Here is a 56,878-nt window from a genome sequence, read left to right on the forward strand (position 1 = left end):
CCGGAGATGGCGCAGTTCCATGATTGAGCAGCCTAGCCGCTCAATTCGATCCGATTCTCCGGTTGGACCGCGGGCCGCCGCCCGCGCCCCCATCGTCGTACCGCGTCGAGGGTCTAGCGGCCGCGCTGGCCGCCCTTCGGCAGGCGCGCCCCCTTGGGCATCGGGCCCTTCGGCACCGGCATGTTGCTCATCAGGTCGCCGAGCGCGCGCAGCCGGTCGTTGGTCGCGGTCACCTGGGGGCCGGTGAGCACACGCGGGAACTTCAGCATCGTGGTGCGCAGCTTCTTCAGCTCGACCTGGCCCTCGCCGCCGCCCACGATGATGTCGTGCACCGGCACGTCGGCGACGATGCGGTTCATCTTCTTCTTCTCGGCGGCCAGCAGGCTCTTGACCCGGTTCGGGTTGCCCTCGGCGACCAGTACGATGCCGGCCTTGCCGACCGCGCGGTGCACCACGTCCTGGCTGCGGTTCATCGCCACCGCGGGGGTGGTGGTCCAGCCCCGGCCGACGTTGTCCAGCACCGCCGCCGCGGCGCCCGGCTGGCCCTCCATCTGGCCGAAGGCGGCCCGCTCGGCCCGGCGGCCGAACACGACCGCCGTCGCCAGCAGGCCGACCAGCAGGCCGAAGATGCCCAGGTACACCGGGTGGCCCACCAAGAAGCCGATCACGAGGAACACCGCGAGCGTGCCGAGGCCGACGGCCGCGAGCACAAGGCCGATCTTGGTGTCGACCTTGCGGGTCATCCGGTACGTGAGGGCGATCTGCTTCAGTCGCCCGGCATTCGCGGCGTCCGCCGCGGTTTCCTTCCTCGCCATGCCACGAAGTCTACGTGGCCCCGGGAGCGCGGACGACGGCAGTGCCCGCGGGGGAGGGGACGTACGGGACGTGGCTCACCGGCGGTCCGCGGACCGCTCCAGGAAGTGCTGCGCCTCGACCCGGTCCCTGGCCCGGCGGCGGTCCTCCAGGACGGAGGTCCAGGCGTTGCGGCGGGCGGTGCGCTGCCCGCCGCTCATCAGCAGTGACTCGACGGCGCGGAGGGCGTCGGTGAGGGAGGGGATCGCGGTGGCGCGTACCAGCGGGGCCTGCATGGTCGGGATACCCCCTGCGAGCGGGTGGTGTACGGGGCGTGATACCAGGGTCACTGATCGGTGTTACCAGGGCGTGTCCGACCGGTCAAACACCCATGAAGCCTTGATGCGGGGCCCGCGAACGCCGACGCGGCCCTGTCGGTGGTCCTCATCAGGGAGGACGGTCAGGACCGCGTCGAACCGGTCGCTACTGGCCGGTAATTACTTGTGCGCGAATTCACACGCCCTGAAGCGGGCGCGTGCTCACACCGCCTGGCCGGCGACGTAGCTGCCGCGCTTCTCGACGGCCATCCGGTACAGGCGCCCGGCGCGGTACGAGGAGCGCACCAGCGGGCCGGACATCACGCCCGAGAAGCCGATCTGCTCGGCCTCCTCCTTCAGCTCCACGAACTCCTGCGGCTTCACCCAGCGCTCGACGGGGTGGTGGCGGACGGAGGGGCGCAGGTACTGGGTGATGGTGACGAGTTCGCAGCCGGCCTCGTGCAGCTGCCTCAGCGCCTCGCCGACCTCCTCGCGGGTCTCGCCCATGCCGAGGATCAGGTTGGACTTGGTGACCAGGCCGAAGTCGCGGGCCTCGGTGATGACCTTCAGGGAGCGCTCGTAGCGGAAGCCGGGGCGGATCCGCTTGAAGATGCGGGGCACGGTCTCGACGTTGTGCGCGAAGACCTCGGGGCGGGACTCGAAGACCTCGGCCAGCTGCTCGGGTACCGCGTTGAAGTCGGGGGCGAGCAGCTCGACCTTGGTGCGGCCGCCCGCGCGCTCCGCGGTCTGCTGGTGGATCTGGCGCACGGTCTCGGCGTACAGCCAGGCGCCGCCGTCCGCCAGGTCGTCGCGGGCCACACCGGTGATGGTGGCGTAGTTGAGGTCCATCGTGACCACGGACTCGCCGACGCGGCGGGGCTCGTCGCGGTCCAGGGCCTCGGGCTTGCCCGTGTCGATCTGGCAGAAGTCGCAGCGGCGGGTGCACTGGTCGCCGCCGATGAGGAAGGTGGCCTCGCGGTCCTCCCAGCACTCGTAGATGTTCGGGCAGCCGGCTTCCTGGCAGACCGTGTGCAGACCCTCGCTCTTCACGAGGTTCTGCATCTTGGTGTACTCGGGGCCCATTTTCGCCCGGGTCTTGATCCACTCGGGCTTGCGCTCGATGGGGGTCTGGCTGTTGCGGACCTCCAGGCGCAGCAATTTGCGTCCGTCGGGTGCGACTGCGGACACGACCGGCTCCCTAAGCTTTGATTCTTCGGCGTCCCCCAGGGTACGCCCGTGTTCTGCACGCCCTGGCGACGAGACCGACCTCATGACCGCAGGGCGCATTCCTCTGCGGGGGGACGGTCAGGCCGTCGCCTTCTCGATCGGCCTCGGGCGCAGGTCGGCGTTCTCCAGGACCTCGCGCAGGTGCTTCTCGGCGACCGGCAGGACCTCCTCCATCGTGACGTCCCGGCCCAGCTCCTCGGCCAGGGAGGCCACGCCCGCGTCGCGGATGCCGCAGGGGATGATGCGGTCGAACCACTTCATGTCGGGGCAGATGTTGAACGAGAAGCCGTGCATCGTGACGCCCTTGGCGACGCGGATGCCGATCTGGGCGATCTTGCGGTCCTCCCGGCGCTGGCCGGCGTTGGAGGGGGCGTACTCGGGGCCGTTGAGCCGGGGGTCGAACTCCTCGTCGGTCAGCCGGGGGTCGAAGTCGAGGGAGAGGCCCCCGAGGGAGGGCCGCTGCTCGACGGGGTCGCCGAGCACCCAGACCCCGCTGCGCCCCTCGACCCGGGTGGTCTCCAGGCCGAACTCCGCGCACGTGCGGATCAGGGCCTCTTCGAGGCGTCGCACGTGTGCCACCACGTCCACCGGGCGCGGGAGCTTCTGGATCGGGTAGCCGACCAGCTGGCCCGGACCGTGCCAGGTGATCTTCCCGCCGCGGTCCACGTCGATCACCGGCGTGCCGTCCAGCGGCCGCTCGCTGTCCTCCGTGCGCCGGCCCGCGGTGAACACCGGGGGGTGCTCCAGGAGCAGCACGGTGTCCGGGATCTCGTCGGCGAACCGGGCGGCGTGCACCCGGCGCTGCTCGTCCCAGGCCTCCTGGTAGTCGACGGCATCCGCGCCGAAACCCATACGGACGAACCGCAACTCACTCACGGCAAGCGCCTCCCTCGCGATGTCAGGCACGTAACGCGCCCACGCCACTGTACGTCCGTCCGCGACACGTCAGCCCTGCGGGCAATCCTCACACGATCGGATGAATGAAAGCTGAAGTATCCGAGCAGGTGCTCACTCTCCGCTACATTCGCGCCGTTCATGAGGCCAAAAGGGCTGCTCACAGGCAATCCCGGCACGTAACGAGGCCCGGAGGCAGGAGACCGCACCACAGATGACGGACCGACCCGCGCAGCGCACCCCCAACCGCCAGCTCGCCGCGCTCATCGCAGAGGCGGGGTTCTCCAACGCGGGTCTGGCCCGGCGCGTCGACCAGCTCGGCCTCGAACACGGGCTGGATCTCAGATACGACAAGACCTCCGTCACCCGCTGGCTGCGCGGTCAGCAGCCGAGGGGTACGACGCCCGCGCTGATCGCCGAGGTGTTCACCCGCCGGCTCGGGCGCCGGCTCTCGGCCCAGGATCTCGGCCTCGACGCGTGTGCGCCGGTGTACGCCGGGCTGGAGTTCGCGGCCACGCCGGAGGAGGCCGTGGACATCGTCAGCGGGCTGTGGCGCAAGGACTCCGGCAGCCATGCCGAGCTGCGCAAGATCGCGTTCACCCCGGCGGGGCTCGTCGTGCCCAGCCGGGACTGGCTGATCGGCAAGCCCGACGACCGGGTCGCGAGGGAACCGGCGCCCCGGGTGCCCGCGCAGGGCCGCCCCGGCGTGCCGCGGACGCCGGCCGGGCGGCCACGGGTGCGCGGAGCCCTGGAGCGCGCCCCCGGGCACCGGGTCGGCGGGGGCGACATCGCCGCGCTGCGTTCGGTCGGCGAACTGTTCCGCACCCTCGACGACCGGTTCGGCGGCGGGCACGCGCGGCAGGCGCTGGTGCGGTATCTGGAGCACGAGTGCGAGCCGATGCTGCGGGGGAGTTACGACGAGCAGACCGGGCGCCGGCTGTTCTCGGCCGCCGCGGATCTGACCCGGCTCGCGGGGTGGACGTCGTACGACATCGCCGCGCACGGGCTCGCCCAGCGGTACTTCGTGCAGGCGCTGCGGCTCGCGCAGGCGGCGGGGGACCGGCCGTACGGCTCCTTCGTGCTGATCACCATGAGCCGGCAGGCCGTGTATCTCGGGCACGGCAGGGAGGCGGTGCAGCTCGCGCGGGTCGCCCAGCAGGGGATCGGCACCGGGGGGCCGCCGGCCGTGCAGTCGCTGCTGAACGCCGCGGAGGCGCGGGCGCACGCGGTGCTGGGGGAGGCGCGGGCGTGCACCGCGGCGCTGGTGCGGGCCGAGCGGGCGCTGGAGGCGGCGCGGCCGGGGGACGAAGTGCCGTACTGGGCCCGGTTCTTCGACGAGGCGCAGCTCGCGGACGAGCTGGGGCACTGCCACCGGGACCTCCAGCAGTTCCGCGCGGCCGCCCAGCACGCGGAACGTTCCCTCCAGCTGCGCGCCCCCGCGTACGCCCGCAGCCGCCTGTTCTGCCGGGTCGTCCTCGCCACGGCCCGCCTCGGCCTCGGCGAACTCGACCAGGCCTGCGCGCTGGCCACCGAAGCCGCGGTTCAGGCCGCGGACATGCGCAGCGCCCGAGCCCTTGAGTACATCCGCGACTTCGAACGCCGCCTGGAGCCCTACAGGGACGCCGCCCCGGCCAGGACGTACCACGAGAAGACCGCGGCCCTGGGCTGACACCGGCCCGGCCGAGCCGGGCCGAGGAGCGGCCGTGGACCGGGCCGGGGTCCTCGGGCCCCCACCGGGCCCGAGGACCCCGGCTCAGGCCGCCTTCGGCAGCGTCGGGGCCGGGTCCGCGTGGTGCAGGGACCCGGTGGCGCCCAGGTCCGTCAGGATGGCGCGGGTGGCGCGGCGGGCCGAGTGGAGGGCGCCCTGGACGGTGCTGGTGGCGCGGTGGTCGCCGCAGACGTAGAGGCCGGCGAGGAGGCGGACCGGGCGGCGGAGGTCGTGCGGGGGGCGCATGACCGGGACCGCCTCCGGGGTGTGGTGCACGGCCAGCGTCTCCCAGCGGCGCGTGGAGGTGCCGTAGAGGCGGGAGAGGTGGATGCGGACCGCGGTGTCCACGCCCTCGGGCGGGGTGCCGAGGACCGTCGAGGAGATCAGTACGCGTCCGGCGGGCGCCCGGCTCGGGTCCACGTTGCTGAGCACCGACGTGTGCGCCACCGGCCCGCCCCGGTCCGCGTCCAGCAGCAGCGACGCGCCGGTGGAGAACGCCGCCGCCGGTTCGTCCGTCGTGTGGTGGACCACCGTCACCGGATGGAACCCCGGCACCCTGAGCCCCGGCAGCAGCTCCGCCGCCGAGCGCGCGTCGGTCGCCAGCAGCACCGCACGGCAGCGGATCTCCCCGTGCTCCGCGGTGGTCACCGACGTCGTGGAGACCGACGTGGCCCGCACCCCGGTGTGCACCGTCCCCGGCGGCAGCGCCCGCGCCAGCAGCTCCGGCAGTACGTCCGCGCCCCCCTCCGGCACGCACAGCCGCCCGCCCGCGAACGCCCGCAGCGCCAGGTCGGCGCACCGGCTGGACGTCGTCAGCTCCGGGTCGCACAGCAACGCCGCGAGCAGCGGGCGCAGGAACCCCTCCACCGTGCGGGCCGGCACCCCCCGGGCCGCGAGGGCCTGCGCGGCGGGCAGCTCCGGGCGGGCGAGGAGCCGTTCGACCGGCATCGAGGCGATCCGGTTCAGCGCCGCGCCCAGCCGCGCCTGGTCCATCGCGCCGCCCACCGGCGCGCCCCCCCTGCCGGGCGGTGCCGCCGCGCCCTTGGGGGCGCTCGCCAGGGCGCGCACCGCATGGAGTGCGCCCCTTGCGCTTCCTCCACCCGCCGGCGCGCCGGCCCGGTGGCTGCGCCCGTCGCGGTGCAGCAGCACGCCCGGCGCGAAGGGCCGCAGGACCAGGGCGTCCAGCCCCGGCGTGAACCGGAGCTCGGGATACGACGTGGACAGCAGCTGCCCGATCCGGTCGAGCCGGAAGCCGTCGACTTTCTCCGTCGCCATGCGGCCACCCACATACGAGGCGGCCTCCAGGACTGCGGTCGTTACTCCTGCGCTGGTGAGCCGGTGGGCTGCCGAGAGACCGGCGATTCCGGCTCCCACGATGACGACGTCCACCTGGTACGCGGGCTCAAGCACGAGGCCCTCCTGTGGTTGCGCGGCCGACGGAGACGTGGTGCCCCCGACCGGCTTCAGGGATACCCGAGTTCGCGTCGAGTATCAGCGCCGTGATCGGTCGTAAGGAGTCGCGCATCGGCAGGGCACGGTCGCATGGAGGTCGCATACGGTCACATCCGTTCCGTGCGCCGCAGAATGCCCTTGCGCGCCACCACGAAGCGCCCGCGCGCGCCCCAGCACCCGACACCCGACAGCGCCCCGCCCCCGCCACGGCCCCCGCCTCCGGTCCCCGGCTCCGGTCCCCGGCCCCGTGCTCCTGGCCCCCGGTCTCCGGCTCCCAGCTCGCGGCCTCCGGCCTCCGGTCTCCTGCCCCGGCTCCCAGCCCTCCGCGTCCGGCTCCCGGTCTCCTGCCCCCGGCTTCCGGCCTCCGCCCTCCGGGTGCCCGGCTCCTGGCCCCCGGTTCCCGGTCTCCGGCTTCGGCCTCCGGCTCCCGGTCCTCGGTCCCCGGCTCCCAGCCTCCGGCTCCCCGGCGCCCTCGCGTCCGCTCCCCGCCGTCCGGCCCTCCCGCGTCCGCATCCCCGGGCCTCCGGCCTCCGTGTCCGGCATGCACCCGTGCCCGCCACCTCGCACCGCACGGGAAAACCCGTATCCCCGGGCCTCCGTCCCCGGCGTCCGCATCCCCGGGCCTCCGGCCTCCGTGTCCGGCATGCACCCGTGCCCGCCACCTCGCACAGCACGGGAAAACCCGTATCCCCGGGCCTCTGCCCCCGGCGTCCGCATCCCCGGGCCTCCGGTCTCCGGCCCCCGTGTCCGGCATGCACCCGTGCCCGCCACCTCGCACCGCACGGGAAAACCCGTATCCCCGGGCCTCTGCCCCCGGCGTCCGCATCCCGGGCCTCCGGTCTCCGGCCCCCGTGTCCGGCAGGCACCCATGCCCGCCACCCCCCGCACCGCACGGGAAAACCCGTGGGCCGTCCGTACCGCCCCGCTTAGGGTGATCCGCATGTCCGAGCCGCGCATACGCCCCGCCACGCCCGCCGACGAGGAGCCCCTCGCCCACCTGGACCGGACCACCTGGTCCACCCTGCACGCGGTGACGCCACGTCCCGAGCCGCCGTACCCGCCGCTCTTCGACGAGCGCCACCTCCCCCACGACTTCCTCGTCGCCGAGCTGGACGGGCGCGTCGCCGGCTACGTCCGCCTCGCCCAGATGATCCCGCTCCCCGCCCACGCGCACGTCCTCACCATCCAGGGCTTCGTGGTCGCCGAGGAGGCCCGCGGCCGGGGTCTCGGGCGGGCGCTGATCCGGGCCGCCGTCGCCGAGGCCCGCGCGCGCGGCGCCCGGCGCCTCACCCTGCGCGTGCTCGGCCACAACACCCCGGCCAGGAAGCTCTACGAGGCCGAGGGCTTCGCCGTGGAGGGCGTCCTGCCCGGGGAGTTCCTCCTCGACGGCGCCTACGTCGACGACGTCTGCATGGGCCGCACCCTGTGACACCCGAGACCCGGCGCCCCTGATCCGCGTCAGCCCACCAGCACGCCCGTGTCCACCGCCGCCGTCGCCGTGGCCGCCCGCCGGGCGTCCTGCGCCACCTCGGCCGCCGTCAGCACGTACCCCGTCTCGGCGTCCGAGGTGGAGCGGGCGAACACCATCCCGAAGACCCGGCCGTCCGTCGTCAGCAGCGGCCCGCCGGAGTTGCCCGGACGGACCGTGGAGCGGATCGAGTAGATCTCCCGGGTGACCGCGCCGTCGTTGTAGATGTTCTGTCCCGTCGCCCGCACCAGGTTGCCCACGGTGGCCGCCTGGAGATTCAGGCTGCCGTCCTGCGGATAACCCGCCACCACCGCCGAGTCCCCGCGCGAGGCCCCCGTGTCGAAGCGCAGCACCGGCGCGTCGAGCCCCGGCACGTACAGCACCGCCACGTCCCGGTCGGGGTCGAAGAGCACCACCCGCGCCGGGTACACCGGACCGACCCCGCCCACTCGCACGGACGGCCGGGCGATGCCCGCCACCACGTGCGCGTTGGTCATCACCCGCCCCGGCGCGAAGACGAACCCGCTGCCCTCCCGGCCCTCGCTGCCCGAGACGCCCTCGATCTTGACCGTGCTCGCCTTCGCGGCGTTCGTCGCGGCCGCCGTGACGCTGTCGCCGGTGGGGCGCGGCACCTGGGCCGTCGACTCGTTCTCGAACGGGTTGAAGACCTGCGGGAACCCCGCGTCCGTCAGCGCCGAGGTGGCCCGCGAGAACCACGCGGGCGTGGTGTCCGGCATCGTCCGCTGCACCGCGCCGAGCAGCGAGGAGTCCCGGATCGCCGTGGTCAGCGCGGGAGAGGGGGCCGCGCTGAGCACGCTCGCCGCCACCCAGGCCACGATCAGCACCGCGACCGCGTTGGCCGCCGCGCCCCCGATGCCGTCCACCACCCGCAGCGGGCCCCGGTCCAGGCCACCGCGCAGCCGCAGCGCGAGCCGGCCCGCCAGCTCATGGCCCACGGCGGCGGGCACCAGCACCGTCAGCACCGCGAGCACCGTCGCCGTCGCCGTACCCCGCGCCACCTGGCCGGTCACCCAGGGCAGCGCCCACACGCCGACGACCGCGCCACCGACGAACCCCGCCAGCGAGACACACCCGGCCACCAGGCCGCGCCGGTAGCCGGACGCCGCGTACAGGAGGACCACCAGCACCAGCAGCAGGTCGAGCAGGTCCACGGAGCCGCCTTTCTCTCGGACCCCTCACGCGGACGGTCGGGCCCGCGGAACGGTCGCAGGTACATGATCGGGCGCCGACGGCGAACCGGCCACGTGTGCCTGTACCCGCAGAAACGTCCCGGACCGGGACGATGGTTCCGCCAGGTGGCACAGCGCACATCGCGGGCAGGGGTGATCGGCCCGAGGGTGGGACCATGTCCGTCGTCCGAAGAGCCGGGGGGATACGCGGGTCGCTCACCGCATGGCTGTCACGGCTGCCGCGACCGCCGCGGCCGGCGCCGCCGCGCCCTGCCCGGCGACCGCCGCGCCCCGCCCGGCGACCGCCGCGGCCGTCGCGTCTCCCCGGTCCGCTGCTCGTGCTGCTGGGCTTCCTGCCCGGTCTGATGGCCGTCCTCGTGCTCGCCCTGTACACGCGCGCCGTGGAGCGCCCCGCGCGGCTCCCGGGCGACCGGCCCGCCGCTCTCGACCTGCGCTCCGCCCCGCCGGGCACCGGGAGCACCCACCTCGCGAGCCGCCCGCTGATCGTGCCGCGCTCCGCCTGGCTGTACGGCGCCGCCCGGCACATCCAGCCGCCGCCGCGCTACGACGACAGGGTGGTCGCGGTCTTCGTGCACCACACCGACTCGCCCAACGCCTACCGGTGCGCCGACACCCCCGAGATCATCCGCCGCCTCTACGCCGGCCAGACCGGCGTCCGGCAGTGGGACGACATCGGCTACAACTTCCTCGTCGACCGCTGCGGCACGATCTACGAGGGCCGGGCGGGCGGCGTCGACCGGGCCGTCATGGGCGCCCACGCGCAGGGCTTCAACCACCGCACCGCCGGGATCGCCGCCATCGGCACCTTCACGGCGGGCGTGCCGGTGCCCCGCGCCATGACCGACGCCATCGCGGCCCTCGCGGCCTGGAAACTGGGTCTGTCCGACATCGATCCGCGCGCACGCGTGCGGCTGGTCTCCAGCAACGGGCACAGCCGCTTCCGCGCGGGGACCACCGTCACGCTGCCCGCCGTGGCAGGTCACAACGACGGCTTCATGACCAGCTGTCCCGGCGCCGCGCTGACCGCCCGGCTGCCCGACATCAGGGAGACGGCCGCCCGTCTCCAGGGCCGTCCCGCGTCCACCGCGACACCGCGCGCCACCGCCCCCACCGCCGCCCGTCCGGTGACCGCTGCGACGGCCGCCCCGACGGCCGCTCAGCCCTTGAAGCGTTCCCAGAGCCGGGGATAGAGCTGCGCGAGAAGCGCCTCGTCCTCGAAGTCGACCGGGGTGCCCGCCGGTTCCGCGGGCGCGGGCGGGATGCCGAGGTCGGCCGCCACGGTGCCGGTGAGCTGCTCGTACGCCTCGTCGGCCGCGTACCCCAGCTCCTCGCCGTCGCCGTCGACCTCCTCGTCGAAGTCGCCCAGCAGCCCCGCCAGCGCGTCCGGATCGTGCAGGGCGCCCTCGAACACCTCCCGGCCCTGGCCGATCAGCCAGCACCGGAAGAAGTCGAACGCGTCGTCGCTGGCCCCGTCCAGGAGCACCCAGGCGGCGCCCCACAGGTCCCAGCGGTAGGCGCGGTTGTAGCGGGCCTCGAAGTGACGGGCGAAGTCCAGGACGCGCTCCGGGTCCAGCTGGGCGAGCCGGTCCACCAGCAGCTCGGCCTGGTCCTCGGGATCGCCCCCGGCGGCCTCGCGTGTGGTGTCGACCAGTTCCCAGAACTCCGTCTCGTCCATCACCGCTCCAGCATCGGGCCTCGGCCGGTGGGGCGCACGCGGGAGTACGGCGGCCGCGTCACGCCTCCTCGTACAGCGCCGCCAGCCGCGCCGCGTCCCGGACGAACCGCGCGCGCAGGCTCGCCGGAGCCAGCACCTCGACCTCGGGCCCGAGCCCGGTCAGCTGGGCGTACGCGACCTCCTCCGACTCCACCGGCAGCGTCACCGTCACCCACCCCGCCCCGTCCGGCTCCCCGGCACCGGCCAGCCCCTCCCGGGCCGACGGCTGCTCGACGGCGTCCGCCAGCCTGCGCACACCCTCGGGGGAGAGCCGTACGACGGCCTCGGCGCGCAGGATCGAGCGCGCGAACCGCTCGGCCTGCGCGGCCCAGTGGCCGGGCAGGTCGAAGTCCTCGTCGCGGTGGAAGCGGGTGTCCCGGGCGACGACGGAGGTGAACCGGTCGATGCGGTAGGTGCGGAAGGCCCCCGGGTCCGGCACCCGGGCGCACAGGTACCAGGCGCCCGCCTTCAGCACGAGGCCGTACGGCTCCAGGAGCCGCTCCACCTCGCCGTCGCCGCGCCGGTAGCGGGCGGTGACGCACCGGTCGTCCCACACCGCCTCGGCGATCGCGGGCAGCAGCGCGGGGGTCTGCGGCGCGCGGAACCAGCCGGGCGCGTCCAGGTGGAAGCGCTGGGCCGCGGCGCGGGGCGCGTCCCGGAGGGAGGGCGTCAGCGCCGCCGCCACCTTCAGCCGCGCCGCCGACGCCGCGTCCGCGAGCCCCATCTCCCGCAGCGCCCCCGGCACCCCGCTGAGGAACAGCGCCTCCGCCTCGCTCCGGTCCAGCCCCGTCAGCCGCGTCCGGTACCCGCCGACCAGCCGGTAACCGCCCGCCCGTCCCCGGTCCGCGTACACCGGCACGCCCGCCTCCGACAGCGCCTGCGCGTCCCGGGTCACCGTCCGCTCCGACACCTCCAGCTCCCGCGCCAGCTCGCCGGCGGTCATGCAGGACCGCGCCTGGAGCAGGAGGACCATCTTGATGAGGCGGGAGGCGCGCATGCTCCCCATCATGCCGTCGGGCACCGACGAAGAAGGGGTACGGCGAGCAGCCGTACCCCTTCTTCGTGGAACCTCGGGACCTACAGCCCGTACTTCTCCCGGGCCTCCTTCACCGACGTCGCCTTCACCTCGCCGCGCCTGGCCAGCTGGGCCAGGGCGGCGACCACGATGGACTCGGCGTCGACGCCGAAGTGGCGGCGGGCGGCGGGACGGGTGTCGGAGATACCGAAGCCGTCGGTGCCGAGGGAGGACCAGTCCTGGTCGACCCACTGGGCGATCTGGTCCGGGACCTGGCGCATGTAGTCGGAGACCGCGAGCACCGGGCCCTCGGCGCCCTGGAGCGCCTGGCGGACGTACGGCACCCGCTCCTCGCCGCGCAGGAGGGCCGCGTCGGCCTCCATCGCGTCACGGCGCAGCTCGGACCAGGACGTCGCCGACCACACGTCGGCCGCGACACCCCACTCCTCGGCGAGCAGCCTCTGTGCCTGGAGCGTCCAGTGGATCGCCGTACCGGAACCCAGCAGCTGGACGCGCGGGGCGTTCGCCGGGACCGTCACGCCCGCGGACTCCGCGGTGTTGAAGCGGTACAGGCCCTTGACGATGCCCTCGTCGACACCGGCGACAGCGGGCTTCGCCGGCTGCGGCAGCGGCTCGTTGTAGACGGTGAGGTAGTAGAAGACGTTCTGGTCCTCGCCCGGCCTGGCCTCGCCGTACATCCGGCGCAGACCCTCACGGACGATCACCGCGATCTCGTACGCGAACGCGGGGTCGTACGACAGCGCCGCCGGGTTGGTCGCGGCGATCACCGGCGAGTGGCCGTCGGCGTGCTGCAGGCCCTCGCCCGTCAGCGTCGTGCGGCCGGCCGTCGCGCCCACGAGGAAGCCGCGGCCGAGCTGGTCGCCGAGCTGCCACATCTGGTCGGCCGTGCGCTGCCAGCCGAACATCGAGTAGAAGATGTAGAACGGGATCATCGCCTCGCCGTGCGTCGCGTACGCGGTGGACGCGGCGATGAAGTCGGCCATCGAACCGGCCTCGGTGATCCCCTCGTTGAGGATCTGGCCGTTCTTGGCCTCCTTGTAGTACATCAGCTGGTCGCGGTCGACCGGCTCGTACGTCTGGCCCTTGGGGGAGTAGATCCCGAGGGACGGGAAGAGCGACTCCATACCGAAGGTGCGCGCCTCGTCCGGCACGATCGGCACCCAGCGCCTGCCCGTCTCCTTGTCGCGGACCAGGTCCTTGACGAGGCGGACGAACGCCATCGTGGTGGCCACGTTCTGCGAGCCGGAGCCCTTGTCGAAGGAAGTGAACGCCTTCTCGGCCGGGGCGGGCAGCGGGGCCAGCGGGTGCGTACGACGGGCCGGGGCGAGACCGCCGAGGGCCGCGCGGCGCTCCTGGAGGTAGCGGACCTCGGGGGAGTCGGCGCCCGGGTGGCCGTAGGGCACCACGCCGTCGGCGAAGTCGCTGTCCTTGATCGGCAGGCCGAGCAGGTCCCGCATCGTCTTGAACTCGTCCACCGTCAGCTTCTTCATCTGGTGGTTGGCGTTCTTCGACGCGAAGCCGTCGCCCAGGGTGTGGCCCTTGACCGTCTGGGCCAGGATCACGGTCGGCGCGCCCTTGTGCTCGACGGCCGCCTTGTACGCGGCGTAGACCTTGCGGGCCTCGTGACCACCGCGCGAGAGGTGGAAGCACTCCAGGATCTTGTCGTCGGAGAGCAGCTTCGCCATCTCCGCCAGCGCCGGGTCGGCGCCGAAGAAGTCCTGGCGGATGTAGGCGGCGTCGCGGGTCTGGTACGTCTGGACCTGCGCGTCCGGCACCTGGCGCAGCCGGCGGACCAGCGCGCCCGTGGTGTCGAGCGCGAACAGCTCGTCCCAGGCGGTGCCCCACAGCGTCTTGACGACGTTCCAGCCGGCGCCGCGGAACTGGGCCTCCAGCTCCTGCACGATCTTGAAGTTGGCGCGGACCGGGCCGTCCAGGCGCTGGAGGTTGCAGTTGATGACGAAGGTGAGGTTGTCCAGCTCCTCACGGGCGGCGAGCGCGAGGGCCGCCGTCGACTCCGGCTCGTCCATCTCGCCGTCGCCGAGGAACGCCCACACGTGCGAGGACGAGACGTCCTTGATGCCGCGGTTGGTGAGGTAGCGGTTGAAGCGCGCCTGGTAGATCGCCGACAGCGGGCCGAGGCCCATGGAGACGGTCGGGAACTCCCAGAGCCAGGGCAGCCGGCGCGGGTGCGGGTACGACGGCAGGCCGTTGCCGCCGGCCTCCTGGCGGAAGTTGTCCAGCTGGGCCTCGTTCAGGCGGCCGTCCAGGAAGGCGCGGGCGTAGATGCCGGGGGAGGCGTGGCCCTGGATGTACAGCTGGTCGCCGGAGCCGTCACCCTCCTTGCCCTTGAAGAAGTGGTTGAAGCCGGTCTCGTAGAGCCAGGCGGCGGAGGCGAAGGTGGCGATGTGGCCGCCCACGCCGTGCTTGCTGCCCCGGGTCACCATCGCGGCCGCGTTCCAGCGGTTCCAGGCGGTGATCCGGTCCTCCATCTCCGGGTCGCCGGGCATGCCCGGCTCGGCGGAGGTGGGGATGGTGTTGACGTAGTCCGTCTCCAGCAGCTTCGGCAGCGCGATGCCGCCCTCCGCGGCGCGCTCCAGCGTGCGCCGCATCAGGTACGCGGCGCGATGCGGGCCTGCCTCCCTGGCCACGGCGTCCAGGGAGGCCCGCCACTCGGCGGTCTCCTCGGGGTCGCGGTCCGGGAGCTGGTCGAGCTCGCTCGGCTGGATGGCGTGGGGGTCGGTCATGTCGCCGCCTTCCTCAGTCGAAGGGGGTTCCCTCATCGGTAAGGGTTCGGGGGTGCCCTTGGTCTTTGGCAGGACAGGGCAGGGGGACTTCGGGTGGAAGTCCGTCGGCGACTGTAACCCCCTGATCGATGATCGATCAAAGGGTTGAGCGGTAAAACCTCTCGATTCCAAGAAAGTCGGCACCGGGTGCCTTGGGAGTGGGCACCCGGTGCCGTGTTTGATCAGGGATTTCCCAGGTGAGCGGGGGTGCGCTCGGGTGTGTCGGCCCCTCGGGGGCGCCGTGCGGGCGGCCCCCCCCGAGTCGTGCGCCGGCCACGCATCAGACGTGCGTCAGACGTGCATCAGAGGCGCATCGGAGGCGTCGGTCGGGCGTCAGGGGCGGCAGGCGCGCTTCAGGCCTGCGTCAGGCGTGCGTCAGGCGCGCGGGGCGCAACCCAGGACGTGGGCCTTCACCAGCTCCGCGATCCGCGGGTCCCGGCGCCTGAAGGCCTGCACCAGTTCCTCGTGCTCCTCGGCGTACGACTGCTGCACCGTGCCCAGCCAGCGGATCGACAGGGCGGTGAAGACCTCGATGCCGAGGCCCTCCCAGGTGTGCAGCAGCACGGAGTTGCCGGCGGCGCGCACGAGTTCGCGGTGGAAGCCGACGGTGTGCCGGACCTGGGCGGTGCCGTCGGCGGCGCGGTCGGCCTCGTACAGGGCCAGCACGTGGGGTTCCAGGGCCGAGCAGTCCGTGGAGAGGCGGTCGGCGGCCAGTTCGGCGGCGATGGCCTCCAGGCCGGCCCTGACGGGGTAGCTCTCCTCCAGATCGGCCGCGGTGAGGTTGCGGACCCGGACGCCCTTGTTCGGCGCGGACTCGATCAGCCGCAGCGACTCCAGCTCGCGCAGGGCCTCGCGCACGGGGGTCTGGCTGACCTCCAGCTCGGTGGCGATACGGCGCTCCACGATGCGCTCGCCCGGCTGCCAGCGCCCGCTGACGATTCCCTCCACGATGTGCTCGCGGATCTGTTCGCGCAGCGAGTGGACTACGGGCGCGGTCATGAGGGCTCCTCCCGGGGGCTGACATTTAGACAATACGGCGGGTTCGCTCCACGGGAGGGCGTGTGGGGGGCGCTTCAGTGCAGGTGAGACGAGGCTTACACGGGGTACGACGGCGCAAACGGGCGCCTATCGGCCCGGTTCGGTTGTTGCCGGGCGAGCACCGACCGCGCACGCAGGTCGCGCGCTGCGGCCCACGCACGCGCCGGAACGGACTCAAGCCCCCCTCGCGAGGGTGCCGGGCCCCGGGCCGGGAGCGACGCGCTCCGCCGTATGCGGGGGCGGGACGTCACCAGCGGCCGTCGCGGACCCGCGCATGGCGGCATCATCGCGGCATGGCGGCACCCCGCACCCGACGGACGGAGCCCCGCCCGGAGAAGGACTCCGGGCGGGGCTCCGCCGTGTCGCCGGTGGGGCGGTCGAGGCTTACAGGCCGAGCTCGACCTCGAACTCGCCCGCCTCCAGGATCGCCTTGACCGCCGTCAGGTAACGGGCCGCGTCGGCGCCGTCGACCAGGCGGTGGTCGTAGGAGAGGGTCAGGTAGGTCATGTCGCGGACGCCGATGACCGTGCCCTCCTCGGTCTCGATGACGGCCGGACGCTTGACCGTCGCACCGATGCCGAGGATCGCGACCTGGCCCGGCGGCACGATGATCGTGTCGAACAGGGCGCCGCGCGAACCGGTGTTGGAGATGGTGAAGGTCGCGCCGGACAGCTCGTCCGGGGTGATCTTGTTGGCACGGACCTTGCCCGCCAGCTCCGCCGTGGCCTTGGCGATGCCCGCGATGTTGAGGTCGCCGGCGTGCTTGATGACCGGGGTCATCAGGCCCTTCTCGGAGTCCACCGCGATGCCGATGTTCTCGGCGTCGAAGTAGGTGATCGTGCCCTCGGCCTCGTTGATCCTGGCGTTGATGACCGGGTGGGCCTTCAGCGCCTGCGCGGCGGCCTTGACGAAGAACGGCATCGGGGAGAGCTTGACGCCCTCACGGGCCGCGAAGGAGTCCTTCGCCTGGCCGCGCAGCCTCATCAGGCGCGTGACGTCGACCTCGACGACCGACGACAGCTGGGCCTGCTCGTGCAGCGCCTTGACCATGTTGTCGCCGATGACCTTGCGGATGCGGGTCATCTTGACGGTCTGGCCGCGCAGCGGGGAGACCTCCAGCGCCGGGGCCTTCTTGGCGGCCGGGGCGGCCGCGGCGGCCGGAGCCGGGGCGGCGGCGGGGGCCTTCGCGGCCTCGGCGGCGGCGATGACGTCCTGCTTGCGGATACGGCCGCCGACGCCCGTGCCCTTGACGGTGGCCAGGTCGACGCCGTTCTCGGCGGCGAGCTTGCGCACCAGCGGGGTCACGTACGCGCCCTCGTCCGTCGCCTGGGTGGCGGTCGGGGAGGTCGGCGCGGTGGCCGGGGTGACGGGAGCCGGGGCGGGCGCCGGAGCCGGAGCCGGGGCGGCGGCGACCGGGGCCGGGGCGGCGGCGACCGGAGCCGGGGCGGCGACCGGGGCAGCCGGGGCCGGGGCCGGGGCCGGAGCCGGGGCGGGTTCCGCGACCGGGGCCGGGGCCGGGGCGGCCGGGGCCGGGGCGGCGGCCGGGGCCGGAGCGGCGGCCGGGGCGGCCCCCGGGGCGCCGATGACGGCGAGCTTGGCGCCGACCTCGGCGGTCTCGTCCTCGCCGACCACGATCTCCAGCAGCACGCCGGAGGCGGGCGCCGGGATCTCGGTGTCGACCTTGTCCGTGGAGACTTCGAGCAGCGGCTCGTCGGCCTCGACGGAGTCGCCGACCGACTTCAGCCAGCGGGTGACGGTGCCCTCGGTGACGGACTCGCCGAGCGCGGGCAGGACCACGTCGGTGCCCTGGGCGCCACCGGCGGGGGCGGCGGCCGGAGCGGCCGGGGCGGCGGGGGCGGCCGGGGCGGCGGGGGCCTCGGCGACCGGCGCCGGGGCGGGCTCGGCCACCGGGGCCGGGGCCTCGGCGGCGGCGGGGGCCGGGGCGGCCGCGGGGGCGCCGGTGCCGTCGTCGATGACGGCCAGCTCGGCGCCGACCTCGACGGTCTCGTCCTCGGCGACCTTGATGGAGGCCAGCACGCCGGAGGCGGGCGAGGGGATCTCGGTGTCGACCTTGTCGGTCGAGACTTCGAGCAGCGGCTCGTCGGCCTCGACGCGCTCACCCTCGGCCTTCAGCCAGCGGGTGACGGTGCCCTCGGTGACGCTCTCGCCGAGCGCCGGAAGGGTTACGGAAACCGCCATGGTTTCGGTTGCTCCTTACGAATTGCGGAAGTCTGTGTCGTCGCGCCCGTGGACCGAGGGCTCAGTCGTGGGAGTGCAGCGGCTTGCCGGCCAGGGCCAGGTGGGCCTCGCCCATCGCCTCGTTCTGCGTCGGGTGGGCGTGGATGAGCTGGGCCACCTCGGCCGGCAGCGCCTCCCAGTTGTAGATCAGCTGGGCCTCGCCGACCTGCTCGCCCATGCGGTCGCCGACCATGTGGACGCCGACCACGGCACCGTCCTTCACCTGGACGAGCTTGATCTCGCCCGCGGTGTTCAGGATCTTGCTCTTGCCGTTGCCCGCCAGGTTGTACTTCAGAGCGACGACCTTGTCCGCGCCGTAGATCTCCTTGGCCTTGGCCTCGGTGATGCCGACGGAGGCGACCTCCGGGTGGCAGTACGTCACCCGCGGGACACCGTCGTAGTCGATCGGGACGACCTTCAGACCGGCCAGACGCTCCGCCACCAGGATGCCCTCGGCGAAGCCGACGTGCGCGAGCTGGAGGGTCGGGACCAGGTCGCCGACGGCGGAGATGGTCGGGACGTTGGTCCGCATGTACTCGTCGACCAGGACGTAGCCACGGTCCATGGCGACACCCTGCTCCTCGTAGCCGAGGCCCTGGGAGACCGGGCCGCGGCCGACGGCGACGAGGAGGATCTCGGCCTCGAACTCCTTGCCGTCGGCGAGGGTGACCTTGACGCCGTCCTGGGTGTACTCGGCCTTCTGGAAGAAGGTGCCGAGGTTGAACTTGATCCCGCGCTTGCGGAACGCGCGCTCCAGCAGCTTCGAGGAGTTCTCGTCCTCGACCGGGACGAGGTGCTTGAGGCCCTCGATCACGGTCACGTCGGAGCCGAAGGACTTCCACGCCGAGGCGAACTCGACGCCGATGACACCGCCGCCGAGGATGATCGCGGACTTGGGCACGCGGTCCAGGACGAGGGCGTGGTCGGAGGAGATGATCCGGTTGCCGTCGATCTCCAGGCCCGGCAGGGACTTCGGCACGGAGCCGGTCGCCAGCAGGACGTGGCGGCCCTGGACGCGCTGACCGTTCACATCGACGGAGGTGGGGGAGGACAGCCGGCCCTCGCCCTCGATGTACGTCACCTTGCGGGACGCGATCAGACCCTGCAGGCCCTTGTACAGGCCGGCGATCACGCCGTCCTTGTACTTGTGCACGGCCGGCACGTCGATGCCCTCGAAGGTGGCCTTGACGCCGAACTGCTCGCTCTCGCGGGCCTGGTCGGCGATCTCGCCCGCGTGCAGCAGGGCCTTGGTGGGGATGCAACCCCGGTGCAGGCAGGTGCCGCCGACCTTGTCCTTCTCGATCAGGGCGACGTCCAGACCCAGCTGCGCCCCGCGCAGGGCCGCGGCGTAACCACCGCTACCACCGCCGAGGATCACTAGGTCGAAAACGGTGCTGGCGTCGTTCGCCACGTCACGTCCTCCATGCATGTGCGCCTTGCGCCGATCTGCGATGACCGGCGGGCGGCTGGTGTCCGGCCGCTTGATGCTTCGGCCCTTCGGTGGGGGCCCTGTCCTGCCGGGCTCCATCTTTGCACTTGTTGGAGGCGGACGAGACGCCGGGATGGTGTGTGAGACGTCCCACTCCGGCACGCGAAAGGGGCGCGGAGAACTGCGCGAACAGCCCCCACGCCCCCGAAGCCGCACTACAGGCGGTACGGCCGAGCCGTCAGGCGGGCGTCAGCCCAGCTCACCCTCCGCGGTCAGCTCCGCGAGGCGGACCAGCGTACGCACCGCGGTCCCGGTGCCGCCCTTCGGCGTGTACCCGAAGGGCGCGCCCTCGTTGAACGCCGGGCCGGCGATGTCCAGGTGCGCCCACGAGATGCCCTCGCCCACGAACTCGCGCAGGAAGAGACCGGCCAGCAGGCCGCCGCCCCAGCGCTCGCCGACGTTGGTCATGTCGGCGATCTGGGACTCCAGGCCCTTGGTCAGGTGCTCCGGCATCGGCATCGGCCACGCCGGCTCGCCGGTCTCCTCCGCCGCCTCGTACACCGCGGTGCGGAACGCGTCGTCGTTGGCCAGGACACCCAGCGTCCGGCTGCCCAGCGCCACCATCATCGCGCCGGTGAGCGTCGCGACGTCCACGATCGCGTCCGGCTCCTCCTGCGAGGCCGCCCACAGCGCGTCGGCGAGCACCAGCCGGCCCTCCGCGTCGGTGTTGAGCACCTCCACCGTCTTGCCGCTGTACATGCGCAGCACGTCACCCGGGCGCACCGCCGAGCCGGACGGCATGTTCTCGGCCAGCGCCAGCCAGCCGGTGACGTTCGCCTCCAGACCGAGCCGGGCCGCGGCGACGACGGCCGCGAAGACCGCGGCGGCACCCGCCATGTCGCACTTCATCGTCTCGTTGTGACCGGCCGGCTTCAGGGAGATGCCGCCCGAGTCGTAGGTGATGCCCTTGCCGACGAAGGCGAGGTGGCGCTCGGCGTTCGGGTGCGTGTACGCCACCTTGACCAGGCGCGGGGCCGACGCCGAGCCGCCGCCGACGCCGAGGATGCCGCCGTAGCCGCCCTTGGCCAGCGCCTTCTCGTCGAGCACCTGCACCTTGAGGCCGTGCTCCTTGGCCGCCGCCTGCACGATCCGCGCGAAGCTCTCGGGGGTGAGGTCGTTCGGCGGGGTGTTGACGAGGTCGCGGGCGCGGTTCAGCTCCTCGCCGACCGCGACGGCGCGGGCGACGGCACCCTTGTGGGCGGCGTCGCGCGGCTTGCCGCCGAGCAGCGCGGCCTCACCCAGCGGCGCCTTGCCGTTCTTCGCGCGGGCGGCCTTCGCCTGGCCGCCGTTCTCCTTGTACGCGTCGAAGGAGTACGCACCGAGGAGCACGCCCTCGCCGATCGCCTCCAGCGCACCGGCGCCGTCCACGGGCAGCGCGAACGCGGCCTTCTTGGCGCCGGCGAGCGCCCGCGCCGCCGTACCCGCGGCCTTGCGCAGCGCCTCGGCGTCGAAACCGCCCTCGGTGTCGGGCTCCGCGCCCAGGCCCACCGCCACCACGAGCGGGGCCTTGAAGCCCGCCGGAGCGGGCAGCTTCGTCAGCTCGCCCTCGGCACCCGAGGCGCCGAGGGTCTCCAGGACGCCGGCCAGCCTGCCGTCGTACGCCTTGTCCACGGCCTCGGCGCCCGGCGCGACGACGGGTCCCTTGGCGCCCTTGGCGACACCGATCACGATCGCGTCGGCCCGCAGGCCGGGCGCCGCGGCGGTGCTGAGAGTCAGAGCAGTCACGGTGGTGAATTCTCGCTTCCGATGTGAAGTTGCTGTGGGGTGGGTCGACCGGGCCCGACAGCCGACCCTAGGTCCGGGTCTGGGGGCAGGTGGCAACCGGGGGCCTCGCCTTGTAGGCGAACACCCGGGACGAGGGTACGCGCGTAGCCCCCTTCGCTGATGTCTGCGGGTGTTCACCCGTGCGTGGCGCGGTGTTCGGCTCCACCCGCCGGGGCCTGGCAGGCCGCCTTCCCCTTCGCCGTCACATACCCGTTTGCACAAGGGAGTCGCGAGGCCGGTCGGTCAGCGTCCGAGGGCCAGCACCACGAGGGCCGCCGTCGCGGCCGTCTCCGCGAGCGCGCCGAACACGTCCCCGGTCACCCCGCCGAAGCGGCGCACACAGCGGCGCAGCAGGAGTTCGGCGGCGCCGAGCGCGAGCAGCACCGCGGCGGCGCCGCGCAGCGCGCCGTGCGGGCCGGACCCGGCGCCCCAGGCGGCCGCGCCCGCGGCGCACAGGCCGGTGAGCGCGAGCGCGCCCGGCAGCGGCACCACCCCGGCGACGGCCGCCCCGAGCCCCTCGGGCCGCGCGGCCGGCACCCCGCCGCGGGCGGCCAGGGTCAGCGCGAGCCGGGCGCTCACCGCCGCGGTCACCGCCGCCGCGGCGCCCCGCGCCCACGAGTCGTCGTACACCTGCGCCAGCACGGCCACCTGGGCCAGCAGCACCAGCACGAGGGCGAGCACCCCGAAGGGCCCGATGTCCGACCGCTTCATGATGCGCAGCGCCTCCTCGGCCGGCTTGCCGCTGCCCAGCCCGTCGGCGGTGTCGGCGAGCCCGTCCAGGTGCAGCCCGCGGGTGAGCACGGCGGGTACGGCGACCGAGCCGACGGCGGCGAGCAGCGGGCCCGCGCCCAGGAAGAGCAGCGCCAGCCCGAGACCGGCGGCGAGGGCGCCCGCGACCAGGCCGACGAGGGCGGCGGCGAGCATCCCCCCGCGCGCGGCGGCGCGGTCCCAGCGGCGCACCTGTACGGGCAGCACGGTGAGCGTGCCGAAGGCGAACCGGAGGCCGTCGAGCGGGGAGGGCGGGGAGGACGTGCGCATCGGCGCAGGTTACCCGGCACCCGCTCGCCCGCCGCCGGCCGGGCACCGGGGATAAAGTGCGCACATGGGGCACTGGTGGGTGCGGAACATCGTCGAACCGGGCAAGCTTCCGCTGCTGCTCGCCCTCGCCGCGTTCGTCCTGACCTTCGTCGTCACCCGGGTGATCACCCGTCTGATCCGGGCCGGCCGGGGGCCGTTCCGCAACGTCAGCGCGGGCGGGCTGCACATCCACCACGTCGTCCCCGGGGTCGTGCTCACCGTCGTCGGCGGCTTCGGCGCCGTCGCCAGCGACCGGCACGGCGCCGGCGGGGCGGTGGCCGCCGTGGTGTTCGGAATCGGCGCGGGCCTGGTCCTGGACGAGTTCGCGCTGATCCTGCACCTGGACGACGTCTACTGGACCGAGGAGGGCCGCAAGAGCGTCGAGGTCGTGGTGCTCACCGCCGCCCTCGTGGGCCTGCTGCTCGCCGGGTTCTCACCGTTCGGCGTCAACGACCTGAGCCAGGAGGAACTCGCCGGCCGGGGCACGGTCATCGCCAACATCGCCGCCGACTTCGTGCTGTCCCTGGTCGCCCTGAGCAAGGGCAAGGCCCGCACCGCCGTGTTCGGCGCGATCGTGCCGCTGGTCGCGCTGGTCGGCGCGCTCCGCCTGGCCCGTCCCGACTCGCTGTGGGCCCGCCGCTTCTACGGCCGCCGCCCCCGCACCCGTGCCCGAGCCACCCTGCGCGCCTACCGCCACGACCGCCGCTGGACCCCCCGCAGCCGCGCCCTTCAGGACTGGATCGGCGGCAGACCCGACCCGGGCCCCGCCCGGCTGCCCGGCGGCCGCTGAAGCAGGCCGTACGACCCGTGCCGTACCGCCACCGCCAGGCACAGCGCGCCCACCGCCATCAGCGCGGCCAGGTGCTCCTTGCCCGCCAGGTTCTCCTTGAGCAGCACCTCCGCGACCATCGCCACCGTCACCGCGCCCGTCGTGGCGTACGCGCCGTACCGCCAGGCCACGAACACCGCGAGGCCCACCACGGCCGCCGACGGGCCGGTGTCCACCACCTGCGCGTCCGTCCACGGCAGCCCGAAGGGGGCGTGCGCGCCGAGGGTGATGCCGAGGCGCGCGTACAGGGTCCCGGCGAGCGTGGCGAGGTAGGCGATGACCAGCGTCCGCCACCAGCCCAGGCACAGTTCGGCGATCCCGAACACGAACAGGATCTGTGCCAGCGCCCCCCACACCGGCAGATCCAGGGCGGGCACGAACAGCGACAGGGGGGTGCGCAGCAGACCCAGCCACAGGGGGTCCTCGGCCCGCACCGCGCCGAGGTTCTGCACCAGCCGGAAGCCCCACGGCCGGTTCTGTACGAACTGGAGCAGCGCGGTCAGGGCCACCGCCACGGCGGTCATGGGCATCGCCCGCATCGCCCGCGGGCGCGGCCTGAGCAGGGGCCCGCGCACGGTGCCGTACAGCGGTCCCCACTCGGCGCGGGCCCAGCGGGCGAGGGATCCCATGCGGGATTCCCTACCCCGCCATGGTCACCGGTGTGCCCCCAGGCGCCCGCGGTGCAGCCACTTGGGCAGTCCCGGTGCCTCCAGGAAGCCCTCCGCCCGCGCGCTCGCCAGCCCGATGCGCGGCAGGTCGGCGCTCTTCTCGAAGCACAGGAACCGCGGCTCCCAGATGGGCCGGTACTTGGCGTTGGCGCGGTACAGGGACTCGATCTGCCACCAGCGGGAGAAGAAGCTGAGCAGCGACCGCCACAGCCGGAGCACCGGCCCGGCGCCGAGCCGCGCGCCCCGTTCGAAGACCGAGCGGAACATCGCGAAGTTCAGCGAGACCTGGGTGATCCCGAGTTCCCCGGCGCGGCGCAGCAGTTCGAGGACCATGAACTCCATCAGGCCGTTCTCGGAGTCCCGGTCGCGCCGCATCAGATCCAGCGACAGCCCGCTCGGCCCCCACGGCACGAAGGACAGCAGTGCGCGCGGCCGGCCCTCGGCGTCCGCGCACTCCAGCATCACGCACCGGCCGTCCTCGGGGTCCCCGAGCCGCCCGAGCGCCATGCTGAACCCGCGCTCGGTCGCCCCGTCCCGCCAGTCGTCGGCGCGCTCGACGAGCAGCGCCATCTCGGCCGCCGGGATGTCCTCGTGGCGTCGGACGCGCACCTCGTAACCGGCCCGCCGCACCCGGTTGTACGCCTGCCGCACGGTGCGCATCGCGCGCCCCTCCAGGGTGAAGTCGGCCACCTCCACGATCGCCTCGTCCCCCAGTTCGAGGGCGTCCAGACCGTGCCGGTGGTAGACGGTGCCCGCCTCCTCGCTCGCCCCCATCACCGCCGGGATCCACCCGTGCGCCCGTGCCTCCGCGAGCCAGGGCACGATCGCGCCCGGCCAGGCCTCCGGGTCCCCGAGCGGATCGCCGGAGGCGAGGCTGACCCCGCCGACCACGCGATAGGCGACGGCCGCCTTGCCGGTCGGCGACCACACCACGCTCTTCTCCCGGCGCAGCGCGAAGTAGCCCAGCGAGTCCCGCTCGCCGTGCCGCTCCAGCAGGCCCCGCAGCCGCTTCTCGTCGTCCGCGGTGAGCGGGTCCACGGCGCGCCGGGAGCGGAAGGCGGCGTAGAACACGGCGAGGACCAGGGCCGTACTGAGCACGTTGATGGCCACGTTGGCCCAGGTGGGCGGGGTGATGCCGGGGAAGTGGCGCTCGTCGGCGGAGACCGAGACCAGGCGCAGGGTGCCGTAGTGCCAGCGCTCCAGGAACGTCGAACGGGCGGCGTCCGGCGCCTGGTTGGTGACCGTCACCAGCAGCGCGGCCAGCAGGCTGGCGGCCGGGCCGCCGACGACGGCGACGGTGGCCGCGAGCCGGGGGTTGGACCGGTCGCCCTTGGCGTAGAACTCCCGCCGCCCCACCAGCAGCGCGCCGACGAACGCGGCCGTCAGCACCAGCGACACCCAGTTCTGCGCGTACCGGTGGATCCCCGGGAACGCCATGGCGAACGCGAACAGCGCGAGGAAGACGCCGCTGAGCGCGAGGTTGAGGATCCACGCCGCGCGTTTGCGGCGCCGCATCGTGATCGCCAGGAACGCGGTGAACACGCCCGAGGCGAAGCCGGCGGTCAGCAGGTAGGGCGTGAAGAAGTCGTCCTGGTTGTGCCGGCGCACGTCCTGGTACAGCGAGACCCACACCGCGGTGAGGAAGTTGATGAACGCGACGACCCGCAGATACCAGACGGCGAAGGCGGCGGCCCGCCGTGACGCCCCGACGGCCCGCCGCCCGACCTCGGTCGGCCGCTCCGCCTCGACATGCGGGGGCGGGACGGCGATTCGGGCATCTCCCATGTCGCTGGATCATATGGGGGCTGCCCGAGCGAACCGCCCTTATCGCCTCTTTGGGCCGTCCGTGTTCCGCCGGCTACTCCTTCTCGGCGTCCTGCTCCTTCTCGGCGTCCTGCTCCTCCTCGGTCCCCGGCTCCCTCTCGGACCCCGGGGCCTCCTCGGTGCCGGGCTCCTTCCCGGCCTCCGGCCGTTCCGGCACCTCCGCGGCCAGTGCCGCCGCGGCCTGCACCAGCGGCAGGGCCAGCAGCGGACCGAGGCCCTCGCCGACCTTCACGCCCTGCTCCAGCAGCGGTTCCAGGGCCATCCGGTCCAGCGCCTTCGCCTGCCCCGGCTCCCCGCTGTCGTGCGCTGCCAGCCACCAGTCCGGCGCGCGGAACGCGACCCGCTGCGCCACCAGCGCGCACGCCGCGCTCACCACGCCGTCCAGGATCACCGGCAGCTTCCGCACCGCGCACTGCAACAGGAACCCGGTCATCGCCGCGAGGTCCGCGCCGCCGACCGTGGCCAGCAGTTGCGTCTGGTCGCCGAGCACCGGCCGTGCCCGGCGCAGCGCGTCCCGGATCGCCGCGCACTTGCGCATCCACGCCAGGTCGTCGATCGCGTGGCCGCCCCGCCCGGTCACCACCGACGCGTCGGTCCCGCACAGCGCCGCGACCAGCACCGCCGCCGCGGTGGTGCCGCCCACGCTGACGTCGCCGAGCACCACGAGGTCCGTACCGGAGTCGGCCTCCTCGTCGGCGACCGCGATCCCGGCCCGCAGCGCGGCCTCCGCCTCGTCGAGGGTGAGCGCGTCCTCGATGTCGATACGGCCGCTGCCGCGCCGCACCCGGTGGCGCCCGACCTCCTCGGGGAAGGCGTCCGGGTCGCAGTCCAGGGCCATGTCCACGACCCGCACCGGCACCTGGAGCCGGCGCGCGAGCACCGCGGCGGGGCTCGCGCCCTCCAGCACGTCGCGCACCAGTTGTCCGGCGCCGCCCGCGGGCCGCGCGGAGACGTCCAGTTCGGCGATGCCGTGGTCGCCGGCGAAGAGGACCAGCCGCGGCCGTTCGACGGTCCGTACCGGTACGGCGCTCTGCGCGGCGGCCAGCCACTCGCCCAGCTCGTCCAGGCGCCCCAGCGCCCCCGGCGGCACGATCTGGCGCTCCCGCCGGGCCTCGGCGTCACGGCGCACGCCCCCGTCCGGGCGCTCGATCAGATCGGTGAAGTCGTCCAGATTAAGCCTGCTCATTCGCCGAACAGTACCGCCAGCGGGCGAACGGCTCCGCGCCACATCGCCAGCACGACGCGGCGATGTCATTGCGTCCAAGATCGGCATCCCATACGTTCCATTTTGCAGTGGAATGCCGCACAGGGAGCCGCCGTCCATGCCGACCTCGCCCCTCACTTGGGACGCCCTCTTCCAACGAGGCTTCTACGAACGTCACTTGGAGGATCTACGGCACCGGCTGACCGCCCGCGCCCTGTCGGCACTCCCCGAACCGGAGGCCTGGCTGGACGTGGGAACGGGCGACGGCCGCTTCCCGGAAGCGGCGAAGCGGTTCTTCCCCTACACCAGCTTCGACGGCCTGGACCCGACGGACCGCGTGGCGCGCGCGCTGGCGGAGGGCCGGGTGGAGGAGGCCCACCGCGGCCACCTGACGACACCGGGTGTGGTGGCCCGCCTGCGCTCCCGCTACGACGTGGTGAGCCTCTTCGGCTCCCCGGCCGCCCCGGCCGCCGAAGTCGAGGCCGCGTTCACGGTCGTGCGCCCCGGCGGCCATGTGATCCTGGGCAACGGCTGGTCACCGGCCGACGTGGAAGCCTGGGCCTGCACGATCCTCGGCGGCGCGCGCCCGATCCCGTTCCTCCACCACCACCGGATCGTGGCCCGCAGGGACGTCTGACCGCGGCCCGTCGTCGGCCGCACGGCGCCCTCACCCCCGCAGCACCACCGCCTGCCCCGCCACGATCAGCAGCACCTGCTCGCACTCCGACGCGAACGCCGCGTTCAGCCGCCCCAGTTCATCCCGGTACCGACGCCCGGACGCCGTGGCCGGAACGATCCCCGAGCCCACCTCGTTGGACACGGCCACCACCGTCCGCCGCGTGCGGCGGACCGCCTCCGTCAACTCCCGCACCCGCTCCCGCAGGGACTTCTCGCCCCCGCCCGCCCACTCCGCGTCGTCCCACGCCCCGACCTCGTCCATCACGTCCGTCAGCCACAGCGACAGACAGTCGATCAGCACCGGCGGCCCGTCCTGCGCGAGCACCGGCACCAGGTCCGTCGTCTCGGACGTACGCCACGACCCCGGCCGCCGCTCCCGGTGCGCCGCCACCCGCGCCGCCCACTCGGTGTCCCCGCCCCGCGTCCCGCCGGTCGCCACGTACAGCACGTCGGGGAAGGACTCCAGCCGCCGCTCCGCCTCCACGGACTTCCCCGAGCGCGCCCCGCCGAGCACCAGCGTCCGCCGCGGCACGTCCGGCACCTCCTCGTACGCGCCGACCACCAGCGTCGTACCGTCCGGCACGGCCCGCGCCCCCGCCGCCGCGAGCCGCCGCCGCACCTCGCCGCCGGGCGGCACGTCGTGGTCGAGATGGACCGCGATCACGTCCGTCGTGGGCCCGACGGAGCCGACCGCCCGCAGCCGGGCCAGCGCGTCCGGACGGCCGACGACGTCCGCGAGGACCATGTGGTACGCGTCCGCCGTCGCCGTCTCCAGACCTGCCGGAGCCCCGCCCGGCGGCAGGTACAGCAGCCGCTGCCCGTCCGGACCGGTCACCGCGTACCCCGTGCCGCCCGCGTCCGTCGCCACCGCCCGCACCCGATGCCCCGTCAGCAGCGCCAGCTCCCGCCCGTCCGGCACCCGCACCGGATGCGGCAGCCCGGCCGGCACCTCCACCGGGGGGCCGTCGTGCGGATGGGACAGCAGCACCTGGCGCACCCCGCCCAGCGAGTGCCCGGCCCGCGCCGCCGCGAAGGCCGCGCCCGGGGTGAGGTCGAGCAGCAGGGCCCCGTCCACCAGCAGCGCGGTGGCCGCCCGCGCGTCCGGACCCAGCGCGGTCGCGCAGGCGGCACAGGGGCAGTCGGGACGGGGGAGTCCGGCGGGGGCACCGGTACCGAGCAGAGTCACTTCCACGGAACGATTTTCGCCTGTCCGATCGGGTATTGCGCTTCCGTCTACTCTTCCAGCAGGTGTCTGATCACAAGGAGGCCCATATGACGGCATGGACGTGGCGGTTCGAGAAGGCCGACGGGACGGAGGTCCAGCCGGCCGTCCAGCCCGAGGAGTTCAGCACGCAGGGGGACGCCGAGTCCTGGGTGGGGGAGCACTGGCGGGCCCTGCTGGAGGGCGGCGCCGACCAGGTGCGGCTGTTCGAGGAGACCACCGAGATCTACGGCCCGATGAGCCTGCACGCCGACGCCTCCTGACCCCGGTGAGGAGGGGCGCACCCTGGGAGCCCGGGGCACCCGGAAGGCCGTACCCCTCCTCATCGTCCTCACTGCTCGCCCAGCGTCACCTCCGCCGTGTGCTCCGCCCCGTCCCGCTGGTAGGTCACCGTCGTCCGCCGGCCCGGCTGTTCGGACGCCAGGGCCTCCTGGAGCGAGGTGACGGTGGTGATGGACTGCCGGCCGACCCCGGTGATGACGTCGCCGGTGCGCAGGCCCGCCCGCGCCGCGGGGCCCCCGTTCTGGATGCTCGCGATGGCGACCCCGGCCGGCTGGAGGCGGTCGTCCACCACGGTCCGCCCGGTGATGCCGAGCGCGGCCCGCCCCGAGTCCACGACCCGGCCCTCGCGCACGATCTGACCGGCGATGGTCCGCGCCATCGACGCCGGGATGGCGAACCCGATCCCGGCCGCCGCGCTGCCGAGGCTGGGGTCGGCCGCCGCCAGCGTCGGGATGCCGATGACCTGCCCGTCCAGGTTGACCAGGGCGCCCCCGCTGTTGCCCGGGTTGATCGCCGCCGAGGTCTGCACCATGTTGGCGATCGTCGCGCCGGTGCCCCCGTCGCCGCTGCTCTCGCTGACGGTCCGCCCGGTCGCCGAGACGATCCCCTGCGTCACGCTGGACGACAGTCCGAGCGGCGAGCCCATGGCCAGCACGATCTGGCCGACCTCCACCTTCTCGGAGTCCGCGAACACCGCGGGCCGCAGCCCGTCCGGCACCCGGTCCAGCTTGATCACCGCGAGGTCCTGCTGGGGGTAGGAGTAGACCAGGCTCGCGGTGAGCGGCTCCTCGTTGCCCGCCGTGGTCACCCGGAAGGTCTTCTCGTCGCCGACCACGTGCGCGTTGGTGACGATGTGCCCCCGGTCGTCGTAAACGATCCCGGAGCCCAGGTCACGGCTCGCCTCGATCTGCACGACCGAGGGCAGGACCTGCTTGATCACCCGCTGGTACGCGCTCTGGAGATCGCCCGCGGCCATCGGCACGGTCGCCGGACCGGCCGTCGCCGTGGTCCGCGCCGCGCCCGGGGTCCCGGGGCCCTCGCAGGCGGCGGTGAGCGCCGTACAGCACACCAGCACGACGGCCGGGAGCATCCGGCGCAGGACAGGGGTACGGGAAGCGTCCATGTCCCGAGTCTGGCCGCGCGGTGATCAGCGGGCCCGCCGTGTTGCCCCGATCGGGCTCAGCCGCGTACCCCGCACAGATGCAGCAGCGCCGCGACCCCGCGATAGGGGTCCGTGCGGCCGGCCCGTTCCTCGGCCGCGAGCAGCGTCTCCAGGTCGTCGGGCAGCGGCGCGTCGTCCGCCGCCAGGTCCGTGAAGACCCGCACGCCGTACCAGGCGTGCAGCGGGGCGGCGATGCCCGCGAGGGTGGCGGTCAGCTCCGCCAGCCGGTCGGCCCGGACGTTCAGGCCGAGACGGTTGGTGTAGGCCGTGGTGTCGAAGGCGGCCAGCGCGCCCGCCGGGTCGCCGGCGAGGCCGGGCCGCATGGCGAGCGCGTCGCCGTTGCGCACCAGCAGCGAGAGCAGCCCGCCCGGCGCCAGCATCCGCGCCAGGCCCGCCACCAGGGGGTCGGGCTCCTCGACGTACATCAGCACGCCATGGCACAGCACCAGGTCGAAGCTGCCCGGCAGGAAGTGCACCCCGGTGTCCCGGCCGTCGCCCTGCACCAGCCGCACCCGCTCCCGGATGCCCTCCGGCTCACGGGCCAGCGCCTCGCGCGCCGCCGCGACCATCACCGGGTCCTGCTCGACCCCGGTCACCTGATGGCCGAGGCGGGCCAGGCGCAGGGCCTGGGTGCCCTGGCCGATCCCCACGTCGAGCACCCGCAGCCGCCGCCCGACCGGGAACCGCCCGGCTATCTGCTCGTCCAGCTGCCGCGCCACCAGTTCCTGGCGTACGACATCCCGGAGCCTGCCCACCTTGTCCAGCCAGGAGCGCGCCGCACCCCCGGTGAAAGCGTCTGCGCTCAGGGCCGCTCTCCGCGCTTGACCTGCGGCTTGGGCAGCCGGAGCCGGCGCATCTGGAGCGAGCGCATCAGGGCGTAGGCCACCGCGCCGCGGGTGTTGCCGTCCGGGAAGCGCTCCTTGAGGCGCTTCTTCAGACGGAACCCGCTGACGGCGGCGTCCAGCACGATCAGGACGATCACCGCGGCCCACAGCAGCAGCGCGATGTTCTGGATCGAGGGCACCCGCACCACGCTGAGCACGAGGATCACGATGGCGAGCGGCAGGAAGAACTCCGCCACGTTGAAGCGCGAGTCCACCCAGTCACGGGCGAACCTGCGGACCGGGCCCTTGTCGCGGGCCGGCAGGTAGCGCTCGTCGCCGCCGGCCAGCGCCTCGCGCTGCCGCTGCAGCGCCTGGCGGCGCTCCTCGCGCTGCCGCTTGGCGGCGTCCTTGCGCGTCGTGGGCGTGTGGGCGACGCTGCGGCGCTGGGACTGGGCCTCACTGCGCTTGGGCGTGGGCCTGCCCTTGGGGGCCTGCGGGTCGCGGGGCTGCTTGGAGAAGTTCACCGGCTTGTCGGCCTGGGGCTTCTCTTCCTTGGCACGGCTACGGAACACAAAGACCAAGGGTAAGGGCATCCGAGGCATGGACCCCAGCCCGGCCGGGAACGATCCGGCAACACCGCGCGTCTGTACGACGCAGAGGGGGCGTTGCGGCGGGTTCGAGCGGGGTGGGACCGGGGCGGATCGGGGTCCGGGTGAGGGACCGCCTCCTCCCTGCGCCGGAGCGGTACGACTCCGCAGTCGTTCTCGGGGATGAGCGCATCACGCCCCGGACAGTGCGGTAATGGAGGCAGGGCCCGTACTGTGGGTCTTGTCGCAGGATCGGTGAGCCGGAGTTCCGTCAGAAGGGGGCGCGCGAAGCCCATGAGCGGTGTCATGAAGCGTATGGGGATGATCTTCCGCGCGAAGGCGAACAAGGCCCTTGACCGGGCCGAGGACCCGCGCGAGACCCTCGATTACTCGTACCAGAAGCAGCTCGAACTGCTCCAGAAGGTGCGCCGCGGCGTCGCCGACGTGGCGACCAGCCGTAAGCGCCTGGAACTCCAGCTCAACCAGTTGCAGCAGCAGTCCGGGAAGCTGGAGGACCAGGGCCGCAAGGCGCTCGCGCTCGGCCGCGAGGACCTGGCCCGCGAGGCGCTGTCCCGGCGTGCCGCGCTCCAGCAGCAGGTGACCGACCTGGAGACCCAGCACGCCACCCTCCAGGGCGAGGAGGAGAAGCTCACCCTGGCGGCCCAGCGTCTCCAGGCCAAGGTGGACGCCTTCCGCACCAAGAAGGAGACCATCAAGGCCACCTACACCGCCGCCCAGGCCCAGACCCGCATCGGCGAGGCCTTCTCCGGCATCTCCGAGGAGATGGGCGACGTCGGCCTCGCGATCCAGCGCGCCGAGGACAAGACCCAGCAGCTCCAGGCCCGCGCCGGCGCCATCGACGAACTGCTCGCCTCCGGGGCCCTGGACGACCCGACCGGCATGGCCAAGGACGACATCGCGGCCGAGCTGGACCGGCTCTCCGGTGGTAGTGATGTAGAGCTGGAGCTGCAGCGCATGAAGGCCGAGCTGGCCGGAGGCACCCAGCAGCAGGCCATCGAGGGCGGCACCGGACAGGGCCAGTCCCAGGCCCAGCAGCAGTCGCAGGACACCCCCCGCTTCGACAAGCAGTAAGCGGGGCGCCGCCGGGGGACGAGCCGAGGAGGCCGACGTGATCGTACGGATCATGGGGGAGGGCCAGGTCAGGCTGGACGACTCCCACTTCGCGGAGCTGAACAAGCTGGACGACGAGCTGCTGGCCGAGACGGAGAGCGGGGACGCGGAAGGCTTCCGGCGCACCCTCGGCGTCCTCCTCGACGCCGTCCGCCGGCTCGGGACGCCGCTCGCCGACGACGAGCTGGAACCCTCGGACCTGATCCTCCCGGCGCCGGACGCGTCGCTGGACGAGGTCCGGGCGATGCTCGGCGAGGAGGGACTGATCCCGGACTGATCCCGGACCGGGCGTCCGGGACCAGGCCAGGGGCGGCTCCGGGCGGCCCGGGGTGCACCGGGTGGCGCGGGCTTCCGCCGCTCCGAGGCGCGTCGTGACGCCCGGCGGGTCGGGGGCGCCGTCCCGCGCGACCGCGTGCCCGGGGCGGGCCGCCGTACTGTTTCCTACCGTGACCACTCTCGAACGCGCCCGCTGCGAGCTCAAGGCCCACCCCCTCGCCTTTGACGCCTGCCTCGCCGCGGCCGTGCTCGTGTGCATGGTCGCCGGGTCCTTCGTCGCCCCCCAGAACGGCGACGGCGTCACCTGGGGCATCCGCACCCCCGGCCTGCTGAGCCTCCTCCTGATGCTCCTCGCCGCCGGCACCCTCGTCTTCCGCCGCCGTGCCCCCCGTGTCGTCCTCGCCCTCACCGGCACCCTCTCCGTCGTGGAGTGCGTCACCGGCGACCCGCGCGCCCCCGTCACGATGTCCGCGGTCATCGCCCTGTACACCGTCGCCTCCACCACGGACCGCACCACCACCTTCCGGGTCGGCCTGCTCACCATGACCGTGCTGACGGCCGCCGCGATGCTCGCCGGCCCCCTGCCCTGGTACGCGCAGGAGAACCTGGGCATCCTCGCCTGGACCGGCATCGGCGCCACCGCGGGCGACGCGGTCCGCAGCCGCCGGGCCGTCGTCCAGGCCATCAGGGAGCGCGCCGAGCGCGCGGAGCGCACCAGGGAGGAGGAGGCCCGCCGCAGGGTCGCCGAGGAGCGCCTGCGCATCGCCCGCGACCTGCACGACGTCGTCGCCCACCACATCGCCCTGGTCAACGTGCAGGCCGGCGTCGCCGCCCACGTCATGGACAAGCGCCCCGACCAGGCGAAGGAAGCCCTCGCGCACGTCCGCGAGGCCAGCCGCAGCGCGCTGAACGAACTGCGCGCGACCGTCGGCCTGCTCCGCCAGTCCGGCGACCCGGCGGCCCCCACCGAGCCCGCCCCCGGCCTCAGCCTCCTCGAAGAGCTGGCCGGCACCTTCCGCAGCTCCGGCCTCCCCGTGGAGGTCGCCCGCGCCGACCAGGGCACCCACCTCCCCGCGGCCGTGGACCTCGCGGCCTACCGGATCGTCCAGGAGGCCCTGACCAACGTGCGCAAACACGCGGGCGCGGACGCCAGGGCCGAGGTGAGCGTCGTACGCGTCGGGTCGGACATCGAGATCACCGTCGTGGACAACGGCTCCGGCGAACCCCCCGCCCCCGAGAACGCCGCCGGCACCGCCCCCGACGCCGACGACGCCGACCCCGAGGCCCGCCCGGACACCGCCCCGGGGACCGGCGGCGGCCACGGCCTCCTCGGCATGCGCGAACGCGTCAGCGCCCTGGGCGGCGCCCTCACCACCGGCCCCCGCTACGGCGGCGGTTTCCGCGTCCATGCGATCCTGCCGGTCGGCACCCGCACCGCCGCCCCCGCCGACCGTCGTACGACGACCGCCCAGGGAGACCCCGTATGACCATCCGCGTCCTGCTCGCCGACGACCAGGCCCTGCTGCGCAGCGCGTTCCGGGTGCTGGTCGACTCCGAGCCGGACATGGAAGTGGTGGGGGAGGCCGCCGACGGCGCGCAGGCGGTCCTGCTGGCCAAGGAGCGGCGCCCCGACGTCGTCCTCATGGACATCCGCATGCCCGGCACCGACGGCCTCGCCGCCACCCGCCTGATCAGCGAGGACGCCGATCTCGCGCACGTCCGCGTGGTCATCCTGACCACCTTCGAGGTGGACGACTACGTGGTGCAGTCGCTGCGCGCCGGGGCCTCGGGCTTCCTCGGCAAGGGCAGCGAACCGGAGGAACTGCTCAGCGCCATCCGGATCGCCGCGGGCGGCGACGCCCTGCTGTCCCCGGCCGCCACCAAGGGGCTGATCGCCCGATTCCTCGCCCAGGGCGACGGCGACGACGGCCGCGCCCCGCTACGCGCCGAGCGGCTCGACGCGCTCACCGGCCGCGAGCGCGAGGTGCTCGTCCAGGTCGCCGGCGGCCACTCCAACGACGAGATCGCCGAGCGGCTCGCGGTCAGCCCGCTGACGGTGAAGACGCACGTCAACCGGTCCATGGCCAAGCTCGGCGCGCGCGACCGGGCCCAGCTCGTCGTCATCGCGTACGAGTCCGGGCTGGTCCGCCCGCGGATGGACTGATCTCCACCCGCGTGTACTGCGCGCGGAGTAGGAGCCGGGTGAGGAAACGGGACCTGGGGCCTACGGTCCGGGGCGCCCGGATGGCCGAGGGTGGTGGGGTGGACGCTCCTGCGCGTCCGTCGTCGCTTCTCCGGGACCTCCGTGGACCCTCGGCGGAACCCTCAGGGGACCCTCCGTGACCGGAAGCGCCTCTGCCGCTCACAGAAGAGAGACCCTCACCCATGTCCTGGCTGTCCAGATTCAGCCTCGCCCAACGGGCCCTCATCGGGCTGATCTCGATCGTCGCCCTGGTCTTCGGGGCGATAGCCATACCCCAGATCAAACAGCAGCTGCTGCCCACCATCGACCTGCCCATGGTGTCGGTGATCGCGCCGTACCAGGGCGCCGCGCCCGACGCGGTCGAGAAGCAGGTGGTCGAGCCGATCGAGAACGGCCTCCAGGGCGTCGACGGCGTCACCTCGGTCACCTCCACCGCGGGCGAGGGCAACGCCGTGATCATGGCGTCCTTCGACTACGGCAACGACACCAAGCAGATCGTCTCGGACGTGCAGCAGGCCGTGAACCGGGCCCGCAACCAGCTGCCGGCCGACGTCGACCCGCAGGTGATCTCCGGCTCCACCGACGACATGCCGACCGTCGTGCTCGCCGCCAGCTCCGACAAGGACCAGCAGGCCCTCGCGGACCAGCTCGACAAGACGGTCGTACCGGCCCTGAAGGACATCGACGGCGTCGGCCGCGTCCAGGTCACCGGCGTCCGCGACCTCCAGGTCGCGGTCACCCCCGACAACGCCAGGCTCGCGCGGGACGGCCTCACCCCCGCCGCCCTCGCCCAGGCGCTCCAGGCGGGCGGCGCGAGCGTCCCGGCCGGCTCGTTCGACGAGAACGGCGCCAACCGCACCGTCCAGGTCGGCGGCGGCTTCACCACGCTGGAGCAGATCAAGGACCTCACCGTCACCGGCGAGGGCGCCCACAAGCCCGTACGCCTCGGTGACGTGGCCACGGTCGAGGAGCAGCCTGCCCCTGCCGACTCCCTCACCCGCACCGACGGCAGGCCCAGCCTCGCCGTCAACGTGACCATGGACCACGACGGCAGCGCGGTCACCATCTCCGACGCGGTCAAGGACAAGCTCCCCGACCTGCGCGAACAGCTCGGCGCCGGCGCGAAGCTGACCGTCGTCAGCGACCAGGGTCCGGCGGTCTCCAAGTCCATCAAGGGCCTGACCACCGAGGGCGCGCTCGGTCTGCTCTTCGCGGTCCTGGTCATCCTGCTCTTCCTCGCGTCGCTGCGTTCGACGCTGGTCACCGCGGTGTCCATCCCGCTGTCCGTCGTCCTCGCGCTGATCGTGCTGTGGACCGAAGGCCTGTCCCTGAACATGCTCACGCTGGGCGCGCTGACCATCGCCATCGGCCGGGTCGTGGACGACTCGATCGTGGTCCTGGAGAACATCAAGCGGCACCTCGGCTACGGCGAGGAGCGCCGGGCGGCGATCATCGGCGCGGTGCGCGAGGTGGCCGGCGCGGTCACGTCCTCCACCCTGACCACGGTCGCGGTGTTCCTGCCGATCGGTCTGGTCGGCGGCATGGTGGGCGCGTTGTTCGGCTCGTTCAGCATCACGGTGACGGCGGCCCTGCTGGCCTCGCTGCTGGTGTCGCTGACGGTCGTGCCCGTCCTGTCGTACTGGTTCCTGCGTGCCCCCAAGGGCACCCCCGAGGACGCGGCGGAGGCCCGCCGCAGGGCCGAGGAGAAGGAGGCGAACAGCCGTCTCCAGCGCGCCTACGTCCCCGTGCTGCGCTTCGCGACGCGCCGCCGCCTCAGCAGCGTGCTCATCGCGATCGTCGTCCTGGTGGTCACGTTCGGCATGTCCGGGCTGCTCAAGACCAACTTCTTCGACCAGGGCGAGCAGCAGGTCATCACGGTCAAGCAGGAGCTGAGGCCCGGCACCGGTCTTGCGGCCACCGACGCGCAGGCCAAGAAGGTCGAGAAGCTGCTCGCCTCCACCGAGGGCGTCAAGGACTACCAGGTCACCGTCGGCTCCTCCGGGTTCATGGCGGCCTTCGGCGGCGGCACGGACACCAACCAGGCGTCCTACCAGGTGATGCTGAAGGACTCGAAGTCGTACGACCGTGTGCAGAAGCACCTGGAGGAGGGCCTGAAGGACCTCAAGGGCATCGGTACGACCACGGTGTCGGCCGGCGACGGCTTCGGCAACCAGAATCTCAGCGTCGTGGTGAAGGCCTCCGACCCGGGGGTGCTGCGCACGGCGGCCGAGCAGGTCCGCTCCACCGTGGCCGGGCTCGGCGGCGTCACCGACGTCACCAGCGACCTCTCGACCAGCGTGCCGCGGATCTCGGTGACGGCGGGCGCCAAGGCGGCCGCGGCCGGCTTCGACAACCAGAAGCTCGGCGCGGCGGTGGCTCAGGCGGTGCGCGGTACGACGGCGGCGAAGGCGACGCTCGACGACACCGAGCGCGATGTCGTCATCAAGTCGGCCGAGCCCGCGACGACCGTGGCCCAGCTGAAGAACCTGCGGCTCGGCCCGGTGAAGCTCGGCGACATCGCCACCGTGAAGCTGGTGGACGGCCCGGTGTCGCTGACCCGGATCGACGGCCGGCGCGCCGCCACGATCACGGCCAGGCCGACCGGTGACAACACGGGCGCGGTCAGCACCCGGCTCCAGTCGAAGATCAAGGCCCTCAAGCTCCCCGCGGGCGCCGAGGCCCAGATCGGCGGTGTCACCTCGGACCAGAACGACGCCTTCAAGAACCTCGGCCTCGCCATGCTGGCCGCGATCGCGATCGTCTTCATGCTCCTGGTCGCCACCTTCCGCTCCCTGGCCCAGCCGCTGATCCTCCTGGTCTCCATCCCCTTCGCGGCGACGGGCGCCCTCGGCCTGCTGGTCGTCACGGGCACCCCGATGGGCGTCCCCGCCATGATCGGCATGCTCATGCTGATCGGCATCGTGGTCACGAACGCCATCGTGCTGATCGACCTGATCAACCAGTACCGGTCCCAGGGCCACGGCGTGGTCGAAGCCGTGATCGAGGGCGGCCGCCACCGCCTCCGCCCGATCCTGATGACCGCCCTGGCCACGATCTTCGCCCTCCTGCCGATGGCCCTGGGCGTCACGGGCGAGGGCGGCTTCATCGCCCAACCGCTTGCGGTCGTGGTGATCGGCGGCCTGATCACCTCCACCCTGCTGACCCTGCTCCTGGTCCCGACGCTCTACGCGATGCTGGAACTCCGCAAGGAACGCCGGGCGCGGAAGAAGGCGGCCAGGCACCAGCCGCCGGCCCCGGCGGAGCCGGACCTGGCCCAGGTCTGACAGCCGGACCCGGCCCGGGTCCGACAACGCCGTACGCGCCGAGGGGCGCCTCCGAACCTTCGGAGGCGCCCCTCGGTCGTCCGTACCGGACCACGCGGCTACGGCAGCGCCAGCATCCGCTCCAGCGCCAGCTTCGCGAACGCCTCCGTCTCCCGGTCGACCTGGATGCGGTTGACCAGGTTGCCCTCGGCGAGGGATTCCAGGGTCCAGACCAGGTGGGGGAGGTCGATGCGGTTCATGGTGGAGCAGAAGCAGACCGTGCGGTCGAGGAAGACGATCTCCTTGCCCTCGGGGGCGAAGCGGTTGGCGAGGCGGCGGACGAGGTTCAGTTCCGTGCCGATCGCCCACTTCGAGCCGGCGGGGGCCGCCTCCAGGGCCTTGATGATGTATTCCGTGGAGCCGACGTAGTCCGCCGCGGCCACGACCTCGTGCTTGCACTCCGGGTGCACCAGGACGTTCACGCCGGGTATGCGGGCCCGCACGTCGTTGACGGAGTCGAGGCTGAAGCGGCCGTGGACCGAGCAGTGGCCGCGCCACAGGATCATCTTCGCCGCGCGCAGCTCGTCCGCGGTCAGACCGCCGTTCGGCTTGTGCGGGTTGTAGACGACGCAGTCGTCCAGGGACATGCCCATGTCGCGCACGGCGGTGTTGCGGCCGAGGTGCTGGTCGGGCAGGAAGAGGACCTTCTCACCCTGCTCGAACGCCCAGTCCAGCGCGCGCTCGGCGTTGGACGAGGTGCAGATGGTGCCGCCGTGCTTGCCGGTGAAGGCCTTGATGTCGGCCGAGGAGTTCATGTACGACACCGGGACCACCTGGTCGGCTATCCCGGCCTCCGTCAGCACGTCCCAGCACTCCGCCACCTGCTCCGCCGTCGCCATGTCGGCCATGGAGCAGCCGGCCGCCAGGTCGGGCAGGACCACCTTCTGGTCGTCGGAGGTGAGGATGTCCGCCGACTCGGCCATGAAGTGCACACCGCAGAAGACGATGTACTCGGCCTCCGGACGCGCGGCCGCGTCCCGGGCCAGCTTGAAGGAGTCGCCCGTGACGTCGGCGAACTGGATCACCTCGTCGCGCTGGTAGTGGTGACCGAGCACGAAGACCTTGTCGCCGAGCTTCTCCTTGGCGGCGCGGGCGCGCTCGACCAGGGCGGGGTCGGACGGCGAGGGCAGATCACCGGGGCACTCGACACCCCGCTCGCTCTTCGGGTCGGCCTCGCGGCCGAGCAGCAACAGGGCGAGCGGAGTCGGCTGTACGTCGAGCTCCGCGGTCTGGGCGGTGGTCACGGCACGCACCCTTTCTATTTCTCGTCTATCTGACGCTATCTATCATAAACGCTTCACGTCAGTTTGACGATGGGCCATCGCGTCCATGTGACGTGAATCCCGGTCCCGACCGCCCCGGATCGCCCCGCGGGCCACTGTGCGCCTCCGCGCGCGTATGCGAGCATGAAGAGGCAGTAGCAAAATCGCGACCACGTGACGCCCGGCCCGGAATGAATCCGCGGAAGCGCCGGTTGCACTCGTCGGCAAGCAGTCTCCGTACAACCCGGGAGAGATGTAGATGTCCGTATCGGACGAGACCACAACCGTCAGCGACGGCATCATCCTGACCGACGCCGCCGCGGCGAAGGTCAAGGCCCTGCTCGACCAGGAAGGCCGCGACGACCTCGCGCTGCGTGTCGCCGTCCAGCCCGGCGGCTGCTCCGGTCTGCGCTACCAGCTGTTCTTCGACGAGCGCTCGCTCGACGGCGACGTGGAGAAGGACTTCGGCGGCGTCAAGGTCGTCACGGACCGCATGAGCGCCCCGTACCTGGGCGGCGCCACCGTCGACTTCGTGGACACCATCGAGAAGCAGGGCTTCACGATCGACAACCCGAACGCGACCGGCTCCTGCGCCTGCGGCGACTCCTTCAGCTGAGCCTTCGCGCCCAGCCGATGGGCGGGACAGAGGCGGCGGCCCCCACGAGCGGGGCCGCCGCCTCCGTCGTGTCCCGCACCGGCGGGAAGCCCTACCCGTACGAGCGGGAGGACGGCCGCGACGGCCGCAGCGCGCCCGGCTTCGCCCGCGGGATGCGGACGCCGTCCGCGCCGACCACCGTCCGGCCGTCCACCGGCGCCTCCAGGCGGACGGTCCGTACGAACTCCTTGGCGATCATCGGGCAGATCCTGCCCTCCTGCCGGTGCTCGGTGACCGTGACCGTCACCCGGGTGGCGCTCTCGCGTGCCGCCACCGTGTAGTCGGCGCACAGGCCGCCGTAGAAGCTCACGGTCAGGTTCCGGCCGTCGGCCGTGTAGCCGTTCACCTTCACCTGGTTGCCGGGGGCCGTCGGCGCGGCGGAGGGCGACGAGGACGTCAGGTAGCGGGGATCGATCGCCGGGTACGACACCGTCCCCTGCCCCCGCGTCTCGAACAGCCAGGACGGCACCAGGGTCCCTCGCCCGCCGACCGAGTGCGCGGCCAGCCCGAACACCGCCCCGTCCACCGCGACCGTCGTCCCGGAACCCCCGGGAGCCGTTCCGCACGGCTGGTCCAGCCGGGTCGCGAACCGCCCCGGACCCGCACAGCCCCCGGCCCCCATCCGGTGGTCGTCCTTCGGTGCCGCGTTCATCAGCGCGAGGGTCTTCTCCGCGTCCAGGACGGGGTACGTCGCCCCCTTCGCCGGCGTCGACAGCATCCCGTGGCCGCCGACGAGTTCGCCCTGCCTGCCGATCGTCAGCCCGGTCGTCCAGCCCGTCGTGGGCAGCCCGCCCACCACCGGGTCGGCGGTCACCACCCGCTGCTGCCCCATGACCTGGCTCGCGTCGGTCTTCGCACCGTCCAGCCCGGCCGCCGCCAGCACGGGCGCCGCCGCCTTCTCGGCCGCCGCCCCGCTCACCGGTGCCCCGGTCGGGCCCACCGGGCCGGTCGCGCACAGGGGGCCCTTCTTGCAGTCGTCGGTGCCCGGCGCGTACCGGCTGAAGGTCCAGTTGCCCGGCGCGTCCCGGTTCACCCGGAGGGTCGGGCCCGAACCGTCCTTGCCGCCGACGCGCCAGCCGTGCCCCTCGGCCACGGGCGTCCCGGTCACCCCGAGCGCCTTCGCCAGCCGGACCACCTGGTCCTCGCCGACCTCGGCCCCCGGCCCGTACACCGGCGCCGAGCCGGGCCCCCGCGGCAGCCCGCCCTGTGCCACGTAACGGGCGCCGTAGGGGTCCGACCGGTCGTCGAGGGCGAGCGGCGGGGGAGTGGTGCCGTCCGACGCGGCGGGGGTCGCGTGACCGCCCGCGGCATCGCTCGCCGCGACGTACGCGCCACCGCCGCCGACCAGCAGGACGGCGGCCGCGACGGAGAGGACGACGGCACGCGAGCGCCGCCTGGACCGCCCCGCCTCCCGCTCGTCGGGCACCTCGGGGACTTCCCCCGTGTTCTCGGGCCGCTCCGTGTTCACCGCATCGCTCCTCGCCGGTTCGTGTCCCGCGTGCCCCGCGCAGGGGGACGACGGTGGGACGGGGGAGCGTCGCGGGAGGTTCCCGCGCCTACGCCGTACGGGTGAGCGGGGTCAGTCCCCGTAGTCGGACATCCCGTCGAGCAGCCGGACGGAGCGCTTCGACACGGACACCTTGCGGATGCGGGACGGCGGCACCGGGCGGGAGGCGGAGCGCGCGGGCGCCGGCCAGCGCTGGGCCATCCGGGCGCAGTCGCCGCGCAGGGTCGCGAGATCGCCCTCGAGATCGCCCGGGGCGGGGGAGACCGGAGTGCCGGATTCGGCGGACGAGGAGCCGTTGAGGTTCGTCATGACCGAACCGTAGGCACGGTCGAGGCCGCGAAGAAAGATCTACTATCGGGTAGTTTCGTCAACTACAGCGTCGCCTCCTGACCGGGTAGCGTGAACTGTCCACGCCCTTCCGTCTCCCACCACCGCCCTTCCAACGAGCGCTATCGCGCGCACCTTCCTAATCCCGCAGGAGATTCCCCGTCGTGCGCATCGCAGTCACCGGCTCCATCGCCACCGACCACCTCATGACCTTCCCCGGCCGGTTCGCCGACCAGCTCGTCGCGGACCAGCTGCACACGGTTTCGCTCTCCTTCCTCGTCGACAACCTCGACGTGCGCCGCGGCGGTGTCGCCGCGAACATCGCCTTCGGGATGGGCCAGCTCGGCACCCGGCCGATCCTGGTCGGCGCGGCCGGCTTCGACTTCGACGAGTACCGTGCCTGGCTCGACCGGCACGGCGTCGACACCGACTCGGTGCGCATCTCCGACACCCTGCACACCGCGCGCTTCGTGTGCACCACCGACGCCGACCACAACCAGATCGGCTCCTTCTACACCGGCGCGATGAGCGAGGCCCGGCTGATCGAGCTGAAGACGGTCGCCGACCGGGTGGGCGGACTCGACCTGGTGCTGATCGGCGCCGACGACCCCGAGGCGATGCTCCGCCACACGGAGGAGTGCCGGTCCCGCGCGATCCCGTTCGCCGCGGACTTCTCCCAGCAGATCGCCCGGATGGAGGGCGAGGAGATCCGGATACTGCTGGAGGGCGCGACGTACCTGTTCTCGAACGAGTACGAGAAGGGCCTCATCCAGACGAAGACCGGGCTCACCGACGAGGAGATCCTCGCGAAGGTCGGGCACCGGGTGACCACGCTCGGTTCGCGCGGCGTGCGGATCGAGCGGGCCGGCGAGGACCCGATCGAGGTCGGCTGCGCGGAGGAGGAGCAGAAGGCGGACCCCACGGGTGTCGGCGACGCCTTCCGCGCGGGCTTCCTGTCGGGCCTCGCCTGGGGCGTCTCGCTGGAGCGGGCCGCCCAGGTGGGCTGCATGCTCGCGACGCTCGTCATCGAGACGGTGGGCACGCAGGAGTACCAGCTGCGGCGCGCGCACTTCATGGAGCGGTTCGTGAAGGCGTACGGCGACGAGGCGGGCGAAGAGGTCAGGGCGCACCTGCGCTGAGGCCGCCGGTCAGCCGAGCCGGCGGACCAGATAGGCCGTTCCGCGATCCGCCGGTTCCTCGCCCAGGTACTCCTGCCCCCGCATCTCGCACCACGCCGGGATGTCCAGGCGGGCCGCCTCGTCGTCCGAGAGGACGCGGACGGTCCCGCCCACCGGGACGCCGGGGAACACCTTGGCCAGTTCGATGACCGGGACGGGGCAGCGCTTGCCGAGGGCGTCGACGACCAGGGCGCCCGGCCCGGCGACCGTGACCGGGGTGGGCGCGCCCAGCCTGTCCCGTACCGCGGAGACGACACCCGGCAGCACGTCCAGGAAGCGCTCCACGTCCTCCTCGGCCGTGCCCGGCGGCAGCGACACACGGACGTTGCCCTCGCTGAGCACGCCCATGGCCTTCAGGACGTGGCTGGGTGTCAGGGTGCTGCTGGTGCAGGAGGAGCCGGAGGAGACGGCGAAGCCCTCGCGGTCCAGCTCGTGCAGCAGGGTCTCCCCGTCGACATAGAGACACGAGAAGGTGACGATCCCCGGCAGCCGCCGTTCCGGATCGCCCACCACCTCCACGTCCGGCACCAGCCGCGGCACGCGCGCCCGGATCCGCTCCGTCAGCTCCCGCAGCCGCGCCGACTCCTGGGCCGCCTCGGCCCGTACCGCGCGCAGCGAGGCGACCGCCGCCACGATGGCCGGAATGTTCTCGAACCCGGGCGCGCGCCCCGACTCCCGCTCGTCCGCCGGGCCTTGGGCCGCGAACCGGACCCCCTTGCGCACGACGAGCAGCCCGGCCCCCGGGGGACCTCCCCACTTGTGCGCACTGGCGGCGAGCAGCGACCAGTCGCCCTCGACGGGCCCCCAGCCCAGCGACTGCGCCGCGTCCACCAGCAGCGGCACCCCGGCCGCCCGGCAGAGCTCGGCCACCTCGGCCACCGGCTGCACGGTCCCCACCTCGTGGTTGGCCGACTGGAGCACGGCCAGCGCGGTGTCGGCGCGCAGCGCGGTCGCGTAGTCCGACGGGGACACGGCGCCCGTCCGGTGCACCGGCACCTGGGTGACCGACCCGCCCTCCGCCTCGAACACTTCCGCCGAATGGAGGACAGAGGAGTGTTCGACCGCTGACACGATCAGGTGACGTCCGACGCGCCGCCTTCCGGCCAACGCCCCCGCGACACCCGTGTGTACGGCCCGCGTCCCCGAGGACGTGAACACCACCTCGTCCGCCCGGCACCCGACCGCCTCCGCCGCCGTCTCCCGCGCCGCGTCCAGCAGCATCCGCGCCTTGCGCCCCTCCCGGTACAGGCGTGCGGGATCGGCCCAACCGTCGTCCAGGGCGGCCAACAGGGCCTGACGGGCTACGGGGTGGAGGGGAGCGGCGGAGGCTGCGTCGAAGTAGGCCACACGGCAACGGTAGAACGCCGGCGGCCCGAGCCGCCCCCAGGGGCGCGGGGCCGTGTCCGGCCCCTGTTCCGCCACGGGACGCGAACGACCGCCACCCACCTGTACCCGCCCGCACCGACCCTCCAAACCCCCACAACCCGAGCTATTGGGTGCCCATTCGCACCCCAACTGAGTGAGGCGCGACGCGTATGCCCCCCTCCCCGCGAACCCCCGGAGGGCGTCGGCTAGGGTTTGGTCCGCATAAACATCCAAACCCCTGCCCGACGCAGGGCGGCGACCGACCAGCGAGAAGGCCGCAGCCGACCGCGCGGGCGAGACTCTCGGGAAGGCGCTACGTGAGTCCCAACGGCTCCGACCGCTCGCCGCGGCGCCCGATGCGGCGGAAGCTGCTGCAGGCACTGACCGCGGGCCTGGTCCTGGCGACCGCAACCGGTTGCACATACAAGGACTTCCCCCGCCTTGGCATGCCCACCCCGACCACGGAAGAGGCTCCGCGGATCCTCTCCCTGTGGCAGGGGTCCTGGGCTGCCGCGCTCGCCGTCGGCGTGCTGGTGTGGGGCCTGATCCTGTGGAGCGCCATGTTCCACCGGCGCAGCCGCACCAAGGTCGAGGTACCTCCGCAGACCCGGTACAACATGCCGATCGAGGCCCTGTACACGGTGGTCCCGATCATCATCATCTCGGTCCTGTTCTACTTCACGGCCCGGGACGAGACGAAGCTCATGAGCCTCGACAAGAAGCCCGACGTCACGGTCAACGTGGTCGGCTTCCAGTGGAGCTGGGGCTTCAACTACATCGAGAACGTCCCCGGTGTCTCCGGCGACGCGAAGACGGACACCAACCTGTCCGCGATCCCCGACCGGTACAAGGCCGCCTTCCCGGCGAACGCCGGCGGCGTCTACGACGTCGGCACCCCGGGCACGCGCAACCCGCAGACCGGCAACCCTGGTCCGACGCTCTGGCTCCCCAAGGGCAAGACGGTCCGCTTCGTCCTGACCTCGCGTGACGTCATCCACTCCTTCTGGGTGGTGCCGTTCCTCATGAAGCAGGACGTCATCCCGGGCCACACCAACGCCTTCCAGGTGACCCCCAACAAGGAGGGCACCTTCCTCGGCAAGTGTGCTGAGCTCTGCGGCGTCGACCACTCCCGGATGCTGTTCAACGTGAAGGTCGTCTCCCCGGCGGCGTACGAGCAGCACCTCAAGGACCTCGCCAAGAAGGGGCAGACCGGTTACATTCCCGCCGGCATCGCGCAGACGAGCCACGAGAAGAACCGGGAGACGAACAACCTGTGAGCATCCTCAACGAACCCCAGGGTGCCGCGGCCGCTGAAGGCTCGTACGTGGAGCCGCCGGTACGGCGCAAGCAGCCCGGCAATGCCGCGGTGAAGTGGTTGACGACCACCGACCACAAGACGATCGGGACGATGTACCTCGTCACGTCGTTCGTGTTCTTCCTGATCGGCGGCGTCATGGCGCTGCTCATGCGCGCCGAGCTGGCCCGTCCGGGCCTGCAGATCATGTCGAACGAGCAGTTCAACCAGGCGTTCACGATGCACGGCACGCTCATGCTGCTGATGTTCGCGACGCCCCTATTCGCGGGCTTCGCGAACTGGATCATGCCGCTGCAGATCGGCGCGCCGGACGTGGCGTTCCCGCGGCTGAACATGTTCGCCTACTGGCTCTACCTGTTCGGCTCGCTCATCGCGGTGGGCGGCTTCCTCACCCCCGAGGGCGCGGCCGACTTCGGCTGGTTCGCCTACTCCCCGCTGTCGGACGCGGTCCGCTCGCCGGGCGCCGGCGCCGACATGTGGATCATGGGTCTGGCCATGTCCGGCTTCGGCACCATCCTCGGCTCGGTCAACTTCATCACCACGATCATCTGCATGCGGGCTCCGGGCATGACGATGTTCCGCATGCCGATCTTCGTGTGGAACGTGCTGCTGACCGGTGTGCTCGTCCTGCTGGCCTTCCCGGTGCTGGCCGCCGCGCTGTTCGCCCTGGAGGCGGACCGCAAATTCGGTGCGCACGTGTTCGACTCGGCAAACGGCGGAGCCCTGCTCTGGCAACACCTCTTCTGGTTCTTCGGCCACCCGGAGGTGTACATCATCGCCCTGCCGTTCTTCGGCATCATCTCGGAGATCATCCCGGTCTTCTCCCGTAAGCCGATGTTCGGTTACATGGGCCTGATCGCCGCGACCATCGCGATCGCCGGTCTCTCCGTGACGGTGTGGGCGCACCACATGTACGTCACCGGTGGTGTGCTGCTGCCGTTCTTCTCCTTCATGACCTTCCTGATCGCGGTCCCGACCGGTGTGAAGTTCTTCAACTGGATCGGCACCATGTGGAAGGGCTCGCTGTCCTTCGAGACGCCGATGCTGTGGGCGACCGGCTTCCTGATCACCTTCACGTTCGGTGGTCTCACCGGTGTCATCCTGGCCGCGCCGCCCATGGACTTCCACGTCTCCGACTCGTACTTCGTGGTGGCCCACTTCCACTACGTGATCTTCGGTACGGTCGTGTTCGCGATGTTCGCCGGCTTCCACTTCTGGTGGCCGAAGTTCACCGGCAAGATGCTGGACGAGCGCCTCGGCAAGATCACCTTCTGGACGCTGTTCGTCGGCTTCCACAGCACCTTCCTCGTCCAGCACTGGCTGGGCGCCGAGGGCATGCCGCGTCGTTACGCCGACTACCTGGCGGCCGACGGCTTCACCACGCTGAACACGGTGTCCACCATCGGTTCGTTCGTGCTCGGCCTCTCCTTCCTGCCGTTCATGTACAACGTCTGGAAGACGGCCAAGTACGGCAAGCCGGTCGGCGTCGACGACCCGTGGGGCTACGGCCGCTCGCTTGAGTGGGCGACCTCCTGCCCGCCGCCGCGGCACAACTTCGCCACCCTGCCGCGGATCCGCAGTGAATCCCCGGCGTTCGACCTGCACCACCCCGAGATCGCCGCGCTTGAGCAGCTTGAGCACGCCGGTCAGGTGCCCGCCGTCGCGGGCAGCAAGGAGGCCGGCAAGTGAAGATCCAGGGCCGGATGTTCATCTGGTTGAGCTTCTTCATGCTGATCATGGCCGTCGTGTACGGCGTGTGGTCGAAGGAGCCGGCCGGTACCACGGCGCTCTTCCTGGCCTTCGGCCTGTCGATCATGATCGGCTTCTACCTGGGCTTCACCGCCCGCCGGGTGGACGCCGGTGCGCAGGACGACAAGGAGGCCGACGTCGCGGACGACGCGGGCGAGCTGGGCTTCTTCAGCCCGCACAGCTGGCAGCCGCTCATGCTGGCCTTCGGCGGCGCGATCGCCTTCCTCAGCATCGCGGTCGGCTGGTGGCTGATCTACTTCTCCGCGCCGTTCATCGTGATCGGTCTGTTCGGCTGGGTGTTCGAGTACTACCACGGTGAGAGCCGCACCCAGTAAGGCCCACCGAGCACCACACCGGGAGCCCGGACCCTCCGTCAGGAGGGTCCGGGCTCCCGGCTTTTCCGCGTCCTATCGGGTGTCCTTCGGATGCCGGAGTGTCGTTCGCTCGTATGGGTTACATACCGTGCCAATAGGGTCTCCAGCTCATAGCGTGATCGTATGAACCACATTCCGCGGACCCGTACCGTCGTCAGCTGCGTCCTGCTGGTGACCGCCCTGGGCGCGGGCACCACCGCCTGCGGTTCGGACGGCGACCCCTTGTCCGCCGCGCCGTACGACGCGGCGGGCCTGATCTCCTTCAACGGCCCCACCGGCGCGGGGAAGCGGGCCGACCCGGACAAGCCCCTGGAGGTCTCCGTCAAGGACGAGGGGCGCATCACCGACGTGACCGCCCAGGACTCCACAGGGCGCTATGTGGCGGGCGAACTCGCCGCCGACGGCAGTCGTTGGCACAGCACCTCCCCGCTGGCCGCGAGCGCCCACTACACGGTCACGGTGAGCACCGAGGACGACGACGGGGCGCCGGGCCGCAAGGTCCTCAGCTTCGACACCACCAAGCCGGCCACCAAGAAGCAGTTGGGCGTCACCTTCGGGCCGGACACGGGCCAGTACGGCGTCGGGCAGGTCATCACCGCCCAACTCGGCCAGGAGATCAAGGACAAGGCGCAGCGGGCCGTCGTGGAGCGCGGCCTGCGCGTGGACTCCGTGCCGGCCGTGCCCGGCTCCTGGTACTGGGTGAGCGGCAAGGAACTCCACTACCGGCCCAAGGACTACTGGCCCACCCACGCCACGATCCAGGTGCACAGCAACCTGGACGGTGTGAAGATCGGCGGTGGGCTGTGGGGCGGCAGGACGAAGCCGGTGAAGCTGACCACGGGCGACCGCGTCGAGGCCCTCACGGACGCCGCCGCGCACGAGATGACCGTGTTCCGCAACGGCGCCGTGATCAAGACCATGCCGGTCACCACGGGCAAGCCGGGCTACGAGACCCGCAACGGCGTCAAGGTGGTCCTGGAGAAGCAGTACTTCGTACGCATGCGCGGGGTCACCGTCGGCATCGCCGAGGGCAGCCGGGACTCCTACGACCTGCCGGTGTACTACGCCACCCGCGTCACCTGGTCCGGTGAATACGTGCACGCGGCGCCCTGGTCGGTGGGCTCACAGGGCTACGCCAACGTCAGCCACGGCTGCACCGGCATGAGTACGTCCAACGCGCAGTGGTTCTTCAACACCGTCCAAGAGGGTGACATCGTGCGCGTCGTCAACTCCGGCGGCGAGCCGATGGAACCCTTCGGCAACGGCTTCGGCGACTGGAACGTCACCTGGAAGAAGTGGCGCACGGGCTCCGCCTTGACGGGCCTGCCGGGCAACGGCCAGTCCCCGTCGTCGGACGCGGTCCGCCTCCAGCCGACGGCCGTGTGAGCGCCCCGCAAGGGCGCGCGGAGCCGCGCCGGAGGACCTCGCGGGCCCGCCCGCGCGCACGCTCCCCGCGCCCCGGGCCGCTAGGCGCTCACGAGCCTCTTCCGCCGCAGCAGAGAGGCCAGCGAGGACGCGAACTCCACCGGGTCCACCGGCAGCGTCACGGCCGCGTCCGCCCGGCTCCACGTGGCCAGCCACGCGTCCTGCGGACGGCCGATGAGCAGCAGCACGGGCGGGCACTGGAACACCTCGTCCTTGATCTGCCGGCACATTCCCATGCCCCCCATGGGCACGGCCTCGCCGTCGAGCACGCACACGTCGATGCCCCCACGGTCCAGCTCGCGCAGCACCGCCGCGGGCGTGGCGCACTCCACGAACTCCACTTGGGGCACGTCCGGGGCGGGACGCCGCCCGGTGGCCAGCCGTACTTGCTCGCGGGTGTTGGAGTCGTCGCTGTAGACCAGCACGGTGGCGGTCGGCTGCATTGTTCCTCCGGGTCGACGTCGGCGTCGTACGGACAGGACGGACGGGGCCGTTTGGGCGGATGTTACTCCCATGAACACCACGTCAACACCGGTTCGGCGGGCAGCAACACTCCGAACGGCACCCCCCGGAGTGAGGGCGAGATAAGCGACCGACATAATGTCGGTCGTGGCGACAGCAACGACAGTAGAAACCGGGCACGCGCACCCGTCGGTCAACCGACCGAACCTCACCAGCGTCGGAACCATCATCTGGCTGAGTTCCGAGCTGATGTTCTTCGCGGCCCTCTTCGCGATGTACTTCACCCTCCGGTCGGTGACCGGACCGGCTCACTGGAAGCACATGGCCTCAGCGCTCAATGTGCCTTTCTCCGCGACGAACACCACGATCCTGGTGCTCTCGTCCCTCACCTGCCAGCTCGGCGTGTTCGCGGCCGAGCGCGGCGACGTGAAGAAGCTCCGTGGCTGGTTCATCCTCACCTTCATCATGGGTGCGATCTTCATCGGCGGTCAGATCTACGAGTACACGAGCCTGGTGAAGGAAGAGGGCCTCTCGCTCTCCTCCGACCCCTACGGCTCGGTGTTCTACCTGACCACCGGCTTCCACGGCCTGCACGTGACGGGCGGTCTCATCGCCTTCCTGCTGGTCCTCGGGCGCACCTACATGGCCAAGAGGTTCACCCACGAGCAGGCGACGGCCGCCATCGTCGTGTCCTACTACTGGCACTTCGTCGATGTCGTCTGGATCGGCCTCTTCGCCACGATCTATTTGATCAAGTAGCCGGGATCGCTCCCGCTAAGTCCAGAAGCACCGACGCAGAAGATCCTGACACCGGGGTAATCCGTGAAAAAGCTCTCCGCACGACGACGCCATCCGCTGGCGGCGGTCGTCGTCCTACTCCTCGCGCTGGCGGCCACTGGGGGGCTGTACGCCGCGTTCGCGCCCGCGAGCAAGGCACAGGCCGATGAAACCTCCCAGTCCCTGACCATCAAGGAGGGTAGGAAGCTCTACGAGGTCGGCTGCGCCAGCTGCCACGGCACCGGTGGGCAGGGCTCCTCCGACGGGCCGAGCCTGGTCGGCGTGGGCTCCGCGGCCGTCGACTTCCAGGTCGGCACCGGCCGTATGCCGGCCGCGACCTCGCAGGGCGCCCAGGCCCCGCGCAAGAAGCCTGTGTACACGCAGACGCAGATCGACCAGCTCGCCGCGTACGTCGCGTCGCTGGGCGCCGGCCCGGTCGTGCCGACCAAGCAGCAGTACGGTCCGAACGGCGCGGACGTCGCCAAGGGCGGCGAGCTGTTCCGCACCAACTGCGCGCAGTGCCACAACTTCACCGGCAAGGGTGGTGCCCTCACCGAGGGCAAGTACGCCCCCACGCTGGAGGGCGTCGACCCGAAGCACATCTACGAGGCCATGCAGACGGGCCCGCAGAACATGCCGTCCTTCCCGGACACCACGATGTCCTCCCAGAACAAGAAGGACATCATCGCGTACCTGCACGCGGTCGACAGCAGCGAGACGACGAACCCGGGTGGTCTGGAGCTGGGCGGCCTCGGGCCGGTCAGTGAGGGCCTGTTCGCCTGGATCTTCGGTCTCGGCGCGCTGATCGCCGTCGCCGTCTGGGTCGCCGCTCGGACCGCAAAGGCCAAGAAGTCATGAGTAGCCAAGACATTCCAGAAGAGAACCTGCCCGCTGAGCAGGACCACGCGCACGGCGCGGTAGGCGTCGCGGACGAGGTGCACCCGTTCGCCGACCCGGGGCTGCCGCCCCACGAGCACCGGATCCAGGACATCGACGAGCGGGCCGCCCGGCGGTCCGAGCGTGTGGTCGCCCTGCTGTTCACGGTGTCGATGCTGGCCACCGTCGGCTTCATCGTCTCGTACGTGACGATCCCGCACGACAAGAACATCTTCGTGTTCCCGATCGGGCACATCAGCGCGCTGAACTTCGCGCTGGGCCTGACGCTGGGCGTGGCGCTGTTCTGCATCGGCGCGGGCGCGGTCCACTGGGCCCGCACCCTGATGTCCGACGTCGAGGTCGCCGACGAGCGGCACGCGATCGCGGCCGCCCCCGAGGTCCGGGCGAAGGTCCACGCGGACTTCCGCCAGGGCGCCAAGGAGTCGGCGCTCGGCCGCCGCAAGCTGATCCGCAACACGATGTTCGGCGCGCTGGCCCTGGTGCCGCTGTCCGGCGTCATGCTGCTGCGCGACCTCGGTCCGCTGCCCGGCACCTCCCTGCGGCACACCCTGTGGGCCAAGGGCAAGCGCCTGGTCAACATGAACACCAACCAGCCGCTGCGTCCCGAGGACATCGCCGTCGGTTCCCTCACCTTCGCCAAGCCGGACGGCCTGGAGGAGACGGACGAGGAGTTCCAGAACGAGATGGCCAAGGCGGCCCTGATGATCGTCCGGCTGCAGCCGGACAACATCAAGGACAAGCGCGAGCTCGACTGGTCGCACGAGGGCGTCGTCGCGTTCTCCAAGATCTGCACCCACGTCGGCTGCCCGATCTCGCTGTACGAGCAGCAGACGCACCACGTGCTGTGCCCGTGCCACCAGTCCACCTTCGACCTCTCCGACGGCGCCCGAGTGATCTTCGGTCCCGCCGGCCACGCCCTGCCGCAGCTGCGCATCGGTGTGGACAGCGAGGGTTACCTCCAGGCGCTCGGCGACTTCGAGGAGCCCGTCGGTCCTGCATTCTGGGAGCGCGGATGAGTACTGCAGCCAACGAACCCGCCCGCTCGCGCGGGAAGGCACCGGCCGGCGAACGCATCGCCGACTGGGCCGACGGCCGGCTCGGGATCTACTCCCTGGCCAAGGCCAACATGCGCAAGATCTTCCCCGACCACTGGTCGTTCATGTTGGGCGAAGTGTGCATGTACAGCTTCATCATCATCATCCTGACGGGTGTCTATCTGACACTGTTCTTCCACCCGTCGATGAACGAGGTCGTCTACCACGGCAGCTATGTCCCTCTCCAGGGGCAGATGATGTCGGAGGCGTTCAACTCGACCCTGCACATCTCCTTCGACGTGCGCGGTGGTCTGCTCGTCCGGCAGATCCACCACTGGGCCGCGCTGATCTTCCTCGCCGGCATGTTCGTGCACATGATGCGCGTGTTCTTCACGGGCGCGTTCCGCAAGCCGCGTGAGATCAACTGGCTGTTCGGCTTCCTGCTGTTCGTCCTCGGCATGTTCACCGGTTTCACCGGTTACTCGCTCCCGGACGACCTGCTCTCCGGCACCGGTGTCCGCTTCACCGAGGGTGCGATCCTGTCCATGCCGATCGTCGGCACGTACATCTCGTACTTCCTCTTCGGCGGTCAGTTCCCCGGCCACGACTTCGTCGCCCGGTTCTACTCGATCCACATCCTGCTGCTGCCGGGCATCATGCTCGGCCTGATGGTGGCGCACCTGATCCTGGTCTTCTACCACAAGCACACGCAGTTCGCGGGTCCGGGCAAGACCAACAACAACGTGGTCGGCATGCCGCTGCTGCCGGTCTACATGGCCAAGGCCGGAGGCTTCTTCTTCCTGGTCTTCGGTGTCATCGCGGCCATCGCCGCGGTCGCGCAGATCAACCCGATCTGGGCCATGGGCCCCTACCGCCCGGACCAGGTGTCCACCGGCGCCCAGCCCGACTGGTACATGGGCTTCGCCGAGGGTCTGATCCGCTTCATGCCGGGCTGGGAGATCAATTTCTGGGGCCACACCCTGGTCCTGGGCGTGTTCATCCCGCTGGTGCTCTTCGGCGTGGTGCTGGGCGCGATGGCGGTCTACCCGTTCATCGAGTCCTGGATCACCGGTGACAAGAGCGAGCACCACATCCTGGACCGCCCGCGCAACGCCCCGACCCGTACCGGGCTCGGTGTCGCCTGGGTGACGATGTACATGATCACCCTGGTCGGCGGTGGCAACGACCTGTGGGCCACGCACTTCCACCTGTCGATCAACGCCGTGACCTGGTTCGTCCGGATCTTCTTCTTCGTCGGTCCGGTCATCGCGTTCATCGCCACCAAGCGGATCTGCCTCGGCCTCCAGCGCCGCGACCGCGACAAGGTGCTGCACGGTCGCGAGACCGGCATCATCAAGCGGCTGCCGCACGGTGAGTTCATCGAGGTGCACGAGCCGCTGAGCCAGGAGCAGCTGCACACGCTCACCACGCACACGCAGTACGCGCCGGCCGAGATCGGCCCCGTGGTCGACGAGAACGGTGTCGAGCGCAAGGTGAAGGCGTCCGAGAAGCTCCGGGTGAAGCTGTCCAGCGCCTACTACGGCGAGGACAGCCAGATCCCGAAGCCGACCTCCGAGGAGTACAAGGAGATCACGAGCGGCCACGGCCACCACTGATCCCCGCGTCGCCACGCCACCGAGGGGCCCCGTCCGCAAGCCGGACGGGGCCCTTCCCCGTGCCGGGGGATCGATAAGGTGGTGTACGAGGTTCCACCACTGTGCACGACAAGGAGCGGCTGATGAGCGCTGTGACCCCCGCTGGAGGCGACACCGCGGCGGGCCGCTCCTGGCCCGCCCTGCTGAACGGCCTGCTGGACGGCCAGGACCTCTCGTCCGACGACACCGCCTGGGCGATGGACCTGATCATGCGGGGCGAGGCGACCGACGCCCAGATCGCCGGGTTCATGGTCGCGCTGCGCGCCAAGGGCGAGACCGTCGAGGAGATCTCCGGGCTCGTGCGCACCATGTACGAGCACGCGAACGTGATCGAGGTGCCGGGCCCGGCCGTCGACATCGTCGGCACCGGCGGCGACGGCGCCAAGACGGTCAACATCTCCACGATGTCCTCGATCGTGGTCGCGGGCACCGGCGCCAAGGTCGTCAAGCACGGCAACCGCGCCGCCTCCTCGGCCTCCGGCTCCTCCGACGTCCTGGAGAAGCTCGGCGTCAACCTCCAGCTGACCCCGAAGCGGGTCGCCGAGGTCGCCGAGGAGGCCGGGATCACCATCTGCTTCGCGGTGAAGTTCCACCCCTCGCTGCGTCATGTCGCCGCCGCGCGCGGCCAGTTGGGAATCCGTACGACCTTCAATGTGCTCGGTCCGCTGACCAACCCGGCCAAGGTGCGCGCCCAGGCGGTGGGGGTCGCCGACCCGCGCATGGCGCCCGTCGTGGCCGGAGTCTTCGCCGAGCGCGGCAACTCCGCGCTGGTCTTCCGGGGCGACGACGGCCTGGACGAGCTGACCGTCACCGGCACCTCCCGGGTGTGGGTGGTGCGGGACGGCAAGGTCCGCGAGGAGGTCTTCGACCCGCGCGACGTCGGCATCGAGCCGGCCCCCCTGGAGGCCCTGCGCGGCGCGGACGCGTCGTACAACGCGGAGGTCGCCCGCCGGGTGCTGGACGGCGAGCGGGGCGCCGTACGGGACGCCGTGCTGCTGAACTCGGCGGCGGCCCTGGCGGCCCTGGAGCCGACCGACGCCCCGCTCACCGAGCAGCTGCGCGCCGGGATGGCGAAGGCCGCGCGGTCCATCGACTCGGGCGCGGCGAAGCGCACGCTGGAGCGCTGGGTGGCGGCCAGCAACGCGTGAACGGTGGTCGATCGTCCCGCGATCCGGACTCGGGTTGCGGGACGGTGATCTTTTCGCGTACGTTCCGTACCAGGTCATGAGTGACAGTCATGAGGCCCCGGCCGACTGTCCGGCAACCCTCCGTCCGTGGCGGGGTGCCCCGGGTGAGGACCAGGTCGTAGGCAGCGAGGTCTACGGCAAGCGCGGACCCCTCGGGCGCTCGTAGAAGCGCCGGGCCAGGGGTCCTGGTCGTACGAGGGAGCCTCCCGTGAGCAAGCGAATGCGCTAGGGCCGCCGAGCCCCGCCTCCGCGCACCCCTTTCACCTTTTCTTTCGTACGTGCCTTCGGCGTACGTGCGCACGGGAGTTCCCCATGTCTGTCTCCACCCTTGCCGTCGACCCGTCGATCTGCCCCCCTCTGCCCGTTCTGGGGCGGGATGTCACCGTCCCGCTCGTCACCGGCGGCACCATCGCCTACGCGGCCCTCGACTACGCGGCCAGCGCCCCCGCCCTCCAGCGCGTCTGGGACGACGTCGCCGCCTACGCGCCGTACTACGGCAGCGTCCACCGGGGCGCCGGGTACCTCTCCCAGTTCTCCACCGATCTGTTCGAGAAGGCCCGCCGCACGGTCGGGGAGTTCCTCGGCTGCCGCGCCGACGACCAGGTGGTCTTCACCCGCTCGACCACGGACTCGCTGAACCTGCTGGCCCGGGCGGTCCCCGCGGACTGCCGGGTCTTCGTCTTCGAGACCGAGCACCACGCCTCCCTGCTGCCCTGGCAGGACGCCCGGGTCACCTACCTCGACGCACCGCGCAGCCCGCGGCAGGCCGTCGAGATCCTGGAGCGCGCCCTCGCCGACCGCGACCCGCACGGGCCGGCCCTGGTGTGTGTCACCGGCGCCTCCAACGTCACCGGGGAGCTGTGGCCGGTGCGCGAGCTGGCCGCCGCGGCGCACGCCCACGGCGCCCGGATCGTCCTGGACGCCGCCCAGCTGGCCCCGCACCACCCGGTGTCCCTGGTGGACCTGGACGTCGACTGGGTCGCCTTCTCCGGGCACAAGCTGTACGCCCCCTTCGGCGCGGGAGTGCTGGCCGGCCGGGCCGACTGGCTGCGGGCCGCCGAGCCGTACCTCGCGGGCGGCGGCGCCAGCCGCAGGGTCGCCCGGCGCCGGGACGGGGGAGTGGAGGTGGAGTGGCACGAGAGCGCCGCCCGGCACGAGGCGGGCTCCCCGAACGTCATCGGCGCCTACGCCGTCGCCTCCGCCTGCACGGCGCTCACCGAGGCCGGCTGGGAGTCGCTGGTCGCCCGTGAGCAGGGTCTGATCGACCGGGTGCGTGCGGGCCTCGCCG

Annotated in this window: 49 protein-coding genes and 1 riboswitch (1 of these 50 cut by a window edge); of the genes, 23 read left to right on the forward strand and 26 right to left on the reverse strand. The window is 72.2% G+C overall.

Features of this window, described 5'->3' with window-relative positions; genetic code table 11:
- Positions 1–113 precede the first annotated feature (113 nt).
- The 4 genes from ACWDD7_RS31040 to lipB form a co-directional block, all read right to left on the reverse strand.
- A complete protein-coding gene (locus ACWDD7_RS31040) occupies positions 114–815 on the reverse strand; it encodes a DUF4191 domain-containing protein (protein ID WP_351872648.1) in 702 nt (233 codons plus the stop codon).
- Between the two features lie 75 nt (positions 816–890).
- The gene (locus ACWDD7_RS31045; protein WP_450459846.1) at positions 891–1,088 is read right to left on the reverse strand and encodes an SCO2195 family GlnR-regulated protein; all 198 of its coding nucleotides are present in this window, start codon (positions 1,086–1,088) and stop codon (positions 891–893) included.
- 243 nt (positions 1,089–1,331) lie between these two features.
- On the reverse strand, positions 1,332–2,297 hold the full coding sequence (lipA, locus tag ACWDD7_RS31050; protein ID WP_351872643.1) for a lipoyl synthase: 966 nt from the start codon (positions 2,295–2,297) through the stop codon (positions 1,332–1,334).
- A gap of 117 nt (positions 2,298–2,414) precedes the next feature.
- Positions 2,415–3,212, reverse strand: coding sequence for a lipoyl(octanoyl) transferase LipB (lipB, locus tag ACWDD7_RS31055; RefSeq protein ID WP_351872640.1), 798 nt, complete (start codon positions 3,210–3,212; stop codon positions 2,415–2,417).
- A 232-nt stretch (positions 3,213–3,444) separates the two neighbouring features.
- Between lipB and ACWDD7_RS31060 the strand changes: the two genes are divergently transcribed.
- Entirely contained in the window at positions 3,445–4,899 is a 1,455-nt protein-coding gene (locus tag ACWDD7_RS31060; protein ID WP_450459847.1) for a regulator, read from the forward strand.
- A gap of 84 nt (positions 4,900–4,983) precedes the next feature.
- On the opposite strand, the gene ACWDD7_RS31065 is transcribed toward ACWDD7_RS31060, so the two are convergent.
- Positions 4,984–6,348, reverse strand: a complete 1,365-nt coding sequence (locus ACWDD7_RS31065; protein ID WP_351872635.1) for an NAD(P)/FAD-dependent oxidoreductase — start codon at positions 6,346–6,348, stop codon at positions 4,984–4,986.
- Between the two features lie 982 nt (positions 6,349–7,330).
- Here ACWDD7_RS31065 and ACWDD7_RS31070 point away from each other — a divergent pair.
- Complete coding sequence (locus ACWDD7_RS31070; protein WP_351872631.1) at positions 7,331–7,819, forward strand: GNAT family N-acetyltransferase; 489 nt, start codon at positions 7,331–7,333, stop codon at positions 7,817–7,819.
- Positions 7,820–7,848: 29 nt separating this feature from the next.
- Here ACWDD7_RS31070 and ACWDD7_RS31075 read toward each other — a convergent pair whose 3' ends face one another.
- Positions 7,849–9,030, reverse strand: coding sequence for a MarP family serine protease (locus ACWDD7_RS31075; RefSeq protein WP_351872628.1), 1,182 nt, complete (start codon positions 9,028–9,030; stop codon positions 7,849–7,851).
- 356 nt (positions 9,031–9,386) lie between these two features.
- Between ACWDD7_RS31075 and ACWDD7_RS31080 the strand changes: the two genes are divergently transcribed.
- On the forward strand, positions 9,387–10,259 hold the full coding sequence (locus tag ACWDD7_RS31080) for a peptidoglycan recognition protein family protein (RefSeq protein WP_450459848.1): 873 nt from the start codon (positions 9,387–9,389) through the stop codon (positions 10,257–10,259).
- Here the strand turns inward: ACWDD7_RS31080 and ACWDD7_RS31085 are convergent.
- From ACWDD7_RS31085 to ACWDD7_RS31120, 8 genes are all read right to left on the reverse strand, one after another.
- Entirely contained in the window at positions 10,226–10,744 is a 519-nt protein-coding gene (locus ACWDD7_RS31085; RefSeq protein ID WP_351872623.1) for a DUF4240 domain-containing protein, read from the reverse strand. The genes ACWDD7_RS31080 and ACWDD7_RS31085 overlap by 34 nt on opposite strands.
- Positions 10,745–10,802: 58 nt before the next feature.
- Positions 10,803–11,780 (reverse strand): helix-turn-helix transcriptional regulator, encoded by a 978-nt coding sequence (locus tag ACWDD7_RS31090; protein WP_450459849.1) that lies wholly within the window; start codon positions 11,778–11,780, stop codon positions 10,803–10,805.
- Positions 11,781–11,860: 80 nt separating this feature from the next.
- A complete protein-coding gene (gene aceE, locus ACWDD7_RS31095; RefSeq protein WP_450459850.1) occupies positions 11,861–14,563 on the reverse strand; it encodes a pyruvate dehydrogenase (acetyl-transferring), homodimeric type in 2,703 nt (900 codons plus the stop codon).
- A 414-nt stretch (positions 14,564–14,977) separates the two neighbouring features.
- Complete coding sequence (locus ACWDD7_RS31100; protein WP_351872615.1) at positions 14,978–15,601, reverse strand: GntR family transcriptional regulator; 624 nt, start codon at positions 15,599–15,601, stop codon at positions 14,978–14,980.
- Positions 15,602–16,024: 423 nt separating this feature from the next.
- Positions 16,025–17,839 (reverse strand): 2-oxoglutarate dehydrogenase, E2 component, dihydrolipoamide succinyltransferase, encoded by a 1,815-nt coding sequence (gene sucB, locus ACWDD7_RS31105; RefSeq protein ID WP_450459851.1) that lies wholly within the window; start codon positions 17,837–17,839, stop codon positions 16,025–16,027.
- A gap of 61 nt (positions 17,840–17,900) precedes the next feature.
- Positions 17,901–19,289 (reverse strand): dihydrolipoyl dehydrogenase, encoded by a 1,389-nt coding sequence (gene lpdA / locus ACWDD7_RS31110; RefSeq protein WP_392211124.1) that lies wholly within the window; start codon positions 19,287–19,289, stop codon positions 17,901–17,903.
- Positions 19,290–19,556: 267 nt separating this feature from the next.
- Entirely contained in the window at positions 19,557–21,092 is a 1,536-nt protein-coding gene (locus ACWDD7_RS31115; RefSeq protein WP_450459852.1) for a leucyl aminopeptidase, read from the reverse strand.
- Between the two features lie 282 nt (positions 21,093–21,374).
- On the reverse strand, positions 21,375–22,169 hold the full coding sequence (locus tag ACWDD7_RS31120; RefSeq protein ID WP_450459853.1) for an adenosylcobinamide-GDP ribazoletransferase: 795 nt from the start codon (positions 22,167–22,169) through the stop codon (positions 21,375–21,377).
- Between the two features lie 64 nt (positions 22,170–22,233).
- On the opposite strand from ACWDD7_RS31120, the gene ACWDD7_RS31125 reads away from it, so the two are divergent.
- Positions 22,234–22,998 carry a hypothetical protein gene (locus ACWDD7_RS31125; RefSeq protein WP_450459854.1) on the forward strand — a complete coding sequence of 255 codons (765 nt, stop codon included), beginning with the start codon at positions 22,234–22,236 and terminating at the stop codon, positions 22,996–22,998.
- Here ACWDD7_RS31125 and ACWDD7_RS31130 read toward each other — a convergent pair.
- The 3 genes from ACWDD7_RS31130 to cobT all read right to left on the reverse strand — a co-directional run bounded on the left by ACWDD7_RS31130 (position 22,938) and on the right by cobT (position 26,715).
- Positions 22,938–23,666 (reverse strand): hypothetical protein, encoded by a 729-nt coding sequence (locus tag ACWDD7_RS31130; RefSeq protein ID WP_450459855.1) that lies wholly within the window; start codon positions 23,664–23,666, stop codon positions 22,938–22,940. The genes ACWDD7_RS31125 and ACWDD7_RS31130 overlap by 61 nt on opposite strands.
- Before the next feature lie 24 nt (positions 23,667–23,690).
- Positions 23,691–25,490 carry a phosphatidylglycerol lysyltransferase domain-containing protein gene (locus tag ACWDD7_RS31135; protein ID WP_450459856.1) on the reverse strand — a complete coding sequence of 600 codons (1,800 nt, stop codon included), beginning with the start codon at positions 25,488–25,490 and terminating at the stop codon, positions 23,691–23,693.
- A gap of 73 nt (positions 25,491–25,563) precedes the next feature.
- Positions 25,564–26,715, reverse strand: a complete 1,152-nt coding sequence (cobT, locus tag ACWDD7_RS31140) for a nicotinate-nucleotide--dimethylbenzimidazole phosphoribosyltransferase (RefSeq protein WP_450459857.1) — start codon at positions 26,713–26,715, stop codon at positions 25,564–25,566.
- A 136-nt stretch (positions 26,716–26,851) separates the two neighbouring features.
- Between cobT and ACWDD7_RS31145 the strand changes: the two genes are divergently transcribed.
- On the forward strand, positions 26,852–27,370 hold the full coding sequence (locus ACWDD7_RS31145; RefSeq protein WP_351872595.1) for a methyltransferase domain-containing protein: 519 nt from the start codon (positions 26,852–26,854) through the stop codon (positions 27,368–27,370).
- A 30-nt stretch (positions 27,371–27,400) separates the two neighbouring features.
- On the opposite strand, the gene ACWDD7_RS31150 is transcribed toward ACWDD7_RS31145, so the two are convergent.
- Positions 27,401–28,603, reverse strand: coding sequence for a bifunctional adenosylcobinamide kinase/adenosylcobinamide-phosphate guanylyltransferase (locus ACWDD7_RS31150; protein WP_450459858.1), 1,203 nt, complete (start codon positions 28,601–28,603; stop codon positions 27,401–27,403).
- 80 nt (positions 28,604–28,683) lie between these two features.
- Here ACWDD7_RS31150 and ACWDD7_RS31155 point away from each other — a divergent pair, with 80 nt between their 5' ends.
- Positions 28,684–28,896, forward strand: a complete 213-nt coding sequence (locus ACWDD7_RS31155; RefSeq protein ID WP_285554065.1) for a hypothetical protein — start codon at positions 28,684–28,686, stop codon at positions 28,894–28,896.
- Between the two features lie 68 nt (positions 28,897–28,964).
- Here the strand turns inward: ACWDD7_RS31155 and ACWDD7_RS31160 are convergent, their stop codons facing one another.
- The 3 genes from ACWDD7_RS31160 to ACWDD7_RS31170 form a co-directional block, all read right to left on the reverse strand.
- Positions 28,965–30,038 carry a S1C family serine protease gene (locus tag ACWDD7_RS31160; protein WP_450459859.1) on the reverse strand — a complete coding sequence of 358 codons (1,074 nt, stop codon included), beginning with the start codon at positions 30,036–30,038 and terminating at the stop codon, positions 28,965–28,967.
- Between the two features lie 56 nt (positions 30,039–30,094).
- The gene (locus tag ACWDD7_RS31165; RefSeq protein ID WP_450459878.1) at positions 30,095–30,796 is read right to left on the reverse strand and encodes a class I SAM-dependent methyltransferase; all 702 of its coding nucleotides are present in this window, start codon (positions 30,794–30,796) and stop codon (positions 30,095–30,097) included.
- Between the two features lie 83 nt (positions 30,797–30,879).
- Positions 30,880–31,503 carry a DUF3043 domain-containing protein gene (locus ACWDD7_RS31170; protein WP_351872586.1) on the reverse strand — a complete coding sequence of 208 codons (624 nt, stop codon included), beginning with the start codon at positions 31,501–31,503 and terminating at the stop codon, positions 30,880–30,882.
- Between the two features lie 279 nt (positions 31,504–31,782).
- Between ACWDD7_RS31170 and ACWDD7_RS31175 the strand changes: the two genes are divergently transcribed.
- The 5 genes from ACWDD7_RS31175 (at position 31,783) to ACWDD7_RS31195 (ending at position 38,382) form a co-directional block, all read left to right on the forward strand.
- Entirely contained in the window at positions 31,783–32,580 is a 798-nt protein-coding gene (locus ACWDD7_RS31175; protein WP_392211138.1) for a PspA/IM30 family protein, read from the forward strand.
- 37 nt (positions 32,581–32,617) lie between these two features.
- On the forward strand, positions 32,618–32,896 hold the full coding sequence (pspAA, locus tag ACWDD7_RS31180) for a PspA-associated protein PspAA (RefSeq protein ID WP_351872584.1): 279 nt from the start codon (positions 32,618–32,620) through the stop codon (positions 32,894–32,896).
- A gap of 169 nt (positions 32,897–33,065) precedes the next feature.
- Entirely contained in the window at positions 33,066–34,382 is a 1,317-nt protein-coding gene (locus ACWDD7_RS31185) for a sensor histidine kinase (protein ID WP_351872581.1), read from the forward strand.
- Positions 34,379–35,059, forward strand: coding sequence for a response regulator transcription factor (locus tag ACWDD7_RS31190; protein WP_351872579.1), 681 nt, complete (start codon positions 34,379–34,381; stop codon positions 35,057–35,059). The genes ACWDD7_RS31185 and ACWDD7_RS31190 overlap by 4 nt, the downstream gene beginning before the upstream one ends.
- A gap of 221 nt (positions 35,060–35,280) precedes the next feature.
- Positions 35,281–38,382, forward strand: coding sequence for an efflux RND transporter permease subunit (locus ACWDD7_RS31195; RefSeq protein WP_450459860.1), 3,102 nt, complete (start codon positions 35,281–35,283; stop codon positions 38,380–38,382).
- A 98-nt stretch (positions 38,383–38,480) separates the two neighbouring features.
- Here the strand turns inward: ACWDD7_RS31195 and nadA are convergent, their stop codons facing one another.
- Positions 38,481–39,665, reverse strand: coding sequence for a quinolinate synthase NadA (nadA, locus tag ACWDD7_RS31200; RefSeq protein WP_450459861.1), 1,185 nt, complete (start codon positions 39,663–39,665; stop codon positions 38,481–38,483).
- 277 nt (positions 39,666–39,942) lie between these two features.
- On the opposite strand from nadA, the gene ACWDD7_RS31205 reads away from it, so the two are divergent.
- Positions 39,943–40,299 (forward strand): iron-sulfur cluster assembly accessory protein, encoded by a 357-nt coding sequence (locus ACWDD7_RS31205; RefSeq protein ID WP_046421274.1) that lies wholly within the window; start codon positions 39,943–39,945, stop codon positions 40,297–40,299.
- Between the two features lie 91 nt (positions 40,300–40,390).
- Here ACWDD7_RS31205 and ACWDD7_RS31210 read toward each other — a convergent pair whose 3' ends face one another.
- Together ACWDD7_RS31210 and ACWDD7_RS31215 are read right to left on the reverse strand one after the other, a co-directional pair.
- Positions 40,391–41,806, reverse strand: a complete 1,416-nt coding sequence (locus ACWDD7_RS31210) for a hypothetical protein (RefSeq protein WP_450459862.1) — start codon at positions 41,804–41,806, stop codon at positions 40,391–40,393.
- A gap of 111 nt (positions 41,807–41,917) precedes the next feature.
- Positions 41,918–42,154 (reverse strand): hypothetical protein, encoded by a 237-nt coding sequence (locus tag ACWDD7_RS31215; RefSeq protein ID WP_351880660.1) that lies wholly within the window; start codon positions 42,152–42,154, stop codon positions 41,918–41,920.
- A gap of 182 nt (positions 42,155–42,336) precedes the next feature.
- Here ACWDD7_RS31215 and ACWDD7_RS31220 point away from each other — a divergent pair, with 182 nt between their 5' ends.
- Entirely contained in the window at positions 42,337–43,311 is a 975-nt protein-coding gene (locus ACWDD7_RS31220; protein ID WP_450459863.1) for a carbohydrate kinase family protein, read from the forward strand.
- A 9-nt stretch (positions 43,312–43,320) separates the two neighbouring features.
- On the opposite strand, the gene ACWDD7_RS31225 is transcribed toward ACWDD7_RS31220, so the two are convergent.
- Positions 43,321–44,697, reverse strand: a complete 1,377-nt coding sequence (locus ACWDD7_RS31225; protein ID WP_450459864.1) for an aminotransferase class V-fold PLP-dependent enzyme — start codon at positions 44,695–44,697, stop codon at positions 43,321–43,323.
- A 335-nt stretch (positions 44,698–45,032) separates the two neighbouring features.
- Here ACWDD7_RS31225 and ctaC point away from each other — a divergent pair, with 335 nt between their 5' ends.
- The 4 genes from ctaC (at position 45,033) to ACWDD7_RS31245 (ending at position 49,539) form a co-directional block, all read left to right on the forward strand.
- Positions 45,033–45,992: an aa3-type cytochrome oxidase subunit II gene (ctaC, locus tag ACWDD7_RS31230; protein WP_285554037.1), complete on the forward strand. Its 960-nt coding sequence runs from the start codon at positions 45,033–45,035 to the stop codon at positions 45,990–45,992.
- A complete protein-coding gene (ctaD, locus tag ACWDD7_RS31235) occupies positions 45,989–47,719 on the forward strand; it encodes an aa3-type cytochrome oxidase subunit I (protein ID WP_450459865.1) in 1,731 nt (576 codons plus the stop codon). The genes ctaC and ctaD overlap by 4 nt, the downstream gene beginning before the upstream one ends.
- Complete coding sequence (locus ACWDD7_RS31240; RefSeq protein WP_450459866.1) at positions 47,716–48,114, forward strand: cytochrome c oxidase subunit 4; 399 nt, start codon at positions 47,716–47,718, stop codon at positions 48,112–48,114. The genes ctaD and ACWDD7_RS31240 overlap by 4 nt, the downstream gene beginning before the upstream one ends.
- A 162-nt stretch (positions 48,115–48,276) precedes the next feature.
- A complete protein-coding gene (locus ACWDD7_RS31245; RefSeq protein ID WP_450459867.1) occupies positions 48,277–49,539 on the forward strand; it encodes an Ig-like domain-containing protein in 1,263 nt (420 codons plus the stop codon).
- Between the two features lie 80 nt (positions 49,540–49,619).
- On the opposite strand, the gene ACWDD7_RS31250 is transcribed toward ACWDD7_RS31245, so the two are convergent.
- Positions 49,620–50,021 carry a response regulator gene (locus ACWDD7_RS31250; protein ID WP_412825985.1) on the reverse strand — a complete coding sequence of 134 codons (402 nt, stop codon included), beginning with the start codon at positions 50,019–50,021 and terminating at the stop codon, positions 49,620–49,622.
- Positions 50,022–50,178: 157 nt separating this feature from the next.
- Here ACWDD7_RS31250 and ctaE point away from each other — a divergent pair, with 157 nt between their 5' ends.
- From ctaE to ACWDD7_RS31280, 6 genes are all read left to right on the forward strand, one after another.
- Positions 50,179–50,799, forward strand: a complete 621-nt coding sequence (gene ctaE, locus ACWDD7_RS31255; RefSeq protein WP_070028641.1) for an aa3-type cytochrome oxidase subunit III — start codon at positions 50,179–50,181, stop codon at positions 50,797–50,799.
- Between the two features lie 63 nt (positions 50,800–50,862).
- Positions 50,863–51,675, forward strand: a complete 813-nt coding sequence (gene qcrC, locus ACWDD7_RS31260) for a cytochrome bc1 complex diheme cytochrome c subunit (RefSeq protein ID WP_351879116.1) — start codon at positions 50,863–50,865, stop codon at positions 51,673–51,675.
- Positions 51,672–52,730, forward strand: coding sequence for a cytochrome bc1 complex Rieske iron-sulfur subunit (qcrA, locus tag ACWDD7_RS31265; RefSeq protein WP_450459868.1), 1,059 nt, complete (start codon positions 51,672–51,674; stop codon positions 52,728–52,730). Before qcrC ends, qcrA begins: the two co-directional genes overlap by 4 nt.
- Positions 52,727–54,364, forward strand: coding sequence for a cytochrome bc1 complex cytochrome b subunit (gene qcrB / locus ACWDD7_RS31270; protein WP_351879122.1), 1,638 nt, complete (start codon positions 52,727–52,729; stop codon positions 54,362–54,364). The genes qcrA and qcrB overlap by 4 nt, the downstream gene beginning before the upstream one ends.
- 122 nt (positions 54,365–54,486) lie before the next feature.
- Complete coding sequence (gene trpD / locus ACWDD7_RS31275; RefSeq protein WP_351879125.1) at positions 54,487–55,551, forward strand: anthranilate phosphoribosyltransferase; 1,065 nt, start codon at positions 54,487–54,489, stop codon at positions 55,549–55,551.
- A 72-nt stretch (positions 55,552–55,623) separates the two neighbouring features.
- A riboswitch (SAM riboswitch) is annotated at positions 55,624–55,740 on the forward strand.
- Positions 55,741–55,902: 162 nt separating this feature from the next.
- Positions 55,903–56,878: the 5' portion of an aminotransferase class V-fold PLP-dependent enzyme gene (locus ACWDD7_RS31280; RefSeq protein ID WP_450459869.1), read on the forward strand. It continues 365 nt past the right edge of the window; only the first 976 of its 1,341 coding nucleotides appear in the window; it begins with the start codon at positions 55,903–55,905; the stop codon falls past the right edge of the window.

The sequence above is a fragment of the Streptomyces sp. NPDC001056 genome (assembly GCF_053598955.1).

Bases quoted from the DNA above. Each gene is read 5' to 3' on its own strand.
- ACWDD7_RS31040 (WP_351872648.1), bottom strand. From the start codon at position 815: ATGGCGAGGAAGGAAACCGCGGCGGACGCCGCGAATGCCGGGCGACTG.
- ACWDD7_RS31045 (WP_450459846.1), bottom strand. From the start codon at position 1,088: ATGCAGGCCCCGCTGGTACGCGCCACCGCGATCCCCTCCCTCACCGAC.
- ACWDD7_RS31060 (WP_450459847.1), top strand. From the start codon at position 3,445: ATGACGGACCGACCCGCGCAGCGCACCCCCAACCGCCAGCTCGCCGCG.
- ACWDD7_RS31070 (WP_351872631.1), top strand. From the start codon at position 7,331: ATGTCCGAGCCGCGCATACGCCCCGCCACGCCCGCCGACGAGGAGCCC.
- ACWDD7_RS31085 (WP_351872623.1), bottom strand. From the start codon at position 10,744: ATGGACGAGACGGAGTTCTGGGAACTGGTCGACACCACACGCGAGGCC.
- ACWDD7_RS31090 (WP_450459849.1), bottom strand. From the start codon at position 11,780: ATGCGCGCCTCCCGCCTCATCAAGATGGTCCTCCTGCTCCAGGCGCGG.
- aceE (WP_450459850.1), bottom strand. From the start codon at position 14,563: ATGACCGACCCCCACGCCATCCAGCCGAGCGAGCTCGACCAGCTCCCG.
- ACWDD7_RS31100 (WP_351872615.1), bottom strand. From the start codon at position 15,601: ATGACCGCGCCCGTAGTCCACTCGCTGCGCGAACAGATCCGCGAGCAC.
- sucB (WP_450459851.1), bottom strand. From the start codon at position 17,839: ATGGCGGTTTCCGTAACCCTTCCGGCGCTCGGCGAGAGCGTCACCGAG.
- ACWDD7_RS31120 (WP_450459853.1), bottom strand. From the start codon at position 22,169: ATGCGCACGTCCTCCCCGCCCTCCCCGCTCGACGGCCTCCGGTTCGCC.
- ACWDD7_RS31125 (WP_450459854.1), top strand. From the start codon at position 22,234: ATGGGGCACTGGTGGGTGCGGAACATCGTCGAACCGGGCAAGCTTCCG.
- ACWDD7_RS31130 (WP_450459855.1), bottom strand. From the start codon at position 23,666: ATGGGATCCCTCGCCCGCTGGGCCCGCGCCGAGTGGGGACCGCTGTAC.
- ACWDD7_RS31135 (WP_450459856.1), bottom strand. From the start codon at position 25,490: ATGGGAGATGCCCGAATCGCCGTCCCGCCCCCGCATGTCGAGGCGGAG.
- cobT (WP_450459857.1), bottom strand. From the start codon at position 26,715: ATGAGCAGGCTTAATCTGGACGACTTCACCGATCTGATCGAGCGCCCG.
- ACWDD7_RS31145 (WP_351872595.1), top strand. From the start codon at position 26,852: ATGCCGACCTCGCCCCTCACTTGGGACGCCCTCTTCCAACGAGGCTTC.
- ACWDD7_RS31155 (WP_285554065.1), top strand. From the start codon at position 28,684: ATGACGGCATGGACGTGGCGGTTCGAGAAGGCCGACGGGACGGAGGTC.
- ACWDD7_RS31160 (WP_450459859.1), bottom strand. From the start codon at position 30,038: ATGGACGCTTCCCGTACCCCTGTCCTGCGCCGGATGCTCCCGGCCGTC.
- ACWDD7_RS31170 (WP_351872586.1), bottom strand. From the start codon at position 31,503: ATGCCTCGGATGCCCTTACCCTTGGTCTTTGTGTTCCGTAGCCGTGCC.
- ACWDD7_RS31175 (WP_392211138.1), top strand. From the start codon at position 31,783: ATGAGCGGTGTCATGAAGCGTATGGGGATGATCTTCCGCGCGAAGGCG.
- ACWDD7_RS31190 (WP_351872579.1), top strand. From the start codon at position 34,379: ATGACCATCCGCGTCCTGCTCGCCGACGACCAGGCCCTGCTGCGCAGC.
- ACWDD7_RS31195 (WP_450459860.1), top strand. From the start codon at position 35,281: ATGTCCTGGCTGTCCAGATTCAGCCTCGCCCAACGGGCCCTCATCGGG.
- ACWDD7_RS31205 (WP_046421274.1), top strand. From the start codon at position 39,943: ATGTCCGTATCGGACGAGACCACAACCGTCAGCGACGGCATCATCCTG.
- ACWDD7_RS31215 (WP_351880660.1), bottom strand. From the start codon at position 42,154: ATGACGAACCTCAACGGCTCCTCGTCCGCCGAATCCGGCACTCCGGTC.
- ACWDD7_RS31245 (WP_450459867.1), top strand. From the start codon at position 48,277: ATGAACCACATTCCGCGGACCCGTACCGTCGTCAGCTGCGTCCTGCTG.
- ACWDD7_RS31250 (WP_412825985.1), bottom strand. From the start codon at position 50,021: ATGCAGCCGACCGCCACCGTGCTGGTCTACAGCGACGACTCCAACACC.
- ctaE (WP_070028641.1), top strand. From the start codon at position 50,179: ATGTCGGTCGTGGCGACAGCAACGACAGTAGAAACCGGGCACGCGCAC.
- qcrA (WP_450459868.1), top strand. From the start codon at position 51,672: ATGAGTAGCCAAGACATTCCAGAAGAGAACCTGCCCGCTGAGCAGGAC.
- qcrB (WP_351879122.1), top strand. From the start codon at position 52,727: ATGAGTACTGCAGCCAACGAACCCGCCCGCTCGCGCGGGAAGGCACCG.
- trpD (WP_351879125.1), top strand. From the start codon at position 54,487: ATGAGCGCTGTGACCCCCGCTGGAGGCGACACCGCGGCGGGCCGCTCC.